This is a genomic window from Streptomyces sp. E11-3, assembly GCF_046540415.1.
In the GTDB taxonomy this organism is placed as follows: domain Bacteria; phylum Actinomycetota; class Actinomycetes; order Streptomycetales; family Streptomycetaceae; genus Streptomyces.
The window spans coordinates 2,144,951-2,202,621 of the sequence record NZ_JAZGRL010000002.1; the positions used below are offsets into that span (position 1 = coordinate 2,144,951).

Sequence of the window (57,671 nt, forward strand, 5' to 3'; positions counted from 1 at the left end):
TCCACCACCGCCTCCACCCGCTCCCCCGTCGCACCGGAGCTGCGGGCGAAACACCGCAGGTCGGCCCTGCGCACGATCGGGTTCCTCTCCCCCTGGCTGATCGGCTTCAGCGTCTTCTTCGCGTACCCGCTGATCGCGACCGTCTACTTCTCCTTCATGAAGTACGACGGCTTCACGGACCCCACCTGGGTGGGCCTGAAGAACTGGCGGTACGTGTTCCAGGACAGCCCGTTCTTCTGGCCCGCGCTGTCCAACATGGTGTGGCTGATCCTGGTGATGGTGACGTTGCGGGTGGCCTTCGGGCTCGGCATCGGCCTGTTGATCACGAAGGTCAGGACGGGCGCGGGGATCTTCCGCACGCTGTTCTATCTGCCCTACCTCGCCCCGCCCGTGGCCGCCACGATGGCGTTCGTCTTCCTGCTCAACCCGGGCACCGGGCCGACCAACACCATCCTGGGCAAGCTGGGCCTCGGCACCCCCGACTGGTTCAACGACGCGGCCTGGTCGAAGCCCTCGCTCACCATCCTCGCGCTGTGGGGCATCGGCGACCTGATGGTCATCTTCATGGCCTCGCTGCTCGACGTACCCAAGGAGCAGTACGAGGCGGCCGAGTTGGACGGCGCGAACGCCTGGCACCGGTTCCGGTACATCACGCTGCCGAACATCTCGCCGATCGTGCTGTTCGCCGTGATCACCGGAATGATCGCGACGATGCAGTACTACACCGAGCCGCTGGTCGCCGCGAAGGTCGCCAGCGGCGTGATCGGCGGCTCGGGGCAGCACTTCGAGCCCGGCTACCCGGACAAGTCCACGCTCACCGTGCCGCAGGTCGTCTACAACCTGGGCTTCCAGCGCTTCGACACCGGTGCCGCATGCGTCGTCGCGCTCGTCCTGTTCGTGCTCGCCATGGTGTGCACGGGCTTTCTGATGCGCCGGCGCAGCGGCTTTATGTCGGCGGAGGACTGATCGCCATGACCCGTACGACCACCACCCCTGCCACCACACTCGCGCGGCCCCCGGCGGCACCGGCCCCGGCATCCGGCGGCGTCCCGTCGGCGGCGGCCAGGCGAACGGCCCGGCGCAGGGCCGCACTGCACTGGATCGCCGTGCACTCGCTGGCCGTCGCCGCGTCCCTGTTCTTCGTCCTTCCCTTCCTCTTCGTGTTCCTGACCGCGGTGATGAGCGACGACCAGGCGCTGACCCGGGACCTGTGGCCGCGCACCTGGGAGTGGGGCAACTTCCCCGCGGTGTGGGAGACTCCGGGCTTTCTGACCTGGTGGCGCAACACGCTGCTGTACGCGGGCCTCGGCACCGTACTGGCCGTGTGCTCCAGCCTTCCCGTCGCGTACGCGCTGGCGAAGTTCCGCTTCCGCGGCCGGAACGTGATGATGATGGTGGTCATCGCGGCGATGATGCTGCCGCCCCAGGTGATCATCGTGCCGATGTACCTGTTCTGGGCCAAGCAGCTGGACCTGGCGGGCACACTGTGGCCGCTGATCATCCCGTTCGCCTTCGGTAACGCGTTCACCATCTTCCTGCTGCGGCAGTTCCTGCTGACGATCCCGAAGGAGTACACGGAGGCGGCCAGGATCGACGGCTGCGGCGAGCTCCGCACCCTGCTGAAGGTCGTCGTCCCGATGGCGAAGCCGGCCATCGCCGCGTCCGCCCTGTTCCACTTCTTCTACTGCTGGAACGACTACTTCGGACCGCAGATCTACGCGTCCGAGAACCCGGGCGCCTGGACGCTCAGTTACGGCCTGGAGTCGTTCAAGGGCGCCCACCAGACCGACTGGAATCTGACGATGGCGGCGACCGTGCTGGTCATGGCGCCGGTGATCGTCGTCTTCTTCTTCGCGCAAAAGGCCTTCGTCGAAGGCGTCACGCTCACCGGAGTGAAGGGCTAGTACCACCATGAAGCTCGCAGTCGTAGGCGGCGGTTCCACCTACACCCCCGAACTCATCGACGGCTTCGCCCGCCTCAGGGACGTACTGCCCATCGAGGAGCTGGTGCTGGTCGACCCGGCCGCCGACCGGCTCGACCTGGTCGGCGGCCTGGCCCGGCGGATCTTCGCCAAGCAGGGCCACGGCGGGACGATCGTCACCACGTCCGACCTGGACGCGGCCGTCGACGGCGCCGACGCGGTACTGCTCCAACTGCGCGTCGGCGGCCAGGCGGCCAGGAACGAGGACGAGACCTGGCCTCTGGAGTGCGGCTGCGTCGGCCAGGAGACCACCGGCGCGGGCGGCCTGGCCAAGGCGCTGCGGACCGTGCCGGTGGTGCTGGACATCGCCGAGCGCGTGCGCCGCGCCAACCCGGACGCCTGGATCATCGACTTCACCAACCCGGTGGGCATCGTGACCCGCGCCCTGCTCCAGGCCGGGCACAAGGCGGTCGGCCTGTGCAATGTGGCGATCGGCTTCCAGCGCCGCTTCGCCGCACTCCTGGACGTCGCGCCCGCCGAGGTCCATCTCGACCATGTGGGCCTCAACCACCTCAGCTGGGAGACGGGCGTACGACTCGGCGGCCCCGACGGCAAGGACGTACTGCCCGACCTGCTGGCCGCGCACGGCGACACGATCGCCGAGAGGCTGCACCTGCCGCGCCCGCTCCTGGACCGCCTCGGCGTCGTCCCGTCCTACTACCTGCGCTACTTCTACGCCCACGACGAGGTGGTACGGGAACTGCGCGGCAAACCGTCCCGAGCCGCCGAAGTGGCCGCGATGGAACGCGAACTCCTGGCCCTGTACGGCGATCCGGCACTGGACGAGAAGCCGGAGCTGCTCGCGCGGCGCGGCGGCGCCTTCTACTCCGAGGCGGCGGTCGACCTCGCGGCCTCGCTGCTGGGGGCCGGGGGCTCGCCCACCCAGGTGGTGAACACGCGCAACGCGGGCACCCTGCCCTTCCTGCCCGACGACGCGGTGATCGAGGTCCAGGCGCGCGTCGACCGCGGCGGGGCGACCCCACTGCCCGTACCGCCGCTCGACCCCCTCTACAGCGGACTGATCGCCAATGTCACGGCCTACGAGGACCTGGCGCTGCGAGCGGCCCTGCACGGCAGCCGGGACGCCGTCTTCACGGCGCTCCTCGCGCACCCGCTGATCGGCCAGTACGCGTATGCCGAGCAGCTCACCGACCAGCTGATCGCGCACAACCGGGAGCACCTCGCGTGGGCCTGACGAACGACGCGCCCACGGCGGACACGGCCGCGCTGCTCGCCGTCGACGCGGGCAACAGCAAGACCGACGTCGCGGTGCTCACCGGCGACGGCCGGGTCGTCGGGGCGGCCCGCGGCGGCGGCTTCCGGCCACCGGCCGTCGGCGTACGGGCGGCGGTGGACTCGCTGGCCGAGACGGTCGGGCGGGCCCTGGCCGAGGCTGAGGTGACCGGCGTACGGCATGTCGCGGCCTGCCTGGCCAACGCCGACTTCCCCGTCGAGGAGAGGGAGTTGGCGGACGCGCTGCGCGAACGCGGCTGGGGCGCGACGCTTTCGGTCCGCAACGACACCTTCGCCATCCTGCGCGCGGGCCTGCCCGCGGGCGCCGAGCCGCGCGGGGTCGCGGTGGTGTGCGGCGCGGGCATCAACTGCGTCGGGATGACCCCGGACGGGCGCACCGCGCGCTTCCCCGCGATCGGCCGGATCTCCGGTGACTGGGGCGGCGGTTGGGGCCTGGCCGAGGAGGCCCTGTGGTACGCGGCGCGCGCCGAGGACGGCCGCGGCGAGCCCACCGAGCTGGCCCGTACGCTGCCCGCGCACTTCGGCCTGCCCAGCATGTACGCGCTGATCGAGGCGCTGCACCTGAAGCGCATCGCACCGGCCCTCAAACACGAGCTCACACCGGTCCTGTTCACGACCGCCGCGTCCGGTGACCGGCTGGCGCGCGCGATCGTCGACCGCCTCGCCGACGAGGTGGTCGCCATGGCCACGGTCGCCCTGAACCGCCTCGGCCTGCTGACCGAACCGGCCCCGGTCCTGCTCGGCGGCTCCGTCCTGGCCGCGGGCCACCCGGACCTGGACCACCGCATCCGCAGCCTGCTCGAAGCGAAGGCACCCAAGGCGACCGTCCGCGTCATCACGGCCCGGCCGGTGCTGGGGGCGGTGCTGCTGGGTCTTGACGAGCTGGGGACGGCGGACGAGGTGTACAGGAAGGTGCGGACGCACTACGAGTGACGCACCACGAGTAGCACCGACAGTCGGGAACCGAACACGGTTCGCATCGCGTATTAGGGGCAGGGGGCGTGCGGGGAGGCGCTGTTGTGCTGCGATCCGAACAAGATCGAGTAAACGTGGGTGTGGATGTCAGACCCTGCGGCCATAATGAGCCGCCGTGCGTCGTTCTGCCTGCCGCGGTGCGGAGAGGGCGAGCGTCCAAGACCGAGGGGGAGGTCGAGAGGTGACATACCCGCCACACGGCAGCGCGGCGCCGCCGGTGCCGGGCGCGCCGACGCTGCCGGCCGTGCCACCGCAGTCGCCCGCGCCCGCGACCGCACCGCAGGGTGCGCCGCCGCCCCCGAGGGTCGAGCCGCTGCCGGAGCGCCGCAGCGCCTGGGCCGAGGGCCGGGACCGGCTGCGCGCGGCGGCCACCACCGAACCGGGCCGGCTGCGGATCATCGGGGCCGTGCTCGCCGCCTTGGTGGTGGCGTTCGGGGCCTGCACGGCCTGGCAGATGTCCGACCGCTCGGCCGCCGCCGATGACGTACTGCACCGCAGCCAGCCGCTGAGCGCCGACGCCGCGGACATCTACCGCTCGCTGGCGGACGCCAACACCGCGGCGGCCAGCGGCTTCCTGGCGGGGGGCCAGGAGCCCGCGGGGGTCCGCAAGCGGTATCAGGACGACATCGCGATGGCCTCCAGGAAGCTGGCCACGGCCGCCGCCAACAGCAAGGGCTCCGACAGCTCGGCGGCCCAGATAGCGAAGCTGAACGAACTGCTGCCGACGTACGCCGAGCGCGTCCAGACGGCCCGTACGTACAACCGCCAGGGCCTGCCGCTGGGCGGCGCCTACCTGCGCAACGCGAACGAGCTGATGCAGCAGGAGATGCTGCCCGCGGCGAAGAAGCTGTACGACGCCGAGCGGGAGCGGCTCGACGCCGACTACGCCGACGCCAGGTCGTACCCCTGGGTGGCCATCGGCGTCGGGGTGCTGGCGATCGGCGTTCTGGTCTGGGCACAGCGCCGCAACTACCGGCGCACCAACCGGGTGTTCAACCACGGCCTGCTCACCGCGACCGCGGGCGCCACGGTGGTGCTGCTCTGGCTGGTGGTCGGCCACAGCGTCGCCTACGGCAGCCTCAACGAGTCCTACGACCAGGGTGTGAAGTCGCTGAACGCACTCAACAGCGCCCGGATCAGCACCCTGCAGGCGCGCAGCAGCGAGAACCTGACCCTGGTCGCCCGTGGCTCGGTCACCGTGGCCGACGGTCCGAACGCGGGCAAGGACGCCTACGACATCGACTACCAGCAGCGGATGAAGGAGCTCGGCGACTTCACCGACCGCGGCGCTCCGGGTTCGCTGGACGACGCGCGGGTACTCGCCGACGACGAGGCGGGCAGCCTGCCGGTGACGGAGGCCGTCACCGCCGTCAAGGAGTGGAAGAAGCGCCACAAGGCGGCCCGCGACGCCGACACCCAGGGCAACTACGAACTCGCCCTGGACCGGGTCATCGGCGACGACGATCCCACGGGCGAGTCCTTCGACAAGGCGGACGAGGCCCTGCGCAAGGCCCTGGCGCACGAGCAGCGGGACTTCAAGAGCGCGGCCGAGGACGGCCGGGGCGCGATGACCGGACTGCCGGTCGGCGCCGCGGTGCTCGCCCTGCTCGGGGCCACCGGCGCCGTGCTCGGGATCGGCCGCAGGCTTTCGGAGTACCGGTGAGAGGGGGCGAAGTGACCAGGAACCGCGTACCGAGCGCAGCCAGGGCCGCCAGGACCACAGGCCTGTTGGGGAGACTGCGCGGCTGGGGCGGGGTGGCCGCGATGGCCGTGGCCTGCCTGCTGACCGCCCTCTTCGTCCTGCTGCCGCTCCAGGGGATGGACGGCGCGGACGGCAGCGTGGGCCAGGGCGGCCCGGGCGTCGCCGACGCGACGCACGCCAAGGCCGAGGAGTGCGAGGAACCCGAGCGGAGCCTGAAGCCGTCCGGCGCCGACGGCCCGACGGTCAAGGACATCAAGACCCGTAAGGACAAGCCGAACAAGCTCGTCGTCGGCGTCGACCTCAACAGCTACCTCTGGGGCTTCCGCAACCCCAGCACCGGCAAGCTGGAGGGCTTCGACATCGATCTGGTGCGCGCGATCGCCGAGGACATCCTGGGCGACCCGGACAAGGTGATCTTCCGTGCGGTGCCCACCAACCAGCGCGTTCCCGCGATCCAGTCGGGCCAGGTGGACATGATCGTCCGGTCCATGACGATCACCTGCGACCGCGCCAAGGAGGTCGCCTTCTCCACCGCGTACTTCCGCACCGGCCAGCAGCTGCTCGTCCCGGACGGCTCGAAGATCACCGGCTACGACGGCTCACTGCAGGGCAAGAAGCTGTGCAGCGCCGCGGGCTCCACGGCCCTGGCGGAACTCAAGAAGGAGTCGCACGGCGCCGATATCTCCACCACGGTGCCCAACCAACTCGACTGCCTGGTAAGGCTCCAGCTCGGACAGGTCGACGCGGTGGTCACCGACAGCGCGCTGGCCGCGGGCCAGGCCGCGCAGGACCCGACGGTGCGTCTGGAGGGTGAGACGTTCACCGAGGAGTACTACGGCGTGGCGATGCACAAGGACGCCACGGATTTGGTACGCCGGGTGAACAAGGTACTGGAGGACTATCGCAAGAGCGGCTGGCAGACCTCGTTCAAGAAGTGGCTGGCCGACGACCTCAAGGACATCGACGGGCCGCCGTCGGCCAAGTACGTCGACGACTGAGCCCACGGGACCTACGGGCCCCACGGGCTTTACGGGACCTACGGGGCCACGGGCCCGACACGACGGACCTGATACGACAGGGCACGTGCACTGCAGAGCGGAGAGGTGATCGATGGGCGTCGCGGGACCCCCCGGACCCGTCATGGACCGGGACGAGGTGGACCGTGCGCTGGCGCGGCTGGGCGCCGAGCACGAGGCGATCGAGTCCTCGCTGCTCGCGCTGCAGGACCACGCCGGCCGACGCCTGCTCGAAGGCGCCGAGCTGACCGGGACGACCAAGGATCGCTGGGCGGCGGCCGAAGAGGCCATCGCCCGACTGTGGTCGTACTTCGACGCGTACGCCGCCGCGCTGAGAGGCGCCCGTGAGCTACGCGCGCGCAGGCGCTGGCCGAACCGCGACGACCTGGCGGAGCTGACCGAGCGGCTGCGCGGCCAGAGCGTCACCGTCTCCGGCAGCACGCCGTTCGCGCCCGGCGTCTCGCTCGGCGCGGGACCGGCCCGGCTCTCCGAACGGTTCACGCTCCAGGAGCTGGTGGACCGGATGAACGAGCTGTACGCCGACTCACTGGACATGGTGGTCGCCGCCGACGCGGTCTGGTCAGCGCTCCCGGCCCGGATAGACCTGCTGGCCGCCGAGTTGGGCCGCACCCGGCAGCTGGCCGCGTCCGTCGGCGTACGTCCCGGAGAGCACCCCGCGGGCGACGACCTGGAGCGGATCACCGCGGAGCTGACGACGCTGCGCGCCCAGGTGGTCTCCGACCCGCTGGCCTTCTGGCGCCGGGCGCCGGGGAGTTCGGCGCCCGGTGGGGGCCGCCCCGACACCGAGCGGTACGACCGCGAGGCGCGGGCGCTCGAAGAGGTGCGCCGGGAGATCGACGCGGTGCTGACCGTGCGCCAGGACGCCGAGCAGCGGCTCGGGCGGCTGCGTGATCTGCTGTCCCGCGCGGACCGTACGCTCGCCGAGGCCAGGTCCGCGCGCGGCGAGGTGCTCGCCAAGATCGCCGCCTCCGAGGTGCCCGCGGTCAGCGGTCCGCCCACCGCGCTGCAGGAGCAGCTGGCGACGGCCGCCGAGTACCGGCGATACGCCCAGTGGCACCGGCTCTCGCCGCTCCTGGAGTCCCTGGAGCAGAAGGCCGAGGACGAACTGGAGCGCGCCCGCGAGTCGTTGACCGCGGTCACCCAGCCGCTCGCGGTCCGCGCCGAGCTGCGCGGCCGCCTGGACGCGTACAAGGCGAAGGTCGCCCGGCACGGCATGGCCGAGGACCCGATGCTGACGGAGCGGTACGACGCGGCTCGCCGCATGCTGTGGAGCGCGCCCTGCGATCTGCGGGTGGCCGAGGAGGCGGTGCTGCGCTATCAGCGGGCCGCCGCCGAGGCGCTGGCCCCGAGGGTGCCGTCGCAGGGCGGTCCCGCGGACGCGCCCGGCTCGTATGGATCGGACGGACCGGACGGATCACAGGGTTCACGGGGGGATCGGTCATGAGTGAGCGGCGGCAGTGCCAGCGTCCCGGCTGCGGGGGCTCGTACGAGGACATGGGCGCGGGTGACCTGTACTGCGACACCTGCGGGCTAGCTCCCGTGGTGTCCCCGGACGGGATGGTGGGTTCGCCGTCCACCGGGGTCACCGGGGGTGGTGGCGCGGGTTCGTCGGGTTCGGCCGGTTCGGCCGGTTCGGCCGGGTCTTCGGCGCGCAGTGGTTCGGGCTCCGCCCGGAGCAGTTCCCGGTCCTCACGCAGCAGTTCGCGCTCGTCGACCTCGCGCAGGTCGGTGTCGGGGCGGCTGTCCCGCTCGCTGTCGGGCAGCCTCTCGTCGCGTTCGGTGTCGGTGCGCAGCTCCGGCTCCTCCGGCTCGACCTCGGCGCGCGGGCGGCTCGGCGTCGGCCTGGTCCAGGTCCCTGACGTGCCGCGGCCCGACCCGGCGACCATGGTGCAGGCCAACCCCGAGGTGCCCGAGCACAAGCGGTTCTGCTCGCGGTCCGACTGCGGGTCCCCGGTGGGGCGTTCGCGCGGCGACCGGCCCGGCCGCACCGAGGGTTTCTGCACCAAGTGCGGCCATCCGTACTCCTTCGTGCCGAAGCTCAACCCCGGTGACATCGTGCACGGGCAGTACGAGCTGGTGGGCTGCCTGGCCCACGGCGGGCTCGGCTGGGTCTATCTGGCCATCGACCGTGCGGTGTCGGACCGTTGGGTGGTCCTCAAGGGCCTCCTTGACACCGGCGACGAGGACGCGATGGCCGCGGCGATCTCCGAGCGGCGCTTCCTCGCCGAGATCGAACACTCCAACATCGTCCGGATCTACAACTTCGTCGAGCACCTGGACCAGCGCACCGGCTCCATGGACGGCTACATCGTCATGGAGTACGTGGGCGGCAAGTCCCTCAAGGAGATCGCCAACGAGCGCCGTACGGCCGACCAGAAGCGCGACCCGCTGCCGGTGGAGCAGGCCTGCGCGTACGGCATCGAGGCGCTGGAGGCACTCGGCCATCTGCACAGCCGCAACCTGCTGTACTGCGACTTCAAGGTCGACAACGCGATCCAGACGGAGAACCAGCTCAAGCTGATCGACATGGGCGCGGTCCGCCGGATGGACGACGACGAGTCGGCGATCTACGGCACGGTCGGTTACCAGGCGCCCGAGGTCGCCGACGCCGGGCCTTCGGTCGCCTCCGACCTCTACACGGTCGCCCGCACGCTGGCCGTGCTGACCTTCGACTTCCAGGGCTATACGAACGTCTTCGTGGACTCTCTGCCGGACCCCGACAACATCGAGGTGTTCCGGAAGTACGAGTCCTTCTACCGCCTGCTGGTACGGGCCACCGACCCGGACCCGGCGCGACGGTTCGCCTCCGCGCAGGAGATGGCGGAGCAGCTGACCGGGGTGCTGCGCGAGGTCGTCGCGCTGCAGACGGGCCGTCCGCGGCCCGCGCTGTCCACCCTGTTCGGCCCCGAACCGAAGGTCACGGACACGGAGTTGTTCACCGAGCAGCGCGGCGAGGTGTCGCGGCTCGGGGCGCGCGAGATGCCGCGCGGACGGTGGTCCCGACGGTCCCGCGGCGACGGCGGTGGCGCGGCCGCGGGGGGTACGCCCCTGGGCGCGGCGTCTGCCGGGCTTCCCGGCGGCCGGGCCGCGGCGATCGGCGGGGCCCCCACGGGGGCGTACGCGTCCCCGGTCAGACCCCTGGCGCACGCCGCCACCGCACTCGCGCTCCCGCTGCCCCGGGTGAACCCCGACGACGCCAACGCCGGGTTCCTTGCGGGGCTGATGGCCGCCGCGCCCGCCGAGCTGATCACCGCGCTGCAGGCCGCGCCGACGCCGTCCATCGAGCTGCGGCTGCGTGAGCTGCGGGCCCGGCTTGAGATGGACGAACTCGCCTCCGCTGTCCGGTCCCTGGAGGACCTGGAGCGGGCACAGGCGGACGACTGGCGGGTCGTCTGGTACCGCGGTGTGGTCTCGCTGGCCACCGGGGACTTCGAGAGCGCCGCGCTGTCCTTCGACGCGGTCTACGACGCGTTCCCCGGCGAGCCCGCGCCCAAGCTCGCCCTCGGCGTGTGCGCGGAGGTGCTCGGGCAGTTGGACAACGCCGCCGAGTACTACCGCCTCGTCTGGACGACCGACCCGAGCTATGTGAGCGCCGCCTTCGGGCTCGCCCGGGTGCAGTTGGCCGCGGGTGACCGGCGCAGCGCGGTGCGTACCCTGGAGTCGGTGCCGGAGGCGTCGATTCACTACACGGCGGCCCGGGTCGCCGCCGTACGGGCCCGGCTTCGGGACCAGGCGGTGCACGAGCCGCTGCTCGACGATCTGACCGCCGCCGCCGGTCAGGTGGAGGCGCTGCGCCATGTCGGCCTGGACGCGGTCCGCCGCGAACAGCTGTCGACCGAGGTCCTGGGGACCGCCCTGGACTGGGTACTCTCCGGTGGCCACGGCGCGGCGCCGTCAGGGGCTTCGGCGCACCAGGTGCTGCTGGGCAGCAGTCTGGACGAGCGTGGCCTGCGGTTCGGCCTCGAACGCTCGTACCGCACACTCGCCCGGCTGGCCCAGCGCGGCGAGGAGAGGATCGAACTGGTGGAGCGGGCCAACCGTTTCCGCCCTCGGACGTGGGTGTGATTGATGTCGCAAGTGCCCCAACCCTCCGTCGGGTCGGCCAGGCAAGGGTGTCCCAGCTGCGAGGAGCCGCTGGAAGCGGGTGACCGGTTCTGCGGTGCGTGCGGATACGACCTGTCGGCGGCGCCCGAGGCCGCACCGGACGACCATCCCACGCTGGCGATCAACGGCGCCGCCCGCGCCAAGGCGAGCCCGCCCCCGCCCTCGGCGTCACCTTCGGCTGCCGCTTCGGCTTCGGCTTCCGTTGAGTGGCCGCAGGTGCCCGAGCAGGAGAGCTCGGCCAGCCCGGCGCCGGTGCATCTGCCGAGCGACCTGACGGGCCTCGACTCGACGAGCAGCGAAGCCCCCGAGCCGTCCCACTCCTCCGATGCGCCGGACGAGTTCCCGCTCCAGCCTCCGGCCGCCACCCCGCAGACCCCAGACCCGCAGACCCCAGACCCGCGGACCGCGTCTCCGCAGGCGGCTCCCGCGGCGGGCGGCAAGCGTTGTGTGGCCTGCCGTACGGGCACCGTCGACCACGACGGCTACTGCGAGCACTGCGGCCACGCCCAGCCGCGCGAGCGCGACCATATGGAGCATGAACTCGGCTCGGTGGCCGCGGTCAGCGACCGTGGGCTGCGCCACCACCGCAACGAGGACGCGTTCGCCGTCTCGTCGACCGCCCTGCCGGACGCCTCGCTGGCGACCGTGGCGATCGTCTGCGACGGGGTGTCCTCGTCGACCCGCCCCGACGAGGCGTCACTGGCCGCGTCGCAGGCGGCCAACGAGGCGCTGCTGGTGTCCCTGCCGCGCGGCACCCACCCGCAACAGGCCCTGCACGAGGCGATCATCGCCGCCGCCGAGGCGGTCAACGCCCTGGCCACCGCACCGGCGCGGGCCCAGGAACACGACCCGCACCGGGAGAACGCCCCGGCCTGCACCCTGGTCAGCGCCGTGGTCGCGGCCGGCCTGCTGGTCGTCGGCTGGGTCGGCGACTCCCGTGTCTACTGGGTCCCCGACGACCGCTCCGCCCCGGCCGCCCGGCTCACCGAGGACGACTCCTGGGCCGCGCAGATGGTGGCCGCCGGCCTGATGAACGAGGCCGAGGCGTACGCCGACCAGCGCGCCCACGCCATCACCGGCTGGCTCGGCGCCGACGCGTACGAACTGGAGCCGCACACCGCTTCCTTCAAGCCGGACCGCGCCGGTGTGGTGGTGGTGTGCACCGACGGGCTGTGGAACTACGCGGAGAGCGCGGCCGAACTGGCCGCGGTGATCCCTGCGGACGCCGGGCAGCGCCCGCTGCACAGCGCCCAGGTGCTGGTCGGCCACGCACTGGACGGCGGGGGCCACGACAACGTAACAGTGGCGGTACTCCCGTTCCCCGTCGCGCCGCAAGGGGCAGGATCGGCCTGAGAAGGGGCGGGGCAGGGCGCACGGTCGCCACGAGCGGCTCACCACGACACACCACCACACAGCACTACGCGGTTCTCACCCACGGCCCGGCCGTCACACCGGCGGTCACGGGGCGCTGTGGAACGCGTGCGGGAAGCATGAGGGGGAGCAGAATCCATGGCCAATTTCTCCAAGTCGAACGCTCCGCAGTTCGCCGTCGAGGTGTACCAGAACGAGTACCTCCCCGAGGGCGGCCGGGAGGTCAACGCGATCGTCACGGTCACCTCGACCGGCGGCGGCACCCTCGGCGGTACGGCGGCGCGCACCCTCGCGCCGGGCCAGGCCCCGGACGCGGCCGTCGCGATCATGGTGGACTGCTCCGGTTCGATGGACTATCCGCCGACCAAGATGCGGGGCGCGCGAGACGCCACGGCCGCCGCGGTGGACACACTGCGCGACGGCGTGCGGTTCGCGGTGATCGCCGGGACCCATGTCGCCAAGGAGATCTATCCGGGCGGCGGTGAGCTCGCCGTGGCCAGTGCCCAGACCCGGGAAGCGGCCAAGCAGGCACTGCGCAGGCTCAGCGCGGGCGGCGGCACCGCGATCGGCACCTGGGTACGGCTCGCCGACCGTCTTCTGGCCACCGCCGATGTGGCGATCCGGCACGGCATCGTGCTCACCGACGGGCGCAACGAGCACGAGTCGCCCGAGGACCTCAAGGCCGCGTTGGACTCCGCCGCGGGCCGCTTCACCTGCGACGCCCGCGGGGTCGGCACCGACTGGGAGGTCAAGGAGGTCACCCAGATCGCGTCCACCCTGCTCGGCACCGCCGACATCGTGGCCGACCCGGAAGGGCTCTCCGCCGACTTCACGCGGATGATGGAGACGGCGATGGGCAAGGAGGTCGCGGACGTCGCGCTGCGGCTGTGGACGCCGATGGGCGCGGAGATCAAGTTCGTCAAGCAGGTGGCGCCCACCGTCGAGGAGCTGACCGACCGGCGTACCCAGGCCGGGCCGCGCGCCGGGGACTACCCGACCGGGTCCTGGGGCGACGAGTCCCGCGATTACCACGTCTGTGTAGAGGTGCCCAGCGCCGGAATCGGCCAGGAGATGCTGGCCTCCCGGGTCTCGCTGGTGATCCCGGAGGCGGACGGCAGCGCGCAGACCCTGTCGCAGGGGCTGGTACGGGCCGTGTGGACGGACGACATGGCGGCCACCACCTCGATCAACCCCCAGGTCGCGCACTACACGGGGCAGGCGGAACTGGCACAGGTCATCCAGCAGGGCCTGGAAGCCCGCAAATCGGGTGACGCGGACGGGGCAACGGCCAAACTGGGGCGGGCCGTTCAGCTGGCCAGCGCCTCGGGGAACGCGGATACTGCGAAGCTCCTTGCGAAGGTGGTCGACGTGGTCGACGCCGCTGCGGGTACTGTGCGACTGAAGGCCAAGGTCGCGGACGCCGACGAGATGACGCTCGAGACCCGGTCGACGAAGACCGTTCGCGTGAAGAAGTGAACGGACTGCAGTGATGTGAGTACGTGACGTGCGTACGTGACGGGAAGCCGTGAAGGAGAGGGGGACGCGCCGACATGCCGACCTGCCCCAACGGACACCAGTCGGGTTCCGACGACTGGTGCGAGGTCTGCGGCCACCGCATGGCAGGAGCCGGTGCCGTGCCTCCGCCTCCCCCGCTGGCACCCGCCGCCCCTGGCTACGGCTACCCGCAGCAGGGTCCCGGTCAGCCGGGCCCGGGTCAGCAGGGCCCCGGCGGCCCGAACGGCTACGGCTACCCGCAGCAGACGGACCCCGGCGCCCAGGCGGAGCTCTGCCCGCAGTGCCGCACCCCGCGCGAGGCCAACGCCCCGTTCTGCGAGGAGTGCCGGTGGAACTTCCTCACCAACACCGCGACCTCGTACACCCCCGCGGCGCCGCAGCAGCCGATGCCCGGCGGCAACCTGCCCCCGGGCTTCCAGTCCCCGCAGCAGCGGCCGAACGCGGGTGAGTACACCAGTTCGCGCCCCTCGCAGATGAACCGCCCGGCCGAACCGCTCTCGGGCGGGCCCGAAGCGCCTGGCTACCAGCAGGGTCCGCCGCCCCCGCCCTACCCGCAGGAGCAGCGGCAGCCCGCGCCGCCGCCCCCGGGCGCGCCGTCCTCCGGCTTCGGCGGCGATGACGACTGGATGCTGCCGCCGCCGTCGGGGCAGTCGGCGCAGGCCCCGCAGCACGGTCAGCACCCGCTGGCGCCGCCCGGTCCGCAGGGCGGCCAGCAGGGCTATCAGGAGCAGGGGGGCTATCAGGAGCAGGGCGGCTACCCGGACCAGGGCGGTTACCCGCAGCAGACGCAGGCTCCGCAGACCCCGCAGATGCCCATGGGGTGGTCGGCGACGATCGGTCCCGACCGCGAGTACTTCATGGCCATGATGCACCGCAGCGGACCCGAGGCCTCCGGACTCAACCTGCCCGCGTACTCACCCGAGCAGCAGCGCCAACTGGTCGGCAACCAGATCACCATCGGCCGCCGCCGCCACTCCACCGGTGACACCCCGGACATCGACCTGTCCGTACCACCGGAGGACCCGGGCGTCTCGCACCAGCACGCGGTCCTGGTCCAGCAGCCGGACGGCTCCTGGGCGGTCGTCGACCAGAACTCCACCAACGGCACCACGGTCAACGGCGGCGAGGAGCCCATCCAGCCCTTCGTCCCGGTCCCCCTCCAGGACGGCGACCGGGTCCACGTGGGCGCCTGGACGACGATCACCATCCACCGCGTCTAGGCCGTTCCCTGGAGCCGGCGCTCACGTCAGGGACCACGCGTACGGGCCGGTCGGGTCGTCCAGCCAGGCCCATACGTCGTGTCCCCTGACGGTGACCCCGAACCGCTCGCGCCCCGGCCGCCCCTCGCGCCGCCACAGGGCCAGCGCCTCCTGCGGGTCGAGGCTGCCCTCGGTGAGCGTGAGGAGGAACCGGAAGAGTTCGTTCTGGATCGCCCTGCGCGGCAGCCCGCCGACGTGCGGCGACGGCGGCGGCCGCGACCTGGGCGAGCCGCGCAGCGGCACGAAGTAGGCGGGCGTGTGCAGGAAGTGCCCTTCGGCGTGGTCCGCGTCCCGTACCTTCAGCCGGATCAGGCCGGTCGCCAGCGGCGCGAGGATCCACGCGCCGGGGCGGCACTGCTCCAGCCACACCCGCGGCACGCTCTCCAGGGTGCAGGTCGCCATGATCCGGTCGTACGGCGCCCGCTCGGGGCAGCCGCGCGTGCCGTCCCCGGTGATCACGGCCGGGTGGTATCCGGCGGCGGCCAGGTGCCGCCGCGCCGACTCGGTGATCTCCGGGTCGAGGTCGACGGTGGTGACCCGTTCGTCGCCCAGCCGGTGGGCCAGCAGCGCCGCGTTGTAGCCGGTGCCCGCGCCGATCTCGAGTACCGCGTCCCCGTCCCTGATCAGCAGCTCGGAGAGCATCCTGGCCATCAGCGACGGCTGGCTGCTGGAGGAGACCAGCTCCCCGTCCCGCAGCCGGGTGGCCAGCGGCGCGTCCGTGTACGCCCCGCGCAGCCAGCGCTCCCGCCGCTCCGGGTCGGGGTCCTCACCCCACATCCGCTCATGCCCGCCCACCACGCCGAGGTAGTAGTACGGCACGAACAGATGGCGCGGGACCTCCGCGAACGCCGCGAGCCAGGCCGGATCGTCGTCCAGCGCCCCGCTCGCCTCGATCTCGCGCACGAGCGCGGCCCGCGCCACGGCGGCGATCTCGGCCTCGCTGCGCGGGTACGGCTCCGGCTCGGGCGCACCCATACACCCACTGTGCTGCGATATCGCTCTGGGTGCGAGGGCCCGGCCACTGCGGATACTCCCGAGTAGCCCTTGCCGGTCCCTGCGGAGTCCTAGTCCTCCCGTACTCGGCCGGGCGGTCTGAGAGCATGGAGGGCGTGAAAGAGATTCCGCGCGGCACGCTTCAGGAGCAGTCCTTCTACGAGCAGGTCGGCGGCGAGGAGACCTTCCGACGCCTGGTACACCGGTTCTACCAGGGGGTCGCGGAGGACCCGCTGCTGCGGCCGATGTACCCGGAGGAGGACCTGGGTCCGGCCGAGGAGCGACTCGCCCTGTTCCTGATGCAGTACTGGGGCGGCCCCCGCATATACAGCGACAACCGCGGCCACCCCCGGCTGCGGATGCGGCACGCCCCGTTCACCGTGGACCGCGCCGCGCACGACGCGTGGCTGCGGCACATGCGGGCCGCCGTCGACGAACTGGGCCTCTCCGAGGAACACGAGCGCACCCTGTGGAACTACCTCACCTACGCCGCGGCCTCGATGGTGAACTCCGAGGGCTGAGAGCCTGTTTCTGAACCCCACCGGATTCCGGATTTCCGGCTCCTGATTCCGGTCACGATCCGATCACCTTCAGCCCGAACGCGCTTTCGCCGACCCGTGCACTCTGCAAGAGTCCGGCCAGGGGCATGGGGGCCCCGAGGGGCGGGGAACGGGGCGATCAGTGGCGGGGTTCATCCTTCTGCGCGTACGCGCGCATCGTCTCCTGCTCGCCGCGGCGCTGCTCGCCGTCCTGCTGACCACCACGGTCCTCGCCACCCTGACCGCGTTCTCCGGCTCCATCGGTGACGCCGCGCTACGGCACTCGCTGGCCACCCGCGCGGCGGCCCCCGCCGCACTGCTGGTCAAGGCCCCCGTCGAGCCGGACCAGCGCGAGGCCGCCGAGGAGGCCGTCGCCAAGGGGGCCCGGCGCACCTTCGACGGGTTACCGGTCACCCTGAGCACCCTGGAGCGCTCAGGCCCGTACGCCCTGCCGCGTACGCTCCAGGCGCCCGCCGCGCGCGCCGGTCAGCCCGACCTCACCCACCTCGCGGCGCTCGACCGCTCCCGCGTCACCCTGGTCTCCGGTGCGTGGCCGAAGCCGGGCAGCGCCACGGGCGACCAGCCGGTCGAGGTCGCGCTGCCGCAGGCCGCCGCCGACCAGCTCAAGCTGCGCCCCGGCGACAAGCCGGTCACGCTCACCGACCGGCTGCGCGGCCCGAAGCTGACGGTCCGGGTGGCCGGCGTCTACCGCCCCGCCGACCCGGCCGACCCGTACTGGCAGCTGGACGAGCTCGGCGGTCTCGGCGCCCGCACCCTGAGCTTCACCACCTACGGCCCGCTGCTGGCGGACCCGGCGGCGCTCGCCTCGGGGCGCGTGTCGTACGCGTCCACCTCTTGGCTGGCCGCCGCGGACTTCCGCGACCTCGGCGCCGGGTCCATCGGCGCACTGCGCGATACGGCCGAGCGCGGCCCGGGCCAGCTCGCCAAGGACCCCGCGCTGGGCGGCAGGGCCACCGTCACGACCTCGCTGCCGGACGTGCTCGACCGGGCCGAACGCGCGCTCCTGGTCTCCCGGTCCACCCTGCTGATCGTGGCTCTGCAGCTGGGGCTGCTCGCCGGATACGCGCTGCTCCTGGTCTCCCGGCTGCTGGCCACCGAACGCGCCGACGAGACCAGTCTGCTGCGTGCCCGAGGCGGCTCCCGGAGCCGGATCGCCGCCCTCGCCGCCGCCGAGTCACTGCTCATCGCGCTGCCCGCCGCGCTCCTCGCGCCGCTGCTGGCGGGCCCGTTGACCCGACTGCTGGGCGGGCAGGGCGCGCTGGCCAGGATCGGGCTGCGGCTCGATCCGTCGGTGGGCCTGTCGGTGTGGCTGGTGGCGCTGCTGGTCGCGCTGGGCTGCGCGGCCGCGGTGGTGGCGCCCGCGCTGGCCGCCACGGGTCCCGGTGCCACACCGCGTGCGTCGGTACGGGGCCGGGCGCTTCCCGCGCCGCTGCGGGCGGGCGCCGATGTGGGGCTGCTGGTCATCGCGGGCGTCGCGTACTGGCAGCTGGACCGGCAGACCTCCGGCAGCGGCGTGCTGAGCGGCGACCGCGAGGGCGAGCTGGGCATCGACCCGCTGCTGGTCGCCGCGCCCGCGCTGGCCCTGCTCGCGGGCACCGTACTCACCCTGCGGCTGCTGCCGCCCGTCGCCAGGCTCGGCGAACGCCGGGCCGCCAAGGGCCGCGGGCTGCCCGCCGCGCTCGCGGGCTGGCAGCTGAGCCGCCGCCCCTTGCGCGGCGCCGGACCCGTACTGCTCCTGGTACTCGCGGTGGCGATGGGCATGCTGGCGATCGGGCAGGGCGGCTCCTGGGACCGTTCGCAGCAGGACCAGGCCGACTTCAGGGCCGGTACCGAGGTACGCGTCCTGCGCACCCGCACCCCGGTGCCGGAACAGGGCGGGGTGTACAGCGCGGTCAAGGGCGTACGCGACGCGGCGCCCGTGGCCCGCGCGGAGATGCCGCTGTCCGCGAACCGCACGGCGACGGTGCTCGCCGTCGACACCCACCACGCCAGGTCAGGGCTGCTGCTCCGCGACGACCTGGGCGAACCGGCCGCGCTCACCCGGGCGGTGGCCCCGAAGAAGACCGTCGCTTCCGGGGTGGCGCTGCCCAAGGACACCCGGCGCCTGGACCTCGACGTACGGCTCGCGCCCATGGGCAAGGGCCCTCGGCCCGACGCCGTCCGCGCCACGCTCACCGCGGTCGTCGCCGACCGCTACGGCATCACGCACCAACTGCCGCTCGGGCAGCCGCCCGTCGACGGCAAGCAGCGCACCCTGCCGCTCGACCTGGCCGCCGCCAAGCTGGCAGGCCCGTACACGCTGACCGGTCTCGACCTGAACGTGCCGCAGTCGTCGCGCCCCAAGGAGCGGCAGCGGCTCACCGTGGACCAGGTGCGTGCCGTGGGCAGCGGCGAGGCCCGCCCCGTCGCACCGGCCGACGGATTGGCGTGGGAGGCGTCATCGCGCTCCCGCTACGTCAGGACGGGCGACGACGAGGGCCCGTACGAGACCCTCAAACCCCGTGCTGAGGGCGGGCGGTTCCTCGTCGTCACGTACCTCTCCGGCGTCGAACTGGCCGATGAGCCGGAGGAGATGCGGCGCCAGGTGCGGGTCGCGGCGAAGCCTTCCCGTACACCGCCGCTGACCGCCGTGGCGACGGAGCGCTTCCTGGAGTCCAGCGGCGCCAAGGTGGGACAGAAGGTCGAAGTCCCGCTCGGCGGCGAGACCTACAAGGTCACCCTCGCCAAGTCGGTGCCCCAACTGCCCACCACGGGCTTCGGCGGCGGCTCCGACGGTGCAAGTACGGTCACCGACACCGAAGCCGACACCGACGGCGGCGGTCTGCTCCTGGACCTGCGCGCCGTCAACGCGGCCGCCTGGCAGCGCGGTACGTCCGTGCCGCCCACCGAGTGGTGGCTGACCACGGCACCGGACCAGGCCGCACGGGTCGCCGCCGAGCTGCGGGCCCGCCCCGACACCGACCCGTCCCAGGTACTCGTACGCTCCGAGATCGCCGCCGAGCTGCGCGACGACCCGCTCGGCGCCGGGCCGCAGTCCGCGCTGCTCGCGCTCGCCGTGGTGGCCGCTGCGCTCGCCGCCGTCGGCTTCGCGGTCAGCGCGGCCGGGTCGCTGCGTGAACGCGCCGCGGAGTTCGCGGTGTTGCGGGCGCTGGGCACGCCGCGCCGCCAGCTGGCACGGCTGATCGCCGCCGAACAAGGCCTGTTGATCGGCCTGGCGCTGCTGGTCGGTCTTGGCCTGGGCGCGGTGCTGGCCCGCGCCGTGGTACCGCTGATCGTGCTGACCGCGCAGGCCACCCAGCCGGTGCCACCGGTTCTGGTGGAGCTGCCGGTGGGCCGCGTGGCGACGCTGCTGGCCGGGGTCGCGGCCCTGCCGCTGCTGATCGTGGCGGCCATCGCGCTGCGCCGGGTCGATCCGACGGTGTCGCTGCGCCACGAGGGAGGCCACTGAGATGCCCAACCGCCATGCCTCCGTGGCCCCTTGGGTCCGCACCCGGCTGCGTGCGGCGCCGGGGGCCGCCGTGGCGCTGTTCGTGCTGGTGCTGGTCACGTCGTTCCTGGCGGCGGTGTTCCCGCGCGGCGTGGACGCGTACGAGGACCGGGGGTTGCGGGGGGCCATCGCGGACGCCGGGGTGCTCACCAGCACGGTGGCCGTGACCACGCCGGTATTCATGGCTGCCGACTCCGAGCCGGGCTCCTCCGATCGGATGCTGCATCACACCCGCCTGCGGGACCAGTACGAGGACATCGTCGGCGGCCTGCCCGCTCCGCTCCGGGCCGACCTCGCCGAAGCCGCGTATGGCGCAAGGACCGCGAAGCCCCAGGAGGCTACCGACTCCTGGCTGCCGCGCCCCGACGGTCTCGCCCCGCAGTTCACCCTCGCCACCCAGGCCGACGTCGGCAAGCACGCGCGCGTGGTCGACGGCCGCCTGCCCACCACTGCCGGAAAGGTGACCTCACGGACCCGGCAGGCCGAGGCGGCGGTGACGGCGCGCACGGCGAAGTCCCTGAAACTCAAGGTCGGTTCCGTCGTCCACTTTCCCGGCTTCGGCGACGGGCAGCGCGCCGTACGGATCTCCGGCATCGTGGAGCCGCTGCGGCCCGATGGCAGCTACTGGGCGTACGAGTCCGAACTGCGCACCCCCACCCTCGCGTCCAACGGCGACCCCCTGGAGCCACTGTCGTACTGGCTCGCCGGGCTGCTGCTCGCCCCCGACGCGGGCCCGTTCCTGCTCGGCTTCGAGTACGCCGCCGAGGCGTACTGGCGTCTCCCGCCCGCCGTGGGCAGCCTGACCGCGCACGACCCCCCGGCCCTCAAGAAACACCTCGCCTCGCTCGAAAAGGGGCCGCTGTTCACCGAGTTGAGCGAGCGCACCGGGTCCCGCTTCCTGACCGTGTCCTCGGGTCTCGGCGCGGTGCTGACCTCGTACGGCGAGCTGCGCGACGCCGTGACCCCGGTGGTCGCGGTCGCCGCCTTCGGCATCGGCACGGTCGCGGCGATCGTGCTGCTGATGGCCGGGCGGCTGGCCGCCGCCCGTCGGCACGACGAGCTGAGGCTGCTGCGGGCGCGCGGCGGTTCGGTACGCGGCATGGCCGGGCGGCTGTTCGCGGAGACCCTGGTGGTGGCGGTGCCCGCCGCCGCGCTCGGCTGGCTGCTCGCGAGGCTCGCCGTGTCCGAGGGGCGTACGGCCTTCTCGCTGCTCGGCTCCGCGGCGGTCGCGGCATTCGCCTGCGCGGCACTTCCGGTGCAGGCCTCACTGGCGCACCGCAGGCTGCGGGCGCACGGCGGCCGCGACGACGTGACGACGGCCAGGCCGTCGGCGCGGCGCACGGTCGCCGAACTCACCGGCCTGGTACTCGCCGTCGGCGCGGTGGCCGCGCTGCTGCGCCGGGGCACGGACGAGGCGGACCCGCTGGTCAGCGCGGCCCCGGTGCTGGTCTCGCTGATCGCCGCGCTGGTTCTCGTACGGCTGTATCCGCTGCCGTTGCGGTGGGCGCTGCGGCCCCTGGTGCGGCGCCGGGGCGCCATCGGCTTCCTGGCGCTGGCCCGCGCGGGCCGGGCGCCCGCCGCCCAGACGCTGCCGCTGCTCGCGCTGCTGACCGCGCTGTCCATGGCCGCGTTCGGCGGCTCGGTGCTCGCCGGGGTCGCGGACGCACGGGACCGGGCGGCGCTGTTCACGGTGGGCGCCGACATCCGCGTCGACGGGCCCGGCGCACCGCTGCCGGACTCTCTGGCCGGGCAGTTGGGCAAGGTAGCGGGCGTACGGGAGGTCGCCGCCGTACATCTGGACGAGGATCTGGAGCTGCCGGACAGCTCCTTCGCCCACCTGGTGGCCGTCGACCCGCGTACGTATGCCAGGCTCGCGCGGGAGACCGGCCTCGGGTCCTTCACCGAGGCCGAGTTGGCGGCGCCGCGCTCCGGCACCCTGCCCGCTATCGCCTCGCCGCAGGTGGCCGAGCTGCTCGGCGGCCGGGAGCACTCCTTCAAGCAGGCGGCCGGTTACTTCACGGCTCGGGTCGTCGGGGTACGGGAGACCACACCCGCGCTGCCCGACGGCGAGTTCCTGCTGATCGACGGGCGACAGCTGCCGCACCTGACCGACTCCGTGCTGCTGGCCAGCGGCTCCGGTATCGACACGGCCGCGGTGCGCGAGACGGTCGACGCGGCGGGCAAGGCCACCATCGGGGTACGCGCCGACGAGTACGCCGCACTCGCCGACTCCCCCTTGCAGTCGGGCGCCGAACGGCTCTACGCCGCCGCCGTCGCGGCCGGTGCCGGGTACGCCGCGCTGACCGTCCTGCTGTCGCTGCTGCAATCCGCGCGCGAACGCGGCGCGCTGGTCGCCCGGTTGCGCACCATGGGCCTGGGCAAGCGACAGGCCCGGTGGCTGCTGGTGTGGGAGTCGCTGCCGCAGGCGCTGCTCGCGGCGGGCGGCGGGGCGCTGGTGGGCTGGTCGGCGACCGTGCTCCTTGCGCCGGGGATCGATCTGGGGCGGATCGCGCTGGCCGCGCGTACCGGCTTCGAACGCTTCTCAGTCGTACAACTGCGCGCGGATCCCTGGTCGTTGCTGCTGCCCGCGCTGGGTGTGGTGGTGCTGGCGACCGGGGTTTCCCTCGTCCAGGCGTGGTGGACCGCGCGCCGGACGGCCACCACCGAGCTCAGGGCAGGAGACTCCCGATGACGACCGACACCACGCCCGGCTCTGCGCCCGGCGCCACCCTCGCTGAGCTGGAACAGCGGGCGTCCGCGAACCGGGACCGTCCCTCGTACGGCCATGACGCGCTGATCACCTGCGACCGGCTGGTACGGATCTTCACCGCCGACGGCGTGGAGGTGCAGGCCCTCCAGGGGCTCGATCTGCTGGTCGCCGAGGGCGAGTTGATGGCGCTGGTCGGGGCGTCCGGCAGCGGCAAGTCGACGCTGATGAACGTCCTGGCCGGGCTGGACGAGCCGACGGCTGGTCAGGCGCGGGTCGCGGGCCGCGATCTGCTGGCGATGGGCGCGAAGGAGCGGCTGCGCTACCGCAGGGAGGTCGTCGGCTTCGTCTGGCAGCAGACGGCGCGCAACCTGCTGCCGTATCTGACCGCCGCGCAGAACGTCGCGCTGCCGATGCGGCTGCGCGGCGGCACCGGTTTCGGGAGGCGGCGGGCGGCCGCCGCGCGTGCCTCGCGCGCCGACGAGCTGCTGACGCTGCTGGATGTCGCGGACTGCCGCGACCGCCGTCCGCACCAGATGTCCGGCGGCCAGCAGCAGCGGGTCGCGATCGCGGTGGCGCTGGCCAACGAGCCCGATCTGCTGCTCGCCGACGAGCCGACGGGCGAGCTGGACTCGGCGACGGCCGAGCAGATCTTCGGGGCGTTCCGCACGGCCAACGAGGAGCTGGGCACCACGGTCGTGATCGTCACCCATGACCAGGCGGTCGCGTCCGAGGTCCGCCGTACGGTCGCCATCCGGGACGGGCGCACCTCAACGGAGGTGCTGCGCCGCACCCAGGTCGACGCGGCCACCGGCGAGGAGTCGGTGGTGGCGCGCGAGTACGCGATGCTGGACCGGGCGGGGCGGCTGCAACTGCCCGCCGACTACACCCGGTCGCTGGGGATGCGGGACCGGGTGATGCTGGAGCTGGAGCAGGACCACATCGGGGTGTGGCCGGACGACACAGGCGACTGAGGCCGTTGGCGCCTCAGGTGGGTGTGACGCTGAGGGCGCCAAGTCCGGCCCTGCGTACGGCGACCGACCCGTAGGGCGTACGGAGTCGCAGCCAGGCACCGGCGCCGAGCAGGTCCAGCGGTGCGGTGCTTCCCGCCGAGCGGGGCCGCAGAAAACCCAGCGCGTGGGCGGCGTGCGCGACCCGCACCGGGAGGTCAGTGCCGCCGACGGGCCGGGACCACACCTCGTTGCCGATCCGGTCCAGCTCGGAGCGGGTCCGCTTCTCAAGCGGCAACTCCTCCGTACGTACGCGGAATTCGGCGACCGCGTCGGCCACCAGGCGCCGTACCTCGTCGGGCGCCGGAAGGCCGGGCAGCCGCTGCCATCCGGCGCGCGGCGGCAGCACCCCGGCCCAGGGCGGCCCGGTGACGGCCGCGGGGACCACGGCCGTACCCGCCGACTCGTCGACGGACTCCAGCAACTCGCCCGCGGACACGGTCACATCCAGCGCGCAGGGCTGCCCGAGCCGCGCCGTACGGATCGCCAGGACCTCGAACGAAGGCGGCCGCCCGAAGACGGCAAGCGCCCCGCCACCGGCCTGGAGCCGCACGGCGGCGGCCTTGTCGTAGTGGATCAGCCGGGCCAGGAAGGCGGCGAGATCCGCCGCCTCCCCGGCGTCAGCGAACTCCAGACGCTCCAGGTGCCCCGGACGGGACGCCGAGGACGCGTTCGTCATGCGGCGAATGCCCCCGAGGCCGAGTCGTCGAGGTACTCCTCGAGGAAGGACTTCTCCTCGGCGCTGATCCGGCGGGGCCGCTGCGCGTCAAGGTCGAACGGCACCACGACGGTGGAGGCCCGCACGTACACCTGCTCCGGATCCTTGACCTCGTACGCGATGGTGAGCGAAGCAGCACCTATCTTCGTCACCCACGACTCGACGGTGACCGGCTCATGCCGGTGCACCAACGGCCGTACGTAGTCGATCTCGTGCCGTGCGACGACGGACCCGCCCGAGAACGAGGGCGAGCCGTCGCCCGGCGCCAGCCGGAACATGAAGTCGATCCGGGCCTCCTCCAGATAGCGGAGGAACACCACGTTGTTGACGTGCCCGAAGGCGTCCATGTCCGACCAGCGCAGCGGGCAGGAGTACACGTGTCGCGTCACCGGTGCATCAGCCCCGGGTCAGCTTCTTGTACGTGGCACGGTGCGGGCGTGCCGCGTCCGGGCCGAGGCGCTCGACCTTGTTCTTCTCGTACGACTCGAAGTTGCCCTCGAACCAGTACCACCTGGAGTCACCCTCGTAGGCGAGGATGTGCGTGGCGACCCGGTCGAGGAACCACCGGTCGTGGGAGATGACCACGGCCGCGCCCGGGAACTCCAGGAGCGCGTTCTCCAGCGAGGAGAGGGTCTCGACGTCGAGGTCGTTGGTCGGCTCGTCGAGGAGCAGCAGGTTGCCGCCCTCCTTGAGGGTGAGCGCCAGGTTGAGGCGGTTGCGCTCACCGCCGGAGAGGACGCCGGCGGGCTTCTGCTGGTCCGGCCCCTTGAAGCCGAAGGCGCTGACGTACGCGCGGGAGGGCATCTCGACCTGGCCGACGTTGATGTAGTCCAGCTCGTCCGACACCACGGCCCAGAGGGTCTTCTTGGGGTTGATGTTGGCGCGGCTCTGGTCGACATAGCTGATCTTGACGGTGTCGCCGACCTTGATGGCACCGGAGTCCGGAGTCTCCAGGCCCTGGATCATCTTGAACAGCGTGGTCTTGCCGGCACCGTTCGGACCGATCACACCCACGATGCCGTTGCGCGGCAGCGTGAAGCTCAGGTCGTCGATCAGGAGCTTGTCGCCGAAGGCCTTCGAGAGGTTGTTGACCTCGACGACGATCGAACCGAGGCGCGGGCCCGGCGGGATCTGGATCTCCTCGAAGTCCAGCTTCCGCATCTTGTCCGCCTCGGCAGCCATCTCCTCGTAACGGGCGAGGCGCGCCTTGGACTTGGTCTGACGGCCCTTGGCGTTGGACCGGACCCACTCCAGCTCTTCCTTGAGCCGCTTCTGGCGCTTCTCGTCCTTGCGGCCCTCGACCTTGAGTCGCGCGGACTTCTTGTCCAGATACGTGGAGTAGTTGCCCTCGTAGGGGATCGCGCGGCCGCGGTCGAGCTCGAGAATCCACTCGGCGACGTTGTTCAGGAAGTACCGGTCGTGGGTGACGGCCACCACGGCGCCCGCGTACTTCGAGAGATGCTGCTCCAGCCAGTTCACCGACTCGGCGTCCAGGTGGTTGGTGGGCTCGTCGAGGAGGAGCAGGTCCGGGGCCTCGATCAGCAGCTTGCAGAGCGCGACCCGGCGCTTCTCGCCACCGGAGAGGGTGGTGACGGGCCAGTCGCCGGGCGGGCAGCCCAGCGCGTCCATGGCCTGCTCCAGCTGGGCGTCGAGGTCCCACGCATTGGCGTGGTCCAGGTCCTCCTGGAGCTTGCCCATCTCCTCCATGAGTTCGTCGGAGTAGTCGGTCGCCATCAGCTCCGCGACCTCGTTGAACCGCGTGAGCTTGCCCATGATCTCGGCAGCGCCGTCCTGGACGTTCTGCAGAACCGTCTTGGACTCGTCGAGCTCCGGCTCCTGCATGAGGATGCCGACGCTGTACCCCGGCGAGATGTACGCCTCGCCGTTGGAGGGCTGCTCAAGCCCCGCCATGATCTTGAGAACGGTGGACTTACCGGCGCCGTTCGGGCCGACCACACCGATCTTCGCGCCAGGCAGGAAGTTCAGGGTGACGTCGTCGAGGATCACCTTGTCGCCGTGCGCCTTGCGCGTCTTGCGCATGGTGTAGATGAACTCAGCCAAGAGAAACCGTCCGGCAAACTGGGAGTGGGCAGATACACCCCATCTTGCCTGACGGCCACACTTAGGTGGTAACCCGTATGGCTGGGGCTCTGTGACCTGGGGGTTCGTGGCTGGCGGCTTTAGCTCGACTGTCGGTTGTCGTCGAGTGGCCTCGGGGGACGTCGGACGGCCCAGGGACGGCCCAGCATTGATCGGTACGGGGTCTGTCGTCAGGTCGATGACGGCCACCTGGGCCAAGTAGGACACGGAGCGTTGCGCTCATCGCCTAGCCTGACTGTCAGGACCCGCGACGTTGGGGAGCGACCTTGCTGGACCGAGGCAACCTTCAGTCGTTCAAGGCAGCGCTGTCAGCCGCACTACGAACAACCAACCAGGCCGATGACGCATTGAGTGATCGATTCGTCGAACTCCGCCCTGGCACGGTGGCCACGCTTGAGTCTGCCGTCAACCACCTCGTCACAGGTCGTCGGGGGGTCGGCAAGTCCACGACGCTCGCTGTTCTCCAACGGCGCGCAGAGGAACAAGGGGCTCGGGTCATTTTCGTGGACGTCGAGACACACAAGTCTCGTTCCTACCCTGATGTCCTTATTGAGATCATCATCGACATCCTTCAAGCAATTGAGCCCAAGGGATGGAAGAAGCCCCAACGGAATCTCCGCCGTGAAGTTAAGGAGCTACTCGACGTCCTTGACGCCCTCCGCGATGCAGCCGCTGAGGTTACGCAGAACACGGAGAGCGACCAGACACGGACAAGTGAATTCAAAGTCAGCCTTCAGGGCGGGGTTGCCAAGCAGTACGCGAAACTGAGCGCAACGGGCGGAGGCGCACGGTCTAAGCGAATGAAGACTTCGCAGACCTCAACGCAAACGCGCCGCAAGGAGGACTTTCTCCGCGACCTCGCCCCGGCCATTGCACAGGCCTTGGAGAATGCCGCTAACTTGGATGGTCGAAAATCACTACTCGTCGTGCTTGATGACTTCTATTTTGTCGCCAAGGATAAGCAGCCGCTAGTTCTTGACCACCTCCACGGCATCACCAAGAGGAGTAACGTATGGTTGAAGATTGGCAGCGTTCACTCAAGGACGCAGTCGTTCGCTGATGGAGATCCGCCACTCGGCATGCAGCCTCCGCACGACCTCCAGCATCTGTCCCTCGACGTCGGTCTGGCTGATTTTGCGACGGCACAGACATTCCTCGAAGAAGTTGCGAACGGTGTGCTCACTCCTGCCGGGTTCAAAATTCGCGAGGTTCTCACTCAAACTGCCCGCGAGCGTGCGGTGCTGATCGCTGGCGGCGCCGTTGCTCGCGACTATTTCGATCTCCTTATCGCGGCGGCCGACGCCGGATGGGAATCCTCCCAGCGAGGCGGAGGAGGTGATGAACCTTTCACAATCGGAGCAGAGAACGTCCAAGCAGCTGCTGGCTTGCGTCTTCAGCGCAAGCAGACCGACCTCCGCAATGATGCTGGGCGCGATGCCCCTGCTTTGGAAACTCGATTCGATGATCTCGTGAGGTTCGTCCGAGATCGGGATACTTTCTTTTTCCTCGTACGTCGAGAGCATATGGACACTGACTGGGGTCGAGAAATCGTAGAGCTTGAGGATCTACGATTTGTTCACCGAATCATGACCACCAGGCCAAACACCGCGACGTGGCGCGGCGTAGAAACAGTGGTATTCATGGTGGACTTTGCCGCTCTCGTCCAGAAGCGCATGCGGAAGGCTCCGGTGGAGTTCTGGAAAGCCGGGAAGTCTGATGAACTGAGACGCGCCGAATGGGTCTACGAGCCAAATTGGACTGAGACTTCAGCCAAGGGCAAGAAGGAGAGCGGCGAAAATGCGACCCCAGAAGATGTCGAATTGCCCTTTGAGTAGTCCGCAGTCGTGATTGGCGTCAAGGGTGGGACTTAGGTCGGCGGAGCGACTTTGGGCTGGAGCTGCTTTGGGGCGACTGATCATGTCCCCTTAAGCTTCCGGCGAGTCGGGCAGTCTGTGGACCTGCCCGTTAAAGCACGATGTTGGGGCCATGACCTTAGAGGCGCGCCCCAAAGTGGTTCCTAAAGCCGTGGAGCCGACCGCCCCAGCCACAGAGGGTTTCTCCCGCACTCGCCCGCATGCACGCAGCGCGCCGCCGTGGCGCGGCGCAGCTTCACCCGCTTCAGCGCCCAGCCCTGGTACGTGTCATCGAATCCGTGCGCCAACGGGCCCCACTTCAGCTCCGCCTTCAGCCGCACGGCCTCACGCTCATGCTGCTCGGCGGGTGTCAGCCCGCCCCTCTTGCGCGTGCAGCAGGGTGTGGTCGTACCGCAGGCATCACGGCCCGTCAGCACCGCCGGACATCTCGGATTCAACCTGAGTAGTAGCGCTACATCTGAGGGGAATTTGATACTCCTCATGGGGAGATCAATCTATCGCAGCCCACCTTTTTGTCCGATTAGGACGAAAAGGGAGATTCCTAATCGGGTGTAATTCATCTCGCTGTCCCGTTTCACCCACCCTAGTCAGTCCGGGTGGACGGCAGGTGTGCCTAACGGCCGATGATCAACAGAGGTACTGTCCGTGACGCCTCCAACGACCACGGAGGCGCGGGCGCCGCCCAAACGCACCAGGCATCCAAGCCGCGACGTGCGCCGGGCACGGTGCCCGCGGCGACCAACGACGGGGAAATGCAAGTGAAATCAGGACTGGCGCGCAGCAGCGCAGCCGCCATCTTCGTGGCACTCATCACCGGGCTCGGCGCGCCGCAGGCCATCGCCTCCACTAACGGTGACAGCCCGTCAGCCGAAGAGACGCTGGCTGGGACCGAGGCCGGGCAGCACGACCTCGAAGAGGACCTGCCGATCCCAGGCGAGCCCGAGGAGACGACCTTGCCGGACGTGGACCTCAAGGGCAAGGAACCCGAGTTCTCGACGCAGGGACTGCAGTGCAGGCCCGGCTGGGAATTCACGATCACCAAGAACAAGAAGAACACGATGTCCGTCAAGTACCACACGGCCGTCAAGAACACAAAGAGCTACCCCATCAACTTCAAGTTCACATCCAAGAAGTCGGGGACCACTCAAATCGGAGCGTCCCTCACCGTCAGCGGGGAACTCAAGGCCGGAATCTTCGCCGCCATCAAGACCGAAATCAATGCGAGCGTCTCGAAGAGCTGGACCTCAGAACTCGGCATTGAGGCGTCGGGCAAGGTGAAGGCCCGCAGCACCGTCAAGGGCGACTACGGGATCTTCAAGGAGAACGTATACGGCTACAAGTACTACCGCGGCAGCGCCTGCCAGAAGAGCTCCAAGAAGTACATGAAGGCATGGGCTCCCTACCGTGAAGGATGGGTCATCAAGTAGCCCCACAGCCCGGCCCTGCCACCCGCGGGGCCGGGCCCCTTCAACTCACCCAGGAGACCACCATGCGCCGCCCGCTCGGTGCTGCCGCTGCCCTTATCGCTGTCCTGGTGTCCGGAGGCTGCACCAATGACCCCCCGGACCGCGAGAGCGAGACATCGCCATCCCCGGCACCGCCGTCCAGTTCGCCCGCGTCGCCCGATACGACATCTGCTCCACCGGCGCCTGACTTCAGCCTGCCCAAGAAGGCCGCTGTGCTCATCCCCGAGACGTCGGGCCGTACCACGCTCAAGCTTCCTGAATTCACCCCTGACCAAGAGGTCTACACCTACTACGCGTCATGTACGGGCGAAGCGAGAGTGGAGATCGTCTACCGGGGTGACGCTGACCCGGATTCCGTGGCCTGCGACGGGGTGCCCACGATCGGACTGGTCCACACCGAGATCAGGCCCCACCAACTCACGGTGCGCGTGACCGGCGGCACCGCTGCGTGGAGGCTCGCCGTGGTGTCGGGAGATCATCTGACCTGAGCCTCGTGTTTAGGAGGTCAACTGTCATCCTGACGCGGGTGTCCCCGTGCTGGACGCTGCGCCTGCTCACTGACGCCTACGCCGACCACCCGGGCAACCGGCCGGAGTGGAGGCCGTGAGCGATCCGGTCACCGCTGTCGCTGACTGGCGCACTGGTGCCATGCGCCAGTGCGCCGACCTGTGCGGCACCTGCAGCTACCGGCCCGGCAACCTGGCGCACCTGAAGCCCAGAAATATTCAGGAGACGACCCGGGCCGCCATCGCGGCCGAGAGCGACGGTCTTCTGCCACGCCACCATCGGCACCCCGGCGCCCGCCATCTGCGTCGGGTACGCGCGCCACCTGACCGGCCGCGCCCGCTCCCTGGCGCTCGCCTCATACGTGCCGGAGCTGCCCGACTCGCCCTCCTCACTCCTCCAGGCAAGGAAGGGTGACCGCCATGACGAACAAGAGACCGTGGAACCGGCCCGAATCACCGCGGCACCCGCGTCGTTCGGGCCGCCGCGTAACCTCCGTGCGGGACTCCTCGTCCCCCTTACGATGGCGCCTCACCATCGGGGCATACGCATACCGCGTGTTGTTTGGACCCGCACCTTGAGCACTCTGCGAGGTGCCGTATCAGGTCGTACTCGACGAGCTTGTTCTCGTAGCGGCACCACAGTGAGTCAAGACTCACGGGCGGCGTCGTGTTCGCGGTCATGGTGTGTCCCGCCGCTCCGCGAGCTGCAGGAACCTGAGAGCCACTCGGGCCAGCGCCCGAAGGTGAGCTATCTGTTCGATGCGGGACGCTGCGGGGTCGGGTCGATGCGACAGGAGCATGCCAGCGTCCTGGTGTAGCTGTGTGCTCGTTCCGCATGAGCTCCGGGCCGCTTCGGCGAGCGTGTCTAGGTAGCCAGCGAGTTCGTTGATGTGGGCGCGCACCACATCGAGGGCAGGGCGCTTGCCGTCGCAGGTTGTGTACATCACGAGGTCGATCAGCTGCCGGACCTGATCTCCGCCGATGTGCGGTCTGCCTTGGTGCTCCACGGTCATGTCAATGACGTTAGGAACGCGGCTAGTTCAGTCTCTACGTTCTTGCATGACCTTGCACGCGAGTTTATCCGAGAGCGCCGATCGCGTCCGTGATCAGTGTCCGAGCTGGTGCCCCGTAGGCGGCGTTCTTGCTCATCTCGGCAAACGCCTTGGCGTAAGTGCTTACCTCTCCGGGAGCGGTGACGTTCACGGCCGCCGTCAGCAGTTCCGAGCTCACTTGGCGGTCGTCGAAGAGGTAGAAGGCTTCCAGCGGCCACATGCGGCGCTCGGCGTCGGACGGGATGATGCCGAGGCTGACGTTCGGCAGCGCCATGACGGCCAGGAGATAGCCGAGCTGGGAGGCCATGGTTTCCGAGGGCCCGATGCGGTAGCGCAGCACCGTTTCTTCGAGCAAGAACGCGAAGCGGTGGTCTCCCTCATGCAGGACGTGGGAGCGTTCTATCCGCGAAGCGGCTGCCTCCGGGGCGTCGTCGGGGGTGCCCTGGAAGCGGGCGATGGTGGACAGCAGGGCGGTCGCGTACGCCTCGGTCTGCAGGATGCCGGGGACGACGTTGGAGCAGTAGATCCGGAAGTGCCGGGTGCGTGCGTACAGGGGCAGGACTTCGTCCTGGGCGCGGCGCATCCCATGCCCGTGGAGCTTCTTCCAGTGCACGTACATCTGGTCGGCCTGCCGGTTGGCGGCGACCAGGTCGGTGGCCTGGTCCTGCGCGCCGCATGCCTGGCACCACTGACGTACATCAGCGTCCGAGGGCGGGGTTCGGGCATTCTCGATCCGGGACCGTTTCGAGGCGCTCCAGCCGCACCGTAGAGCCAGTTCCTCACCGGTCAGTCCCGCGTCGATGCGGAGGTCCCGCAACTGCGCCGCAAGGCGTTCGCGGGCCGCCTGAGCGGCGGACAGGGGGGATGCGGTCATGTGCTGGCTCTTCGGTCGGGGCTGGTCAGACGGCGTACTTCTCGTGCGGGATGCCGCGCTCCCACACTGTCTTGAAGGCGTTTGCGGCGAGCTGGATCACGTCCGGCTCTGTGCGCACCTCCCACTTCGGCTCGGTCCAGTTTCCGTCGCCTGAGAAGTGGTTGAAGAGAACCGCGGTGCGGTCGAAGAGCCAGAAGTCGTTGCCCGGCAAGGCGATGTCCGACGCATGCCGTCGGGGCAGCCACCGCACGTTTTCCCCGGCCTTGATGTTGACCGTGGTCCCGGCGTACTCGTAGCGGATGTACTCGGTCACCGGCTCGGAGACGATGCGGGCCCTGCGTACGGCCACGCCACGGCCGACGGTGCCGCCGATCAGGTTGACCCATGGCGCCCAGTACGCCGAGGCAGGATCGGTGTCGCACTCCCCAGTGCGCTGCCAATGCTCGAAGTCTGCGGCTTCGTCTCCAATGCCGTAGGAGTCGCGCATCTCCAGATGCCACGCTGAGCGCTGGGCGCCGGAGAGCAGGTCCTCAAAGCTGGGCACGTCGTTCTGCGACATCGCACGCCTTCCTGATCATCGGCACCATGCGGGCCGGCACCCGTACGACGGCCTCGTTGTCCGGAATGCCGATCGCGTGCCCGGGAACCTCGGTCGCCGCGCACTCGGCTGCCAGTTCCGCACCGGGCTTCCAGCCCTGGAACACCAGCTCCGCGCTTTCCTCGTCGACCCACACCGTGGGTGAGCCTTGCTGGCCGGTGTCCGGATCAATCCCGAGGAACCGTAGTGCCATGTCCGCCTCCGGTGTCGAGCCGATTGCATCGCCTTGCATGACCATTGCCCTGGATGGGCGGTGCAGTCAAGAGCGCACCCCTGCACGGAACTTGGGGCAGGGGTCAGCCAAGGGTGAGGCGGCAAGGACGTTCGCCGGTTTTGTGGTCGGCGGTGTCATAGCCGGGGTGTACGAGGCCCCCGGGGGAAACCGGCCCTCCCGGCTGCCCCGGGAGGGCGTTCCGATCGGCCCTCCGGGGACGTTTCGGGCGCTCGCCCAGCGGTTTACTCCCCGGAGTCGTCCTTCTTGCGGAGGAAGAAGACCGCCGCGCCGCCGACCACGACCAGGGCGACCGCGATGCCCGCGATCATCGGGGTGGTGTTGGAGCTGCCGGTTTCGGCGAGGTTGAGGTCGTCGCCGGTGCCGCCGACCGAGGCCGGGCTTGGGCCTTCGGAGGGCTCGGGGGTGTCGCCGTCGGGGCTGGCCGCCGTTGCGCAGTCCAGGACGCCCTTGATCCGCTTCTCGAAGCCGTTCGGGCCGGTGATCGTGAAGTCGTAGGCCTGGTCTTCCTGCAGCGGGATGGTGACCGTCTGCGACTCTCCGGCCTCGATGGTGTGCTTGAAGCCCATCAGTTCGAAGGTGAACGGCTCGTCACCGCTGTTGGTGGCGGCGATGTCCACGCCGCCCTTGGCGCAGTTCTTCTGGGCCGAGAGGGCTGGTATCGCGCCTTGCTCCGCCCAGTTCGCGCTCGCCGTGGCCGAGACGGTCGACTCGCTGGACCCGGCGAGTATCTGCGTCTGGCTCCTGCTCTCGGAGGCGAAGGCGCGGCCGACCGGCACGGTGGTCGACGCCTGGACGGTCAGTGCGGCCGACCCGGTCTTGGGGGCGTCCTTCGGCACGTCGATGTACAGCTCGCTGCCGTGCTCGGCCGAGGTCACCACCTCGCCGTCCGCGTCGACGACCCGCACCCCGCTCGCCGCGGCGTCCGCGGGCGGGCTGACGGTCACGGCCTCGGCGTTGGTGCGCACGGTGACCGGGCCGAGCCGCTCGCCTGCCCGGCCGGAGATGGCGGGCGGGTCGAGAGTGAGCGAGGCCTTCGGCTCGGCGCGGTTCCTGGCGCGCTTCTCCAGGTAGTCGGCGAGCTTCTCGGCCTGCGGGTCGACCGCCTCGACGTCGGCGTTGTCCGAGTAGCGCCAGATGGCCACCTGAGTTCCGGCCGCCGCGGTCTCCTCGGTGAGGCCGCGGGCGCCCGACTTCTTCGCCAGGGCGGCGAGGTCGTTCACCTGCGGGTAGGAGTTCTGCAGAATCCAGCGGATCTTGCCCGCGTGCGGATTGCTGTTCAGCGAGGTCGCGCTCCAGGGGGTCTCCTGGTACTTCGCGCCCTTCTGGGTCGGGTTGTGGATGTCGACGCAGTACGTCTGCAGGCTGCCGCCGTCTTCCACCGACATCTCGAACAGCCCGGCGGGGATCTTCCGCTCGTCGCCGTCCTCCGCGCGGATCACCGCCTGGTCGTGCGTCACCAGGCTGCCGAGGGTCGCGGTGGCACCGCCCTGCCCCTGTGGCTCATCGTCGGCCACAGCGAGACCCGCTCCGGCCAGCACCCCGGCCGCGGCAAGACCCGAGGCGAGCGTCACGACGGCGAGGCGAGCGGCGCCACGCCGACGTACAGAGAACGAAGAAAACACCGAATTCCCCTCCGGGCGGGACCCATTCGATGGGGGGACGATCCCGCCAGCAGCACCAACTGCAGTCAACAGCCCCGTGAGTTACGCCCGGAATCCTAGGGAAACCACGCACCCCCGAACCCGATCATGCCGTTCGACAACCGATCCGACTCGCAATCGTTATCGCCAGCAACCAATGTGACCTGCCCTTATCGACAAATCGCCAGTCTGGTTGACCCTTGTTGCGGTGAGATGTCGCGTGTTGCTCTCGTTCCTGGGTCAGGTTGGGTCAGATCGGTTCGGGGGTGAGAAGGGGCGGGGGGTCAGCGGCCGGGTCGGGAGCGGGAGGCGCCGGTTCCTGTGTGGAGCTGGGTGTGGGCCCGATTGTCGCGCCGGGTGTGGAGCCCGGCTCCTGCTCGGTTCGCGACATCCGGCGGAACGCCGCCGTGCCGCGCGACAGATCGTGGCCCACCGCCATCGCGTCGATGTCCGCCGACATCCAGCGCCGGTCCTCCAGCTCCCCTTCCCGCAACCTCAACCGACCCTGTACGAGCACGGGTTCCCCGACCGTCACACACGACGCCACGTTCGCGGCCAGCGTCCGTCTGGCCCACACCGTGAAGAAGCTGGTGCCGGCGTCCTTCCACGCCTGCTGAACACGGTCGAAGCGGCGTGCGGTCACCGCGATCCGAAACCGCGTCACCCCGCCGGTCGACTTCTCCTGGTAGATCGGCTGCGACGCGACGTTCCCCACGACCGTCACCATCGTCTCGCTCATCTCGGCCCCTCCCCAGTTCGCCCGCGAGTCCGTCCCGCACGGCCGCGGCCGATCTCGGGCGACCCGCCGCGAACTCAGACTGCACCCGTACACGACGAGCCCGCTCGGAGCTGTGGACTACCGGCCGGTTGTGGACAACCCCGTCACCCGCACGTACTGCTCCCGTACCTCCCGGTACCGCAGCAGTTCGGCCGCCACCGGATCGAGCACCCGGGCCCGCCCGCACCCCGACGCGGCCTCCCGCAGCCGCCGCTCCGCCTCAAGCCCGTACCGCCGTGCGGGGCCGCGTGCCGCCATCCGGCAGGCCCACTCGACGCACGGACCGCCCACGATCCCCGACGCCATGAGCAGCACCGGCACCCCCAGGTTCGGGTCGAAGAACCCGATGATCTGCCCCACCAGCCAGAGCCCACCCACGATCTGAAGCAGCGTCATCGCCGCCTGAAACAGCACCGCCATCGGCCACCAGCCGGGGCGCGGCGGCCTCCCCGACGGCACCCCGGCCCGCACCGCCAGCTCGTCCAGTGCCTCGGGCAGCCCCGCGGAGCCGCGCGCCGCGGCCTCCCGTACGGCCTGCCCCCATGGCGCGGGCAACCCGGCCGCCGCCTCGTCGCCGACGATGCGTACGGCCTGCTCCACCCGCTGACGTGCCGTCGGCTCCTCCTCGGCGGGGGTGGTGGACACCGCGCGTGACGACCCGCCGGGGATGCGCTGGGCCTCGTACCAGCGCCACAGCCGCAGCCACGGGGTGCCGCACGCCCTGCCCGCGTTTCTGCGCCAGGCCCGCTCCGCCGCCTCTCCCGTGGCCGTGGCGCCGACCGCCTCGGCGAGCCGGTCGGCGAACTCCTCGCGGGCCCGCTCGCTGAGGCCGACCCGCTGGCCGGATGCGTAGACGGGGCGCAGCCTGGCGGCGGCGGTGTCCAGGTCGGCCGAGATCCGGCGCGCCGGTGCGCCGCGCTCGGCCACGAACTGGCTGAGCAGTTCGCGCAGCTCGCCGACCCCCTCGCCGGTGAACGCGGAGAGCGCGAGGACCGTGGCGCCGGGCTCGCCGTGCTCGCCGAGCGCGATGCCGTCGTCGTCGAGCAGGCGGCGCAGGTCGTCGAGTACCTGGTCGGCGGCGTCACCCGGCAGCCGGTCGGTCTGGTTGAGCACCACGAAGGTGACCTCGGCGTGGCCGGCCATCGGCCGCAGATAGCGCTCGTGGAGTACGGCGTCGGCGTACTTCTCCGGGTCGACGACCCAGATCACCGCGTCCACCAGGGTGAGGATGCGGTCCACCTGCTCGCGGTGCTCGACCGCCGCCGAGTCGTGGTCGGGCAGGTCCACCAGGACCAGGCCGTCCAGCCGCGCACCCTGCCCCGGACTCTGCAAGGGCCTGCGGCGCAGTCTTCCGGGGATGCCGAGCCGGTCCAGGAGGTTGGCGGCGCCGTCCGTCCAGCTGCAGGCCAGTGGCGCCGCCGTGGTCGGCCTGCGTACTCCGGTCTCCGAGATCGCCACCCCGGCCAGGGCGTTGAACAGGGACGACTTGCCGCTGCCGGTGGCCCCCGCGATGGCGACGACAGTGTGCCGGTCGGAGAGCTCCCGGCGTGCGGCGGCCTGGTCGAGCACCCGCCCCGCCTCGGCGAGGGTCCGGCCGTCGAGCCGGGTGCGGGACAGGCCGACCAGCTCGCGCAGCGCGTCCAGACGGGCGCGCAGCGGGGCGGCGTACGTGGTGCCGCCCCCCTGGGCGCTACGCGCATGCATCTGGTTCCCGGCGCCCTGGGCGCCACGCGCAGGCATCTGGTTCCCGGTGCCCTCGCCGCCCCGGCGGGCGATCAGCCCGTCGTCCCAGACCCGCTCGCCCCCGGCGGCGTCCTGTCCCTCATCGCCCGCCACGCGCGCGTGGTTCGCGGGCTCCTGCCCGCCGGTGTGGTCAGTGACGGCAGTCACCGCGGTCACCTCTCCTTCTGCAGTACGGACAGTGCGGCGATGAGTTCGGCCTGCGGTTCCGAGTGGACTTCGAGGGCGTCGAGCGGCGCGATCCTGCGGTCGCGTTCGGTCTGCAGGACCTTCTCCACGTACGAGGTGAGCAGGCGGCCGCCCCGGTCGCGCAGCCGGAGCGCGCCGTGCGCGCCGATCAGCTCGGCGAGCCGCTCGCCCGCCGAACGGGCCCGCCGCCCGCCCAGCAGGGCCGTGGCCAGGAGTGCGGCGACCACCTCGCCGTCCGGGGGGTTCTCCAGGTCGCGGAGCTCGTCCTCCGCGTACTCCTCGATGACGCGACGCCAGCGCCGTACGGCCAGTCCGATGCGGTGCTCGGCGCTCTCCGCGTCCGGCTCCCGGTACGTCAGTTCCGGCGCCCAGGAGGCAGGTTCGCGCTGCCAGGCCTCGTCGACGCGCTCGTCGGCCGCGGACACCGAGCACAGCAGCAGCGCCCCCAGGCTCTCCACGACCGCGTCCAGGAGCTCCCCGGCGCCGCAGTCCAGCGGGTAGCTCCGCCACCGGCCGAGCGCGCCGCCGGAGAGCACCGCTCCGGCCTGCAGACGGCCCTTCACGCGCGCGTGCTCGCTCGCGTACGCCTCCTCGACGGCCGTGGTCAGCCGCACCCCGGCCGCGTGCTGCGCCGAGACGGCGCCCGCCAGCGCGGGCATCCTGGCTCCCAGCGATTCGATGAGCCCGGTGGCGGTACGGAGCAGGGCCTGGGCCCTGGCCGCGGGATCCTGGACCCGGTGGGCGAGCCAGTCGCGCAGCGGCGCGACGGCGGTGGACGGCAGCAGCCCGCCGCCGCCCGCGGACTCCGGCAGCTCGGGGATGGTGAAGCGCGGGACCTCGCCCAGACCGGCCTTGGTGAGCAGTGCCCCGTACTGCCGTGACACCTCGGCGACGACCTGGTGCGGCACCCGGTCGAGCACGGTGACCAGGGTGGCGTCGTACTCCTTGGCGGTACGCAGCAGATGCCAGGGCACGGCGTCCGCGTACCGGGCGGCGGTGGTCACCATGACCCATACGTCGGCGGCGCAGATCAGCTCGGCGGCGAGCTGGCGGTTCTCCGCGACCAGGGAGTCGATGTCGGGGGCGTCGAGGAGTGCGAGCCCGCGCGGCAGCGTCGCCGCGGTCTCGATCCGCAGCACGCACTCGCCCGCCTTGGCGCCCGCGCCTCCGCCCGCCTTGGCGCCCGTACCTGCGCCCGTCCTGGCGCCCGCACCCGCCGCGCGGCCTGCCGAGCCGCCTGCCCCCTTACCCGCCTCCTGGCCCGCCTTCGTGCCCGTGCCCGAGGAGGCGTCGCCCTCTTCCGATGGCTCCCTGCTCGGCATCCACACGCGCGTGAGCTCAGGCAGCACCCGCAGCCCCGCGAACCAGTGGTGGTCCTCGGGGTTGCACACCAGCACCGGGGTACGCGTCGTCGGCCGCAACACACCCGCCTCGCTGACCTGTCTCCCCACCAGCGAGTTGACCAGCGTGGACTTCCCCGCCCCGGTCGACCCGCCGATCACCGCGAGCAAGGGCGCTTCGGGCTGCCGCAGGCGGGGCACCAAATAGTCATCGAGCTGTGCGAGCAGCTCGTCACGGTCGACACGCGCGCGTGCAGCCCCGTCCAACGGAAGCGGAAAGCGTGCGGCGGCGACACGGTTGCGCAGGGTGGAGAGAGCGTCGAGCAGCTGAGGCCGTACATCCAAGGTCACCACATGCGAAGAATGCCCAATTTTGGCGACTTTCTGAAGTATATAACCGCTTCTGCGCGCCGGTCGGACACTTGAGACATGCGGGGCGACTGGGGCGCAGGCATAACGAGTGCACAACACCCGGGGCACGAGGTGCCGAAAGCGATGCGAGATTCGCACCTGCCTGCGATTATCAGGACCGCTTCACTGAACCTCCACACCGTGCCGCGGAGGCGAAGCACCAGGGACGGGCCCCCGCGAGCCCTATCCTTGTCCCCGGCAAGACCCCGGACCGGCCCCACACCGGCACTCCGGGCCACCGGCCGCCATCCGGCCCCCGTAGCTCAGTGGATAGAGCAGGCGCCTTCTAAGCGCTTGGCCGCAGGTTCGAGTCCTGCCGGGGGCGCCGAGCAGAACGTGGCGTTACGCCCTCCCTCAGGGAGGGCGTTTTTGCTGGTCAGGGGCGTCATCGCGGATGAAATGACCCAACCAGGCACCGCCGTTGACCGGTACGGAGATCGAGGCGGCACTCGGCTCGGCGCGCTGCCGCCCGGCACCGGCTTCGCGGCGCTGCTCGGCCGGCTCCTGGCCTGAGGTTCGTATGCGGACCCGCGTAGGCCGCTCGGCTGTGCGTCCCCAACCCGGCAAGGCCGGTCGTGCGATCCAGGGTTAGGGGGACTGGGGACCGCCGTCCACGGACGAGTGGCGGGACGCGGCTGCGCCTCAGCTACGCGCCGCGTTCTTCACCGTGCAGGTGTCCGTGTCCGCCGGGCACCAGTGCGTCCGGCCGCCCACGAGATGGAGTTCGAGGTCCGCGTCCGCCATGCCGCCCCGGTCGAGGGCGGCGCGCAGTGCGGTGGGCGCGGGCTGGGGCGGCAGGCCGAGGACGCCGATGACGACGATGCCGTTGCGGGCCTCGACCGAGGCGATCTGCCATTTGCCGGTCGCGGCCCACTTCTCGGCGACCGGGCGGGCGTCCGCCGCGAGGGAGCGGTCGCGGGCGACCGTGATCGTGCCGGTGGTGAGCGGCACCGCGATCAGCAGCAGGAGCGCGGCCACCGCCACCAGGGTGCGCCCGTGGAACTGGCCCACGGCCAGCCCGGACTCCTGGGCCGCGCCCCGGATTCCGTAAAACAGGAAGACGATGGTCCCCGTCGCCACGATGGCGGCCACGTTCGTTGCGAACAGCAGCGCCGACTCACTGGCGTCGTGGTAGCGGCGGACCGTGATGAGCAGTCCGGTCACGGCGAGCGGCGGCACCAGCGAGATGGCGATCGCCACGCCCGGCAGGGTGTCGGAGATGTCGGCCCGCACGAGCGCGAAGGCACCGACCGTGCCCGTCGCGAGGGCGGCGAGCAGGTCGATCAGGCGAGGGCTGATCCGCGAGGAGACCTGGCTGTTGGAGGCGAAGTGGTCCGGCGGGGCCGCGATCCAGCCGAGCAGCATGCCGACCGCCACCACCGCCAGCGCCCCGCCGATGACGAGCGACGCGCACCGCACCACCTGCGACCGGTCGGCGAGGACCAGCGCGAGCGCACTGCCCAGGATCGGCGTCATCAACGGAGCGACGATCATCGCGCCGATGACGGTCGCGGTCGAGTCACCCACCACGCCCGCGCTCGCGATGACCGCGGCCAGCACGAGCAGCCCCCAGAAGCGTGTCGAACTCGGGCTGCGCCAGGAGCGTTCGATGAACAGGGTGTCGGTCATGCGCTGAACGGCGACCGCGTCTACAGATGCCATGGCGTCCCCTTTCTCCCGTTTCATGCCGCTGACAGAAGGGGAGCGTAAGGCGCACAGGTCCTGGACCGGTGGCACGGCACGACGCGCCACGAGTCCACCCGGACCACGTCACGGCGTGACGATGGCGAAGTCCGGGTCGGGGGCGTCGAGGTGGCCGAAGAGTTCGAGCAGCTTGGCCAGGTCGCCGGTGACCTTCGCCCCGCCGGGGCCTGGCAGATCGGTCGGCGGCAGGGCGCCGAGCAGCACAGCCCGCAGCACCCGCTCGTCGAGGGTGATCTCCACATCGGGCGACACGCTGGCGGCGCCATGGCCCGCGACATGGGTGAGCACGCCGTTGCGCAGCCACATCGTCACGGCCTCGCCCGAGGTGAGGTTCCAGCGCACGGTGATGTCGGCGTCCCAGCTGGCAGGGCCGTCGACCCGAATCGCCAGGGAGTCGAAGAGCTGGTCGAGGGTGAGGGCGCCGAGGATGTCCGGGGACGTGGTCTTGGTGGGCGTTCCGACGGCGCCGTGGCGCAGTTCGAGGGCTCCGGTGAGGAAGAAGTTGCGCCAGGTGCCGTTCTCGCTGCCGTAGCCGAGCTGTTCGAGAGCGTCGGCCTGCAGGGCGCGGGCCTCGGCGCTGTCCGGGTCGGCGAACACGACGTGGTTGACGACCTGGGCGACCCAGCGGAAGTCGCCTTCGTCGAAGGACTCACGGGCGCGGCGCAGCACCTCGTCGGCGCCGCCCATGAACCGCACGTACCGCTGGGCCGCCTCGACCGGCGGGTGCTCCCACAGGTGGGCCGGGTTGCCGTCGAACCAGCCCAGGTACCGCTGGTAGACGGCCTTGGTGTTGTGGCTGACCGAGCCGTAGTAGCCATGCGTGTGCCAGGCCCGCTCCAGGGCGGGCGGCAACTCGATCCGTTCGGCGATCTCCAGCGGGGTCAGACCCTGGTTGAGCAGGCGCAGCGTCTGGTCGTGCAGATACACGTACAGGTCGCGCTGCTCGGACAGGAACGTCTCGACGCGCTCGCGGCCCCACACCGGCCAGTGGTGCGAGGCGAACGCGACGTCGCTGGAGTCGACGAACAGGTCGACGGCCTGAGTGAGGTAGCGCGACCACTCATGCGGGTCGCGGACCTCGGCACCGCGCAGGGTCAGCAGGTTGTGCAGGGTGTGCGTGGCGTTCTCGGCCATGCAGAGCGCGCGCAGGTCGGGGAAGTGGACGTTCAGCTCGGCCGGGGCCTCGGTGCCGGGGGTCAGCTGGAACACCATGCGGATGCCGTCGACGGTCGCCTTCTGGCTGGTGTGGGTGATCTCGACGGTCGGGGCGATCAGGCTCACCATGCCGGTCGACAGGGTCTGGCCGAGCCCGGATCCGATCTGCCCGCGCTCCCCCTTTGGCAGCGCGGCGCCGTACATGTAGGCGGCGCGTCGATTCATCGCCGTACCGGCGAGCACGTTCTCGCTGACGGCGTGCTCCATGAAACCGCGGGGCGCGTACACGGGGATGCCGTCGGCGACCTCCTCCTCGGTCACCACTCCCTTGACGCCGCCGAAGTGGTCGGCGTGGGAGTGGGTGTACAGGACGCCGGTGACGGCCCGGTCGCCGCGGTGCTCGCGGTACAGGGCGAGGGCCGCGGCGGCGTTCTCCACGCCGAGCAGCGGGTCGATGACGAACACGCCGGTCTCGCCCTCGACGAACGTCACGTTCGACAGGTCGAAGCCGCGCACCTGGTAGATGCCTTCGGTCACTTCGAACAGGCCGTGCTCGGCGCACAACCGGCTCTGCCGCCACAGGCTCGGGTTGGCCGAGTCCGGGCAGCCCTGATCGAGAAACGCGTAGGCACCGAGATCCCAGACGGCCTTCCCCTCCGCGTCGCGGACGACGGGGTCTGTGGCCGTACCGAGGAACCCCCGGCGGGCGTCGTCGAGATCCTGCACGTCGTCGAACGGGGAGCGCCGCAGCACCGCTTCGTTGGCGGTGACGATCCCGGCCGAGGCCGGCTTGGACTGGGTGTCGTCGGGCATGGGAACCCCTTGTCTGCGGCGGTGGTTGACGTCGAGACGCTTCGCCCGTGCGGGGACGGCGATATTTCCTCAGCCTCGCCGCAGATCGGCGCCACCGCCATTCGGTCCTGTTCCCGGATTGTTCCAAAATGCGCGAGCAGAAAGCTCGGGAGATACTTCTGGGGCGCCATTACCCTCCGGGCAGAAAGAGGATTCCATGGACGACTATCCGCTTCTCAACCTCTTTCTCACGATGCTGTACTTCTTCCTGTGGATCATGTGGCTGTTTCTGCTGTTCCGGGTCGTCATGGACATCTTCCGTGACGACGAGCTGAGCGGCTGGGGCAAGGCCGGGTGGCTCATATTCTGCATCGTTCTCCCCTACATCGGGGTGCTCATCTACGTCATCGCGCGCGGCCGCGGAATGGGCCAACGGGACGTGAAGCAGTCGAAGGAACGGGAAGCGGCCTTCCAGGACTACATCCGGAAAACCGCCGCCGAGGCGAATCCCGGAGCGGCCGGGACGAGCGGGACCGACGAACTGGCCAAGCTCGCCGAACTGCACCGGTCCGGTGCGCTCACCGACGAGGAATTCGGCAAGGCGAAGGTCAAACTGCTCGCCTGACCGGCGAACAGGGCACTTCGGTAACAGAATTCGGCGGCGCGCGGACATCGCACGCGCCGCCACCCATACCACCCTGCCGGGCCCACACCGTGAGGCCACAAGGGTGCACACGACAAGCACAGGACCGAACTGCTGTCCGCGAAGCGCCGAACCGCTCGCACAGGTCCATCTCTGTTCGAGAGCGAGTCGTACCTCGCGGAGGGCCGCGTTCACGGCGTACGCGGCCGACGAGTCATAGGGCCGGTGGGGCCACCAGGCCCGTCTCGTACGCGATGATGACCAGCTGGACCCGGTCGCGGGCGGCCAGCTTGGTGAACAGGCGGGCCACGTGGGCCTTCACCGTGGCCACGCTGATGGTGAGCTGGGCCGCGATCTCACTGTTGGACAGGCCGCTGCCGACGAGGGTCAGCACCTCGCGCTCGCGGTCGGTCACGCCGCCGCCCAGCGGCCTGTGCGCCCGAGCGGGTTCGGGGCGGGCCGCGAACTCGTGGATGAGGCGGCGGGTGACGCTCGGGGCGATCAGGGCGTCGCCCGCGGCGACCACGCGGATCGCGCCGAGGATCTCCTCCAGCGCCATGTCCTTGACCAGGAATCCGCTGGCACCGGCGCGCAGCGCGGCGTAGACGTAATCGTCGTCGTCGAAGGTGGTGAGGACGAGGACACGTGTCGTTCCCGGTCCGGCGGTGACCATCCGGGTGGCCTCGATGCCGTCCATGCCGGGCATCCGGATGTCCATCACCACCACGTCGGGGTGGAGGTCGCGGACCAGTTGGACCGCCTGGGCGCCGGTTCCGGCTTCGCCGACGACCTCCAGGTCGGGGGTGTCGGCGGTCAGGACGCGCAGGCCCGCGCGGACCAGCGGCTGATCGTCGGCCAGTACGACCCGCACAGCCGGGGCCGTCATCGGGTCACCGGCAGCGGGAGCCGGGCGGACACCTGGAAGCCGCCCTCCGGGCGTGGTCCGGCGGTGAAGCGGCCGTGCAACAGGGTGACCCGTTCGCGCATGCCGATGAGGCCGTAGCCGGTCGGGGTGTGTGGGGCGGTCGCGGGGCTGGAGCCGTCGTTGGTCACGTCGATGGTCAGTTCGTCGTCCTGGTGGGTGAGGGAGACCTCGCAGTACGGGACTCCCGCGTGGCGGATCACGTTGGTGACCGCTTCCTGGATGATGCGGTACGCGGAGACGTCGATCTCCGGGGGCAGGGAGCGGGGTTCGCCCAGCCGACGGACCGTGACGTGGACTCCGGCGGCTGTCGTCGCCGCGGCCAGACGGTCGAGGTCCGCGAGGCCCGGGGCTGGTTCCAGCGGTGAGGGCTCGGCCGGCTGGCCGGGTTCGGGGCGGCGCAGGGCGCCCAGCATCCGGCGTAGGCCGGACAGGGTCTCGCGGCTCGTGGCCTCGATGGCGCCGAGCGCCTTGGCTGCCTCGGCGGGCTGGGTGGCGATGACCCGGCTGCCCACGCCCGCCTGGATCGCGATGATGCCGATGCTGTGCGCGACCATGTCGTGCAACTCACGGGCGATACGGAGCCGTTCGGCGTTGACTGCGCGGTCGGCGGCCTGGGCCCGCAGCGCCTCGGCGTGGGCATGGCTCTGGTGGATGGAGTGGCCGATCAGCCAGACGATGACGGTCGTGAGGGCCACGATCACCACCGTGGAGGCGACCACGGGCATCCCAAGCAGCACCCTGGTGGCCGCGTAGCCGATCAGCACACCGAGCGCCATGAGGGCGGCGGTGACCGAGGTGCGGCGTGGGCGGGTGGCGGCGATGTAGCACAGGGCGATGTCGACGGCCAGGAACTGCAGCAGCGGGATGTCCTTCACGCTCAGCGCGATCGCCGAGGTGATCGTCGCGCCGAGGAGCAGGGCCAGGGCCGACAGGGGGCGGCGGCGTGGCAGGGCCGCCCACAGCACCATCCCCAGGGCGAGGGCCAGCTCCGGCCAGCGTGCCGGGATGAAGTTGCCGTCACCCAGCAGGACCAGCCGCGCCGAACCGGGTCGCTCCTCCTTGGCGAGGGTGTACGCCGTGACCGCACACCAGACGAGGACCATCCAGACGCCGGGTGGCAGTCCCCCCAGCCGCACCAGACTCCTGCGCAGCAGCGGGGGGCGTGGTGGCGGCGGGGCGGGCATGCGCTGATGGTAGCCACACTCCCCTGACCAGGCATCGGACCACGGTCGTACGCCCATGGGCTACCCCCGCCGTCGGCGTTGTGATCGACGGGCCGATGCCGTACGGGGGTGGCCCACGCCACCGTTGGCCGGGTGATAGAAGTCAGCGAACTCACCAAGCGGTACGGGCCGACCACCGCCGTCAACGGCCTGAGCTTCACCGTCGGCCCCGGACGCGTCACCGGATTCCTCGGCCCCAACGGCGCGGGCAAGACCACCACACTGCGGATGCTCCTCGGCCTGATCAGGCCGACCAGCGGCACCGCCACCATCGACGGGCGGCCCTTCCGCGACCGCCCGCGCGGGCTGCGCCACGTCGGCGCGCTGCTCGACGCGCGGGAGGTGCACGGCGGGCGCAGCGCGGCGGCGCATCTGCGGGCACTGGCCCGCAGCAACCGCGTCCCGCGCGGCCGGGTCGACGAGGTGCTGGGCGAGGTGGGGCTCGCCGACGCGGCGGGGCGGCGGATCGGCGGGTTCTCGCTGGGGATGCGCCAACGACTGGGCATCGCCACCGCGTTGCTCGGCGACCCTCCGGTCCTCCTCTTCGACGAGCCGCTCAACGGTCTCGACCCGGAAGGGGTGTTGTGGGTGCGCGGGCTGTTCGGGCGGCTGGCCGCCGAGGGCCGTACGGTGCTGGTCTCCAGCCACCTCATGGGCGAGATGGAGCTCACCGCCGAGCGGTTGGTCGTCATCGGCAGGGGCTCGCTGGTCGCGGCGGAGAGTCTGGCGGAGTTCGCCGCGCGGGGCACGCTGCTGAGTGTGACCGTACGGACGTCGGAGGCCTCCGTGCTGACGCCCGCGCTGGCGGCGGCGGGCGCGGAGGTCTGTGCGGAGGCGGACGGGTCCTGCACGGTGACGGGTCTGAGCCCGGACGAGATCGGTCAACTGGCCCTCCGGCACCGGGTTCCGCTGGCGGAGCTCAGCCCGCGGTCCGCCTCGCTGGAGGAGGCGTTCCTGGAACTGACGGCCGACCGTGTCGAGTACGCCGCGGGAGGGACCCGATGACCACTCCGATGTCTTCCACGCGAGCGGAACCCCGCGCCCGGTTTCGCGATCTCGTCGCCGCCGAGTGGATCAAACTCTGGTCGTTGCGCTCCACGTTCTGGGTGCTGGGGGTCGGCGCGTTGGTCGTCCTGTCGATCAACGTGAACTCCGCGGACTCCAACCGTCGGTTCCAGTCGAAGCAGACCTCTCCCCCAGACCCGGACCGGATGTTCGATCCGATGGCGACGGCGTTCGTCGATCCCGCCTACAGCATCCTGATCATCGTCGCCGGGAGCGTTGGCGCGCTGTTCGTCTTCGGCGAGTACACCAGCGGGCTGATCCGTACGACGTTCGCGGCCGTGCCGGGCCGGTGTGCGGTGATGGCGGCGAAGGTCGCCGTGGTCGCGCCCGTGATGCTCGCGCTCGGCGCGTGCGTATCGGCGGCGTCCTTCGGGGTGACCCAGGCGGTGTTGCGCGAGCACGGCGGGCTGTCGATCGGTGACCCCGGTGCGCTGCGTGCCGTGGTGGCCTCCGCGCTGCTTGCGCCGCTGTCGGCGCTCGTCGGGATGGCGATCGGCGCGGTGTTGCGGCATGCCGCGAGTACGGTCGTGGGGCTTGTCGGTGTGCTTCTGTTGCTGCCGATGCTGCTCCGCGGTGACAGGTATCGGTGGGTCGCGGAGCTCGGCAACGCGATGCCGGTCACCGCGTGGGAGGTGCTGGTCCGGAACCCGGCGGTGGACTACGACCTCGGTCGGTATCCGGGGTCGGCCACCGAGGCGTGGGCCGTGTTCGCGGTCTGGCCCCTCGCCGCGGTGGTGGTCGTACTCGCCGTCGTCCACCGGCGCGATGTGTGAGCCGCGGCGGGCGGCCGTGCCCGTCTCGCACGCGGCTGCGGCGTCGAGGGCACCGGCCGCTCGGACGGCGGGCAACGAGCTCTCCGCGGACCTCGCCAGTCGGCGCTGTTCGCGGCGCGGCCCTCCCGGCCACAGCGGACCGGTACCCGCGAGGCTTCCGGGCAGGTCAGGCCGCGGATGACCGGACTCGCTAGGGGGCGGATGCCTGCCCCACCAGCACGGGATGGCCCACTTCGAGCAGCATCGGCAGGTCGGACGGGTCGTCTCCGTAGCCGAAGCAGTCCGCCGGGTCGATGTGCGCGTACCGGGACAGCAACTCGCGTACCAGGCGGCGCTTCTCGTCCCCGATGACCGGGGCGCCGACGAGGCCGCCGGTGAAGACCCTGCCGCAGCGTTCGAGGCGGGTGCACAGCACGTGTTCGGCGCCGACCGCCTCGGCGATGGGGTCCAGAAGCGGGCGGAACGAGCCGGAGACCAGGGCGATGACCGCGCCGTCGGCGCGGTGCCCGCGCAGTTCCGCTGCGACACCGCGGACGTAGAAGCCCTCGGCGGCGCTCCGCTCGCTGAACCAGCGCCGCGCCCACTCCTCGACCGCCGCCACCGGCTCGCCCCGCCACTCCCGGTAGTACGCCCGGTTGGCCTCCGCCCGCGGCAGTCCCGCGGCGACCTTGGCGTGGAGTTCCGCGCAGACCCGTGCCGCGCGGAGCGCCCCATCGGCGCCGTACCGGCCCTCGAAGTAGTAGCCGAGGAAGTCCAGGAGGCTCTTGCAGCTGATCAGCGTCTCGTCGACGTCGGAGAAGACCAGGCGCGGGCGTTCAGGCGTCGACACGGGGCACCTCCAGGGCCGACTCCCGTGCGGGGGCCGGTTCTTCGGTCAGCTCGGAGAAGACCGTTGTCGCGTAGTCGACGGCGGCCTGCTCCGGCCGCAGCATCCGGTGGTCCGCCACGGTGCGCACATCGCGGTGGCACCGCTCGACGACGTCCCCACCCCCCTGTCCCGGCCCACCGCCGGTGCGGTGGAGTCGCTCGACCGCGGTGGCGAGCAGGCTGACGACCGAGGCCGCGACGCGCTTGTTCCTCGCCACGTCCCGCTCGGTCCAGGCGTCGGCGTCGGCGCGCTGCGCGGCATCCCTCAGCAACAGGTGGGCGGCCTCGATCTCGTCGGCCGAGCGTGCCAGGGTCCGATGGAGCCGCAGCGCGTCGCGGTCGGACTGCGCCCGTGCGGACCGCGCCGCCCGCCGCGTCCACGCCTCCAGCGCGTGACGTGCGGCCCCGAACGCCGGGGCGCAGAAGAGCAGGCCGCCACCCAGCTGGGCGGGCGCGTGGTGGCACCGGGCCCGGCCGGGGCCGGGTGTGCCGGCGGTCAGGTCGGACATGAGGAAGGAGCGATGGCCGGGTACGAAGGCCGACTCCACCACGACGGTGTGGCTTCCGGTGCCGCGCATGCCGGCGCTCTGCCAGGTGTCGAGGACTTCGGCCTCGCCGCGGGGGACCGCGAACACCCGGCAGCGCGTGCCCTGTTCGGTGGGTTCGGTGGCGGTTAACAGCAGCCAGTCCGCGAAGTCCACTCCGCTCGCGTACCTCCATCTGCCGCTCAGCAGCCAGCCGTCCGGGAGCGGCCGCGCCGTGCCCGATGCGCTCATGACCGCGGTGATCAGCGCATCGGGCGAGGCGGCCCAGAGGTCGCGCTGTCCCGGCAGGGGCAGGTAGGCCGCGAACCGGCCGTGCGCGGCCCAGAGCGCACCGCACCACGCGGCGGACGCGCAGCCGGCCCCGACCGTGGCGGCGGCGTCGACGAGGGCGCTGAAGGTGCCTTCCGTGCCGCCCCAGACGCGGGGCACGAAGTGCCGGGCGAAGCCCGCGCGGGTCAGCAGCCGTACGGTCTCGCCGTTCAGCCGCCGCGCGCTCTCGGTGCCGTCGGCGGACGCGGCGGCGGAGACGGCGGCCTGCGCGACCGCGTCCGGTGACAGGGGCACGGGGCCGCCCGGGCGCCGGTCTTCCGCTGATGAGCTCTGTGACTGAATCATCTGTGGCATACACCCCAAAGGCCGATTAGAATTCGTTCTTGAACGTATCTTTATTGCTGCCGGTCCTACACTGTCCAACCCCAGTGAACGAGGTGTGCACCTTGCCGAAGCAGGCACGGGCCTTGCGCACGTACGACGCCGTCCTTGACGCCGCCGCGTACGAGTTCGCGCGCTACGGATACGCGAACACCAACCTGCAGAAGATCGCCGACCGGATCGGGCTGACGAAGGGCGCCCTCTACGGCCACTTCTCCAACAAGGAGAAGCTGGCCGCCGCGCTCTGCACCCATCTGGCCACCGCGGTCGAGGAGCCCCTCGCCGACGCGAAGGCCTCGCCCGACCCGGCGCTCGAGCGGCTGCGGACCCTGATGCTCACCCTGGGAGAGCTTTTCCAGGGCGACGCGCGGGCCCGCGCGGCGCTGCGGCTGACACTGGAAACGGCCCAGGCGGCCGCGGGTCCCGCGGCCCTGCTGAAGGAAACCCACACGGCTGTCCTACAACTCGTCGACGAGGCACAGCAGGAGCGGAGTTGGGTGGCCTCGGCACCGCCCAAGGCCGTGGCCGATCTGCTCGTGGCCGCGTTCTTCGGCGTGTTCTGGATGGGCTCCGCCAACGACCGCCCCGATTCGGGCGGCCGGGTGGCGGGCATGTGGAACGTCCTCGCGCACGCCCTAGGGGACAATGCCGGACAGTGACGCGAGCTCGGGCCAATGGTCCACCATCATCCGGGAGTTGCGCCGACCCACGCCTCGCCACGTCATGTCGGTCCTGGCCAACAGGGTGTCCCCCTGGATGGCGGCGATGCGCATCTGACAGCCCGCCGCCGACATGGAGCCGAGCACGCACTCCTCGACCACGCCGGGCACACACTCCTCGACCACCAGACGGATCGGCACGTCCAGCTCGGCGAAGGCCGCGCACTCCACCGTGGCGGCGACCAGTGCGAACGCCTGATCGACGAGCGGCTCCCCGGCGCTCTCGTGCACCTGGAGATGGCCGAGCTGCCGGAAGCCCTCCATCAGGACCATGAGCGGCACATGATCCGTGGGGTGGTCGAACAGCACCGCGTGATCGCGGTCGAACCGCAGCCGCCAGCCCCCGTCCGGCCTGGAACGCCCCAGGACGCAGTCCTTCCAGCGCAGCCGCCCCACCCGGCGTGGCGGCACGAGTGACACGGAGGGCCCCGAAGCGCCCGACGCGACCGGCGGGGAATCGCCACCCCAGGCCATCCGCCGCAGCAGTCCGTACCGCCGCTCGTCCATCACCCAGACCCGTAACCCCCCGCTCCCGCAGGGCTGTCCGTCCACCAGCAGCCGCACGTCGAGCCGGGCACCCTTGGGCCGGCCTTCCTCCCAGGTCCACTCCGCCTCGAGTACCACTGGAACCGGCACACCGCCGACCCGAAGCGCGCTAGGGTCGGTGATGTCGAAGTACAGGTCCCGGCCGACGAACCGACGGCCGAGCGGCACACCGCAGTACTCGTGGGCCACGTACAGCATCGCCTGGCGAATCGTCTCCGCCAACAGCATCGGATCGCTGAGGCCTTGCTCGTCCGGGTGGTAGAGCGCATGGTCGCGCGGCAACTGGGCCGCGATCGAGAACTGACTGTGGCCCACCTGACAGCCGTCGGTGACGAAAACCTCCGCGACCGCGCTGCGGTGCACCAGTTCACGCGGAACGGGCCTGAGAAACGTGAGGCCAGGAGCCGTGGGAGCCATTGATGAGGCATCCCGGTTTCTGGAATCATCGCTGAGCACGACCGACATCTGAGACAACGCTTCTCCCCGATTAGGACGAATCTTGCCAGAGAACAGACGCGTGACGCCTTGCGGTGCGAGGATTAATATACCTCCGAGAAGGTATATTTCAAAGACCGAAGCCGCACGCCGATGGCGATCAACACACCCTGTCCAGCGATGAGTTGACACTCCAGGATGGCGGACCCCACCTTCCGCGCCGCAGGGGAGTCTCACCACCCACGAGCACCCTGATCCGATCAGATCGACTGAGCACGATATGGACGCCATGAGCAACGAACGCAAGGCACCGCTGCCCCACCCCCCAACGGGCACGTCGGCCGACGACACCTCGCACCTCAAGCAGGAACGTGCGATCCACACCCGCAGGACGATCCTCCACGCCTCGGCCGCGGTCTTCGCCGACGTCGGCTTCCCCGCCGTCACCATCAAGGACATCGCCGACAAGGCCGAGATGACCAAGGGGGCGGTGTACTTCCACTTCACCAACAAAGAGGCGATCGCCGCCGCCGTGGCGGACGAGTTCTACCGGCGGCTGAACGAGATCATCGCCCCCGTTCTGGACGGCGACCGGTCCTCACCCTCGACGGTGGCGGGCGTCCTGCGGGCCGTGGCCCGCGGCTTCCGTGACGACGACTTCATCAAGGCAGGCGCGCGGCTGCAGATCGAGCGCCCCTACATCAAGATCGACATGCCGGTCCCGTACGTCGCCTTCACCGAACTGCTCACCGAGCTCCTGGAGGACTGCCGCAGTGCCGGGACGCTGCCCGAGGGCGCCAAGCCGGCCGCTCTGGCGCGCGTGCTGCGGTCCGCGCTCTTCGGCGCCCAGCACATCTCCTGGGTGCAGGCGAACCGCGAGGACGTCGTCGAGCGGGTGGAGGAGATCGTCGAATCCTGCCTCCCGAAACGCTGATCAGTCACAGGTCAGTCGAGGAAGGCGGCCTCGATCCAGCGGCGCACCCCTCGGGGCCGCATCCGGTGCAACGCACCGACAGTGTCGGCCACTTGATGCGAGCCGCCGACGGAGAGGAACTTCTCCCGCACCATCTCGGAGTGCCGGGAGCGGGTGTCAGGGCCCGCCGCGCCGACCGGGATGAGGCGCGCCCGTGTCACCGTACGACCGTCGGTCAGCCGTACGGTGACACGGGCGCCGGTGGCCTTGGTCGAGCGGGAGAAGTCCCCGCCGACCGCCTCGGGCCGGCCGACCAGATCCACCAGTTCGTCGCCGCCGAAGCCGCGCAGCCAGGGCGTGGCCAGCGGGCCCGCCTCGCGCACCGCCTCGCCGAACGGCGCTTCGGACAGGAAGAGTTCGCGGGTCATCTCCGTGTCGTGCTCCAGACGCACACGGCGGGCCAGCGACCAGCGGGCGGGGTCGTCCAGGAGCGGTGAGGAGAAGTCGTCCACCGAGAACTCGCCGGTCAGCAGCGTGGTGGCGACCGGATAGGGCACGTCGAGTACCAGGGCGCCGAGGGGTGATCCGGGGCCGTTGACGTACTGGGCCGCGCGCTCCCCCGCGAACAGCGTGTACAGGGACGCCTCGACGACGATCTCCGCCACGTCGTCCGGACCGATCGGGCCCAGCTCCCGGTGGATCTCCGCGGCGCAGTCCACCGCGGCGTCGATGCCGGGACCGCCGGGGTGCATCTTGAAGGACAGCGTGTCGGTGTGCCAGCGGCTGCCGAGGCCCTTGGCCACCGCCTGCGGAAGCGGGACCGTCGCGAACCGGGCCAGGAAGCCGTCCTGGTGCTCGATGATGTCGGGGGCGCCGTGCAGCCCGGCCGCCGCCGCGTCGCAGGCGTCCATGGCGGTGCGTACCGGCGTGAAGGTGTTGAACAGGCGGGCGTCGCTGGCCAGGAAGGCGCGCATCAGCGGCCAGTTGGGCATGGCGAAGGCCAGACCGAGGGAGTTCTGCCACAGCTCGGCCGGGGCCCGGTCGCAGTGCAGCCGGCCGGCCACCGCACCCGCGAGATGGGTGTGCACGGCGCTCTGGCCGCGCAGCGGTCCCAGGGTCGCGGACGCGGTGATGCGCGCCGCGCACTCGTTGGCCGCCACGACGGCGGTCAGCAGGGAGAGCCCGTCCAGCTTGCGGGCGTACGCGAAGGCGAGGGGCACCGCGACGGTCGAGTTGGACAGATGCCCGGCGTAGGCCGTGTCGTCGAGGTTGAGCCAGGAGCCGAGGGCGGCGAGTACGCCCGCCGCGGCTCTGGGGTCGGGCTGCATGGGGTGACCGAAGGCGGCCACCAGCTTGCGGCCCAGCGGGTGGGCGAGGCCGGCCCGGATGGAGGCGATCTGCGAGAGGACCTGGCTGGCGGCGAGTTTCAGCACCCGGCAGGGGATGTCCCGCGGGCGCAGGTTCGCGGCCCACTGGGACAGTTCGCGCAGCGGTGTGTCCGCGTGGGCGCGGAGCGCCGCGGGCCGGGGCCGGGGCTGCTCCCACTGCTCGCACAGTGTCCTGGCCACCCGCTCGGCGAGGACAGCAGACATGTGACGCACCCTGCCTTTCCGGTGCCGGCCCGGGCCTTGGCGGCGCCGGGCCGATGAGGACCGGGGCGGCGGTACGCCGGTGGCGTACCGCCGCCCTTGGGGGATCAGGCCGCGGGAACCTTGTCGAGGAACCCGTAGACGCCCTTGATCCGGCCGTCCTCCGCGGTGACCGCGACGTCGAAGCCGATGGCGATCGGCTCGCTGCCGGGCTCGGTGACCAGGCCCCACTGGAAGCGGGCGATGTTGTGGTGGGTGTCCACCTTGCCGATCAGCTCGAAGATGAGGCCCTTGAACTGGTCGCGGGCCCCCGCGATGACCGCGCCGATGCCCTCGTGGCCCTCGACCGCGGCGAGCGGGTCGATGTACGGGGCGTCCGCGGTGAACAGCTCGGCGATCGCCGCGGCACGCTTGTCCGCGTCCGCCTCGTTCCAGATGGCGAGGTAGCGGGTGACGGTGCTGTTGAGGTCGCTCATGGTGTCTCCTTGGTCGTGAGGGTCGTGCGGGGTGCGGATCGTGAAGGTCGTACGGTCGGGTCGGGAAGGGTCAGGGGGAGTCCGCCGGGCCCCAGGCGGCCAGTGCTCCGGGGAGCACCTCGAAGGTGGCCGAGGCGCCGATGGCGTGCTGGTACTCGCCGTCGTGTTCCAGGGGCAGCCGCCCCCCGTCGGTGCGCTCGACGGTGATCCTGCGGCCGCGTGCGTACACGGTCGCCGGATGGTCCATGTGCCGGGCTTCGAGGGTGAGTCCGGGCACCTCGGTGGCGGCCACGCCGTCACCGATGACGCAGACGTCGAGCAGCCCGTCGTCGAGCAGCGAGTCGGGCAGGATCAGGAACCGGCCGCCCCGGTAGCGGCCGCCGCCGACGTTGGCGAGGACGGTCGGGCCCTCGTGCACCACCTGCCCGTCGACGATGACCCGGCCTTGGTAGGGGACATACGTCTCGGCTGTCTCGGCGAACGCGCGAGCGTACCGCTCCCGTCCGGTGGCCGGGATGCCCCTGGCGGTGATCAGCGCGTCGGCGATCACACCGCTGCAGGCGCCCAGGTAGACGCAACTGCGGGTCTCGGCGAGCCGCGCCAGGTCCAGGTGGCGCAGCCGGGCGCTGCCGCCCGCACGGGAGTCGGCGAGCACCGCCTTCAGCGACTCGGTCCAGGGCCGGTCCCCCCAGAGCATCTTGTACCCGGAGTTGCCGGTGCCGCCCGGCACCACCATGAGCGCGGCTTGTCCCGCTGGGGCGTGCAGGCCCTGCACCACCTCGCGGACCGTGCCGTCGCCGCCGATGGCCACGACGAGGTCCGGTGCCCCGACGGACCGCTCCAGGGCGCGGCGTACGAAGACGGTCGCGTCCCCCGGGGCCGTGGTGAGGTGCACCTCCGTGTGCGTCAGGTACGCGGAACACAAGTCCTGGACGTCACGCACCAGTTGAGAGCTGTGGCTGCCGGATGCGGGGTTGGCTATGACCAGGGCCCTGGTCGGGCCCGCGGCGTGACTGCTGTCGGCCATGTCGGGCGTACTCCTTGGTCTGGTAGCACCTGCGAAGGACTCTGCCACCGGGCGCTGACGCGGGTCTGACGCCCGGCTGACGGCCCTACCAGGTGACGAGCAGCGAGTTGAGCCCGTAGTTGATGGTGTTCTCGCGGAACGAGATCGCTTCGGGAACGTCCGCGATGCGCAGGCCGGGGAAGCGGCCGATGAGGGCGCGCAGGGCGACCTCCAGCTCCATGCGGGCCAGCGAGGCGCCCGGGCAGAGGTGCGGACCGTAGCCGAAGGCGATATGCCGGCTGGCGTCCCGCTCGATGTCGAGGCGGTCGCCGCCGGGGAAGACCGTCTCGTCGTGGTTGGCACTGGGGTAGGCGAGGATCACTCCGTCGCCCTTGGCCATCCTGGCGCCGCCGATCTCCGCGTCGGCGACGGCGACCCTTACCTGGTTGTCCTGGGTGATGGACCAGTAGCGCAGAAGCTCCTCGACAGCCGGGGCGAACAGGCCGGGGTCACTCCGGAGCCGGTCCAGCTGGTCGGGCTCGCGCAGCAGGCTGAGCACGCTGAGGCTGAGCTGGTGCGCGGTGGTCTCGTGGCCCGCCACCAGGAAGAGCCGGGCCATCGCCACCAGGTCGTCGTGGGAGAGCTCACCGGTCGCGACGTACTGCGTGGCCAGGCGGCTGAGCAGGTCGTCCCGGGGGGCCTGCTGCTTGCGTCTGATCAGCTCGTCCAGGTACTGCGTCATCTCGACGAAGGCCGCGAATATCTCCTCGGGCGTGGCGTCCTGGGAGAGTACGGCCTGGCTGAGCTCGGTGAAGTCGCACTCATCCGCCTCGGGAACGCCCAGCATGCGGGCGATCACCAGGGAGGGCAGCCGGACTGAGAAGGCCGCCACCAGGTCGACCGGGCGCGGCCCCTGTGCCAGCTCGTCGACCAGCTCGTCGACCAGGCGCTCCACCGCGGGGCGCAGGGCGCGGGTGCGCCGGGCGGTGAACTCGGTCATGGCCATCCGGCGCAGCCGACCGTGCTCCGGGCCGTCCATCCGCGTGAAGGACATCACCCGGGGCGCGGGCGGCAGTTGGATGCGCACCGGGAAGCCGGGCAGGGTGTCGTCGGAGCTGAAGGAGGGGTCGGTCAGGACCTTGCGTACGTCCTCGTAGCGCGTCACCAGCCACGCGTCACCCGTCCGGATACGTACCTTCACCGGCGCTCCCTTGCGCAGCTGCGCATACGCGTCGGGCGGCGAATACGGGCAGGTACGCGGCATGGGCCAGGCGGCGATCCGCTCCTCGGCCTCCGGTCTGGCAGGAGTGACCGTCATGACTCTTCCCCCTCCGTTGTGGCTGACTTTGTGCCGTTGTGGCTGACGTGTGTGGCTGATTCCTTTCCGTCATGCTGGACGAAGGGGCTGATGCCCACCTGACGCCCGGCTGATCCGCCACATCCCCCGAGCACGCACGATGGCGGGTGCCCCGGAGCTCTCACTCCGCGGCACCCGCCACCTCAACTGCCTGGGGTTCGGTCGGGGTTCAGGCCTTGTCGGCCTTGCGTGGCAGGAGCTGCACCAGTACGGCGACCAGGACGCAGATGCCGGCCTGGACGTACAGGCTGAGGCCGAACCCGTCGGTGTACCCCTGGGCGGACGGATGCTCCCCGACCTGGCCGAAGAAGACCACTCCGATGACCGCGATACCCAGGGCGTTGCCCATCTCCTGCGCGGTGGAGAACACCCCGGAGGCCGCCGCGGCGTGTGTGGCCGCCACGCCCTCCAGGACCAGTGAGGTGAGCGGCGCGACCACCAGACCCATGCCGAAGCCGCAGACCACCATCGCCGGAATGCACCAGCCCACCGAGCCGGTGGCGCCGAGCTGTGACGCGGTCTGGGCGAACGCGACGTCGCCCACGGCCAGCACCAGAGCGCCGACCGCGAGCGCCTGCCGCCCCAGCTTGGCGGCGAACTTGGGTGCCATGGCGGAGGAGACGAAGAAGCCGAGCCCCAGCGGCACGAAGAGCAGCCCCGAGCCCAGGGCCGAAGCGCCGCGCCCCTGTTGCAGGAAGATCGCGAGGACCAGGAAGAACGAGGCCATCACCGAGAAGAAGACGAGGATGGCCACGGACCCGACGCCGAACGCGCGGTCCCGGAACAGGGACGGGGTGACGAGCGGCGACC

Annotated in this window: 47 protein-coding genes and 1 tRNA gene (1 of these 48 cut by a window edge); 24 read left to right on the top strand and 24 right to left on the bottom strand. The window is 70.9% G+C overall.

Going from position 1 to position 57,671, the window contains the following annotated elements:
- Positions 1-39: 39 nt before the first annotated feature.
- The 11 genes from U9R90_RS28840 to U9R90_RS28890 all read left to right on the top strand — a co-directional run bounded on the left by U9R90_RS28840 (position 40) and on the right by U9R90_RS28890 (position 15,160).
- Positions 40-966: a carbohydrate ABC transporter permease gene (locus U9R90_RS28840; RefSeq protein ID WP_411059832.1), complete on the top strand. Its 927-nt coding sequence runs from the start codon at positions 40-42 to the stop codon at positions 964-966.
- A gap of 5 nt (positions 967-971) precedes the next feature.
- The gene (locus U9R90_RS28845; protein ID WP_411059607.1) at positions 972-1,904 is read left to right on the top strand and encodes a carbohydrate ABC transporter permease; all 933 of its coding nucleotides are present in this window, start codon (positions 972-974) and stop codon (positions 1,902-1,904) included.
- A 7-nt stretch (positions 1,905-1,911) separates the two neighbouring features.
- Positions 1,912-3,177, top strand: coding sequence for a 6-phospho-beta-glucosidase (locus U9R90_RS28850; protein ID WP_411059608.1), 1,266 nt, complete (start codon positions 1,912-1,914; stop codon positions 3,175-3,177).
- A complete protein-coding gene (locus U9R90_RS28855) occupies positions 3,168-4,169 on the top strand; it encodes an N-acetylglucosamine kinase (RefSeq protein ID WP_411059609.1) in 1,002 nt (333 codons plus the stop codon). Before U9R90_RS28850 ends, U9R90_RS28855 begins: the two co-directional genes overlap by 10 nt.
- A gap of 223 nt (positions 4,170-4,392) precedes the next feature.
- Complete coding sequence (locus U9R90_RS28860; RefSeq protein ID WP_411059610.1) at positions 4,393-5,874, top strand: hypothetical protein; 1,482 nt, start codon at positions 4,393-4,395, stop codon at positions 5,872-5,874.
- Positions 5,875-5,975: 101 nt separating this feature from the next.
- Complete coding sequence (locus U9R90_RS28865; RefSeq protein WP_411059833.1) at positions 5,976-6,911, top strand: glutamate ABC transporter substrate-binding protein; 936 nt, start codon at positions 5,976-5,978, stop codon at positions 6,909-6,911.
- Between the two features lie 112 nt (positions 6,912-7,023).
- Positions 7,024-8,394 carry a hypothetical protein gene (locus tag U9R90_RS28870; RefSeq protein ID WP_411059611.1) on the top strand — a complete coding sequence of 457 codons (1,371 nt, stop codon included), beginning with the start codon at positions 7,024-7,026 and terminating at the stop codon, positions 8,392-8,394.
- Positions 8,391-11,015, top strand: coding sequence for a tetratricopeptide repeat protein (locus U9R90_RS28875; RefSeq protein WP_411059612.1), 2,625 nt, complete (start codon positions 8,391-8,393; stop codon positions 11,013-11,015). Before U9R90_RS28870 ends, U9R90_RS28875 begins: the two co-directional genes overlap by 4 nt.
- A 3-nt stretch (positions 11,016-11,018) precedes the next feature.
- Positions 11,019-12,407 (top strand): protein phosphatase 2C domain-containing protein, encoded by a 1,389-nt coding sequence (locus U9R90_RS28880; RefSeq protein WP_411059613.1) that lies wholly within the window; start codon positions 11,019-11,021, stop codon positions 12,405-12,407.
- Positions 12,408-12,563: 156 nt separating this feature from the next.
- Positions 12,564-13,901 (top strand): vWA domain-containing protein, encoded by a 1,338-nt coding sequence (locus tag U9R90_RS28885; RefSeq protein ID WP_411059614.1) that lies wholly within the window; start codon positions 12,564-12,566, stop codon positions 13,899-13,901.
- A gap of 74 nt (positions 13,902-13,975) precedes the next feature.
- Positions 13,976-15,160, top strand: coding sequence for an FHA domain-containing protein (locus U9R90_RS28890; protein ID WP_411059615.1), 1,185 nt, complete (start codon positions 13,976-13,978; stop codon positions 15,158-15,160).
- Between the two features lie 21 nt (positions 15,161-15,181).
- On the opposite strand, the gene U9R90_RS28895 is transcribed toward U9R90_RS28890, so the two are convergent.
- Complete coding sequence (locus tag U9R90_RS28895; RefSeq protein WP_411059616.1) at positions 15,182-16,174, bottom strand: methyltransferase domain-containing protein; 993 nt, start codon at positions 16,172-16,174, stop codon at positions 15,182-15,184.
- 125 nt (positions 16,175-16,299) lie between these two features.
- Here U9R90_RS28895 and U9R90_RS28900 point away from each other — a divergent pair, with 125 nt between their 5' ends.
- The 4 genes from U9R90_RS28900 to U9R90_RS28915 all read left to right on the top strand — a co-directional run bounded on the left by U9R90_RS28900 (position 16,300) and on the right by U9R90_RS28915 (position 23,920).
- A complete protein-coding gene (locus tag U9R90_RS28900; RefSeq protein WP_411059617.1) occupies positions 16,300-16,713 on the top strand; it encodes a globin in 414 nt (137 codons plus the stop codon).
- Between the two features lie 160 nt (positions 16,714-16,873).
- Positions 16,874-20,200, top strand: a complete 3,327-nt coding sequence (locus U9R90_RS28905; protein WP_411059618.1) for an FtsX-like permease family protein — start codon at positions 16,874-16,876, stop codon at positions 20,198-20,200.
- 1 nt (position 20,201) lies between these two features.
- Complete coding sequence (locus tag U9R90_RS28910) at positions 20,202-22,931, top strand: FtsX-like permease family protein (RefSeq protein ID WP_411059619.1); 2,730 nt, start codon at positions 20,202-20,204, stop codon at positions 22,929-22,931.
- The gene (locus tag U9R90_RS28915) at positions 22,928-23,920 is read left to right on the top strand and encodes an ABC transporter ATP-binding protein (RefSeq protein WP_411059620.1); all 993 of its coding nucleotides are present in this window, start codon (positions 22,928-22,930) and stop codon (positions 23,918-23,920) included. Before U9R90_RS28910 ends, U9R90_RS28915 begins: the two co-directional genes overlap by 4 nt.
- A gap of 13 nt (positions 23,921-23,933) precedes the next feature.
- Here the strand turns inward: U9R90_RS28915 and U9R90_RS28920 are convergent, their stop codons facing one another.
- From U9R90_RS28920 to ettA, 3 genes are read right to left on the bottom strand one after another with little or no spacing between them, the layout of a single operon-like run.
- Complete coding sequence (locus U9R90_RS28920) at positions 23,934-24,635, bottom strand: hypothetical protein (RefSeq protein ID WP_411059621.1); 702 nt, start codon at positions 24,633-24,635, stop codon at positions 23,934-23,936.
- On the bottom strand, positions 24,632-25,063 hold the full coding sequence (locus tag U9R90_RS28925) for an acyl-CoA thioesterase (RefSeq protein WP_411059622.1): 432 nt from the start codon (positions 25,061-25,063) through the stop codon (positions 24,632-24,634). Before U9R90_RS28925 ends, U9R90_RS28920 begins: the two co-directional genes overlap by 4 nt.
- Before the next feature lie 7 nt (positions 25,064-25,070).
- Entirely contained in the window at positions 25,071-26,735 is a 1,665-nt protein-coding gene (gene ettA / locus U9R90_RS28930; protein ID WP_411059623.1) for an energy-dependent translational throttle protein EttA, read from the bottom strand.
- A 305-nt stretch (positions 26,736-27,040) separates the two neighbouring features.
- Here ettA and U9R90_RS28935 point away from each other — a divergent pair, with 305 nt between their 5' ends.
- The 3 genes from U9R90_RS28935 to U9R90_RS28945 all read left to right on the top strand — a co-directional run bounded on the left by U9R90_RS28935 (position 27,041) and on the right by U9R90_RS28945 (position 30,602).
- A complete protein-coding gene (locus U9R90_RS28935) occupies positions 27,041-28,609 on the top strand; it encodes a hypothetical protein (protein WP_411059624.1) in 1,569 nt (522 codons plus the stop codon).
- 662 nt (positions 28,610-29,271) lie between these two features.
- Positions 29,272-30,075: a hypothetical protein gene (locus U9R90_RS28940; protein ID WP_411059625.1), complete on the top strand. Its 804-nt coding sequence runs from the start codon at positions 29,272-29,274 to the stop codon at positions 30,073-30,075.
- Positions 30,076-30,326: 251 nt separating this feature from the next.
- Positions 30,327-30,602 (top strand): hypothetical protein, encoded by a 276-nt coding sequence (locus U9R90_RS28945; protein WP_411059626.1) that lies wholly within the window; start codon positions 30,327-30,329, stop codon positions 30,600-30,602.
- A gap of 695 nt (positions 30,603-31,297) precedes the next feature.
- On the opposite strand, the gene U9R90_RS28950 is transcribed toward U9R90_RS28945, so the two are convergent.
- The 8 genes from U9R90_RS28950 to U9R90_RS28985 all read right to left on the bottom strand — a co-directional run bounded on the left by U9R90_RS28950 (position 31,298) and on the right by U9R90_RS28985 (position 39,420).
- Positions 31,298-31,633: a hypothetical protein gene (locus U9R90_RS28950; RefSeq protein WP_411059627.1), complete on the bottom strand. Its 336-nt coding sequence runs from the start codon at positions 31,631-31,633 to the stop codon at positions 31,298-31,300.
- Positions 31,634-31,697: 64 nt separating this feature from the next.
- Positions 31,698-32,546, bottom strand: coding sequence for a helix-turn-helix domain-containing protein (locus tag U9R90_RS28955; protein WP_411059628.1), 849 nt, complete (start codon positions 32,544-32,546; stop codon positions 31,698-31,700).
- Between the two features lie 25 nt (positions 32,547-32,571).
- Positions 32,572-33,105, bottom strand: coding sequence for a DUF6879 family protein (locus tag U9R90_RS28960; protein WP_411059629.1), 534 nt, complete (start codon positions 33,103-33,105; stop codon positions 32,572-32,574).
- The gene (locus U9R90_RS28965; RefSeq protein WP_411059834.1) at positions 33,077-33,337 is read right to left on the bottom strand and encodes a hypothetical protein; all 261 of its coding nucleotides are present in this window, start codon (positions 33,335-33,337) and stop codon (positions 33,077-33,079) included. The genes U9R90_RS28960 and U9R90_RS28965 overlap by 29 nt, the downstream gene beginning before the upstream one ends.
- Positions 33,338-33,600: 263 nt before the next feature.
- Positions 33,601-34,950, bottom strand: coding sequence for a Cys-Gln thioester bond-forming surface protein (locus U9R90_RS28970; RefSeq protein WP_411059630.1), 1,350 nt, complete (start codon positions 34,948-34,950; stop codon positions 33,601-33,603).
- A 319-nt stretch (positions 34,951-35,269) separates the two neighbouring features.
- Positions 35,270-35,758, bottom strand: a complete 489-nt coding sequence (locus tag U9R90_RS28975) for a single-stranded DNA-binding protein (protein WP_411059631.1) — start codon at positions 35,756-35,758, stop codon at positions 35,270-35,272.
- A 117-nt stretch (positions 35,759-35,875) separates the two neighbouring features.
- Positions 35,876-37,687, bottom strand: a complete 1,812-nt coding sequence (locus tag U9R90_RS28980; RefSeq protein WP_411059632.1) for a GTPase — start codon at positions 37,685-37,687, stop codon at positions 35,876-35,878.
- A 5-nt stretch (positions 37,688-37,692) separates the two neighbouring features.
- Positions 37,693-39,420 (bottom strand): dynamin family protein, encoded by a 1,728-nt coding sequence (locus tag U9R90_RS28985; RefSeq protein ID WP_411059633.1) that lies wholly within the window; start codon positions 39,418-39,420, stop codon positions 37,693-37,695.
- 309 nt (positions 39,421-39,729) lie between these two features.
- Between U9R90_RS28985 and U9R90_RS28990 the strand changes: the two genes are divergently transcribed.
- Positions 39,730-39,802 (top strand) — tRNA-Arg (locus U9R90_RS28990).
- A 317-nt stretch (positions 39,803-40,119) separates the two neighbouring features.
- Here U9R90_RS28990 and U9R90_RS28995 read toward each other — a convergent pair.
- Together U9R90_RS28995 and U9R90_RS29000 are read right to left on the bottom strand one after the other, a co-directional pair.
- Entirely contained in the window at positions 40,120-41,139 is a 1,020-nt protein-coding gene (locus tag U9R90_RS28995) for a DUF389 domain-containing protein (protein ID WP_411059634.1), read from the bottom strand.
- 108 nt (positions 41,140-41,247) lie between these two features.
- Positions 41,248-43,149 carry an alkyl/aryl-sulfatase gene (locus tag U9R90_RS29000; protein ID WP_411059635.1) on the bottom strand — a complete coding sequence of 634 codons (1,902 nt, stop codon included), beginning with the start codon at positions 43,147-43,149 and terminating at the stop codon, positions 41,248-41,250.
- Between the two features lie 196 nt (positions 43,150-43,345).
- Between U9R90_RS29000 and U9R90_RS29005 the strand changes: the two genes are divergently transcribed.
- On the top strand, positions 43,346-43,753 hold the full coding sequence (locus U9R90_RS29005) for an SHOCT domain-containing protein (protein WP_411059636.1): 408 nt from the start codon (positions 43,346-43,348) through the stop codon (positions 43,751-43,753).
- 232 nt (positions 43,754-43,985) lie between these two features.
- Here U9R90_RS29005 and U9R90_RS29010 read toward each other — a convergent pair whose 3' ends face one another.
- On the bottom strand, positions 43,986-44,657 hold the full coding sequence (locus U9R90_RS29010; protein WP_411059637.1) for a response regulator: 672 nt from the start codon (positions 44,655-44,657) through the stop codon (positions 43,986-43,988).
- Positions 44,654-45,880 (bottom strand): sensor histidine kinase, encoded by a 1,227-nt coding sequence (locus tag U9R90_RS29015; protein WP_411059638.1) that lies wholly within the window; start codon positions 45,878-45,880, stop codon positions 44,654-44,656. The genes U9R90_RS29010 and U9R90_RS29015 overlap by 4 nt, the downstream gene beginning before the upstream one ends.
- 132 nt (positions 45,881-46,012) lie before the next feature.
- On the opposite strand from U9R90_RS29015, the gene U9R90_RS29020 reads away from it, so the two are divergent.
- Positions 46,013-46,924: an ABC transporter ATP-binding protein gene (locus tag U9R90_RS29020; protein WP_411059639.1), complete on the top strand. Its 912-nt coding sequence runs from the start codon at positions 46,013-46,015 to the stop codon at positions 46,922-46,924.
- 8 nt (positions 46,925-46,932) lie between these two features.
- A complete protein-coding gene (locus U9R90_RS29025) occupies positions 46,933-47,757 on the top strand; it encodes an ABC transporter permease (protein WP_411059640.1) in 825 nt (274 codons plus the stop codon).
- Positions 47,758-47,947: 190 nt separating this feature from the next.
- Here U9R90_RS29025 and U9R90_RS29030 read toward each other — a convergent pair whose 3' ends face one another.
- Complete coding sequence (locus U9R90_RS29030) at positions 47,948-48,586, bottom strand: HAD family hydrolase (RefSeq protein WP_411059641.1); 639 nt, start codon at positions 48,584-48,586, stop codon at positions 47,948-47,950.
- Entirely contained in the window at positions 48,573-49,733 is a 1,161-nt protein-coding gene (locus U9R90_RS29035) for an oxidoreductase (protein WP_411059642.1), read from the bottom strand. The genes U9R90_RS29030 and U9R90_RS29035 overlap by 14 nt, the downstream gene beginning before the upstream one ends.
- Positions 49,734-49,876: 143 nt before the next feature.
- On the opposite strand from U9R90_RS29035, the gene U9R90_RS29040 reads away from it, so the two are divergent.
- The gene (locus U9R90_RS29040; protein WP_411059643.1) at positions 49,877-50,479 is read left to right on the top strand and encodes a TetR family transcriptional regulator; all 603 of its coding nucleotides are present in this window, start codon (positions 49,877-49,879) and stop codon (positions 50,477-50,479) included.
- Here U9R90_RS29040 and U9R90_RS29045 read toward each other — a convergent pair.
- Complete coding sequence (locus U9R90_RS29045) at positions 50,456-51,550, bottom strand: ScbA/BarX family gamma-butyrolactone biosynthesis protein (protein WP_411059835.1); 1,095 nt, start codon at positions 51,548-51,550, stop codon at positions 50,456-50,458. The genes U9R90_RS29040 and U9R90_RS29045 overlap by 24 nt on opposite strands.
- A gap of 259 nt (positions 51,551-51,809) precedes the next feature.
- On the opposite strand from U9R90_RS29045, the gene U9R90_RS29050 reads away from it, so the two are divergent.
- Complete coding sequence (locus tag U9R90_RS29050) at positions 51,810-52,454, top strand: ScbR family autoregulator-binding transcription factor (protein ID WP_411059644.1); 645 nt, start codon at positions 51,810-51,812, stop codon at positions 52,452-52,454.
- Between the two features lie 11 nt (positions 52,455-52,465).
- Here U9R90_RS29050 and U9R90_RS29055 read toward each other — a convergent pair whose 3' ends face one another.
- From U9R90_RS29055 to U9R90_RS29075, 5 genes are all read right to left on the bottom strand, one after another.
- Positions 52,466-54,025 carry an MmgE/PrpD family protein gene (locus U9R90_RS29055; RefSeq protein ID WP_411059645.1) on the bottom strand — a complete coding sequence of 520 codons (1,560 nt, stop codon included), beginning with the start codon at positions 54,023-54,025 and terminating at the stop codon, positions 52,466-52,468.
- A gap of 104 nt (positions 54,026-54,129) precedes the next feature.
- Positions 54,130-54,498 carry a nuclear transport factor 2 family protein gene (locus U9R90_RS29060; RefSeq protein ID WP_411059646.1) on the bottom strand — a complete coding sequence of 123 codons (369 nt, stop codon included), beginning with the start codon at positions 54,496-54,498 and terminating at the stop codon, positions 54,130-54,132.
- Between the two features lie 70 nt (positions 54,499-54,568).
- A complete protein-coding gene (locus U9R90_RS29065) occupies positions 54,569-55,525 on the bottom strand; it encodes a diacylglycerol/lipid kinase family protein (RefSeq protein WP_411059647.1) in 957 nt (318 codons plus the stop codon).
- Between the two features lie 85 nt (positions 55,526-55,610).
- Complete coding sequence (locus U9R90_RS29070) at positions 55,611-56,822, bottom strand: cytochrome P450 (protein WP_411059648.1); 1,212 nt, start codon at positions 56,820-56,822, stop codon at positions 55,611-55,613.
- A 208-nt stretch (positions 56,823-57,030) separates the two neighbouring features.
- A protein-coding gene (locus U9R90_RS29075) for an MFS transporter (protein ID WP_411059649.1) crosses the window boundary here: on the bottom strand, positions 57,031-57,671 show its 3' end. It continues 841 nt past the right edge of the window; 641 of the gene's 1,482 nt are visible here — the last part of the coding sequence; its start codon lies beyond the right edge, outside the window; its stop codon occupies positions 57,031-57,033.

Bases quoted from the DNA above. Each gene is read 5' to 3' on its own strand.
- U9R90_RS28845 (WP_411059607.1), top strand. From the start codon at position 972: ATGACCCGTACGACCACCACCCCTGCCACCACACTCGCGCGGCCCCCG.
- U9R90_RS28850 (WP_411059608.1), top strand. From the start codon at position 1,912: ATGAAGCTCGCAGTCGTAGGCGGCGGTTCCACCTACACCCCCGAACTC.
- U9R90_RS28865 (WP_411059833.1), top strand. From the start codon at position 5,976: ATGGCCGTGGCCTGCCTGCTGACCGCCCTCTTCGTCCTGCTGCCGCTC.
- U9R90_RS28870 (WP_411059611.1), top strand. From the start codon at position 7,024: ATGGGCGTCGCGGGACCCCCCGGACCCGTCATGGACCGGGACGAGGTG.
- U9R90_RS28875 (WP_411059612.1), top strand. From the start codon at position 8,391: ATGAGTGAGCGGCGGCAGTGCCAGCGTCCCGGCTGCGGGGGCTCGTAC.
- U9R90_RS28880 (WP_411059613.1), top strand. From the start codon at position 11,019: ATGTCGCAAGTGCCCCAACCCTCCGTCGGGTCGGCCAGGCAAGGGTGT.
- U9R90_RS28885 (WP_411059614.1), top strand. From the start codon at position 12,564: ATGGCCAATTTCTCCAAGTCGAACGCTCCGCAGTTCGCCGTCGAGGTG.
- U9R90_RS28890 (WP_411059615.1), top strand. From the start codon at position 13,976: ATGCCGACCTGCCCCAACGGACACCAGTCGGGTTCCGACGACTGGTGC.
- U9R90_RS28895 (WP_411059616.1), bottom strand. From the start codon at position 16,174: ATGGGTGCGCCCGAGCCGGAGCCGTACCCGCGCAGCGAGGCCGAGATC.
- U9R90_RS28900 (WP_411059617.1), top strand. From the start codon at position 16,300: ATGGAGGGCGTGAAAGAGATTCCGCGCGGCACGCTTCAGGAGCAGTCC.
- U9R90_RS28910 (WP_411059619.1), top strand. From the start codon at position 20,202: ATGCCCAACCGCCATGCCTCCGTGGCCCCTTGGGTCCGCACCCGGCTG.
- U9R90_RS28915 (WP_411059620.1), top strand. From the start codon at position 22,928: ATGACGACCGACACCACGCCCGGCTCTGCGCCCGGCGCCACCCTCGCT.
- U9R90_RS28920 (WP_411059621.1), bottom strand. From the start codon at position 24,635: ATGACGAACGCGTCCTCGGCGTCCCGTCCGGGGCACCTGGAGCGTCTG.
- U9R90_RS28940 (WP_411059625.1), top strand. From the start codon at position 29,272: ATGATCAACAGAGGTACTGTCCGTGACGCCTCCAACGACCACGGAGGC.
- U9R90_RS28950 (WP_411059627.1), bottom strand. From the start codon at position 31,633: ATGACCGTGGAGCACCAAGGCAGACCGCACATCGGCGGAGATCAGGTC.
- U9R90_RS28955 (WP_411059628.1), bottom strand. From the start codon at position 32,546: ATGACCGCATCCCCCCTGTCCGCCGCTCAGGCGGCCCGCGAACGCCTT.
- U9R90_RS28960 (WP_411059629.1), bottom strand. From the start codon at position 33,105: ATGTCGCAGAACGACGTGCCCAGCTTTGAGGACCTGCTCTCCGGCGCC.
- U9R90_RS28965 (WP_411059834.1), bottom strand. From the start codon at position 33,337: ATGGCACTACGGTTCCTCGGGATTGATCCGGACACCGGCCAGCAAGGC.
- U9R90_RS28975 (WP_411059631.1), bottom strand. From the start codon at position 35,758: ATGAGCGAGACGATGGTGACGGTCGTGGGGAACGTCGCGTCGCAGCCG.
- U9R90_RS28995 (WP_411059634.1), bottom strand. From the start codon at position 41,139: ATGGCATCTGTAGACGCGGTCGCCGTTCAGCGCATGACCGACACCCTG.
- U9R90_RS29000 (WP_411059635.1), bottom strand. From the start codon at position 43,149: ATGCCCGACGACACCCAGTCCAAGCCGGCCTCGGCCGGGATCGTCACC.
- U9R90_RS29005 (WP_411059636.1), top strand. From the start codon at position 43,346: ATGGACGACTATCCGCTTCTCAACCTCTTTCTCACGATGCTGTACTTC.
- U9R90_RS29010 (WP_411059637.1), bottom strand. From the start codon at position 44,657: ATGACGGCCCCGGCTGTGCGGGTCGTACTGGCCGACGATCAGCCGCTG.
- U9R90_RS29015 (WP_411059638.1), bottom strand. From the start codon at position 45,880: ATGCCCGCCCCGCCGCCACCACGCCCCCCGCTGCTGCGCAGGAGTCTG.
- U9R90_RS29025 (WP_411059640.1), top strand. From the start codon at position 46,933: ATGTCTTCCACGCGAGCGGAACCCCGCGCCCGGTTTCGCGATCTCGTC.
- U9R90_RS29045 (WP_411059835.1), bottom strand. From the start codon at position 51,550: ATGTCGGTCGTGCTCAGCGATGATTCCAGAAACCGGGATGCCTCATCA.
- U9R90_RS29050 (WP_411059644.1), top strand. From the start codon at position 51,810: ATGAGCAACGAACGCAAGGCACCGCTGCCCCACCCCCCAACGGGCACG.
- U9R90_RS29055 (WP_411059645.1), bottom strand. From the start codon at position 54,025: ATGTCTGCTGTCCTCGCCGAGCGGGTGGCCAGGACACTGTGCGAGCAG.
- U9R90_RS29060 (WP_411059646.1), bottom strand. From the start codon at position 54,498: ATGAGCGACCTCAACAGCACCGTCACCCGCTACCTCGCCATCTGGAAC.
- U9R90_RS29065 (WP_411059647.1), bottom strand. From the start codon at position 55,525: ATGGCCGACAGCAGTCACGCCGCGGGCCCGACCAGGGCCCTGGTCATA.
- U9R90_RS29070 (WP_411059648.1), bottom strand. From the start codon at position 56,822: ATGACGGTCACTCCTGCCAGACCGGAGGCCGAGGAGCGGATCGCCGCC.